42 protein-coding genes, 2 tRNA genes and 4 pseudogenes (1 of these 48 running past the window's edge) are annotated in these 57,671 nt (G+C 35.2%); 32 read left to right on the forward strand and 16 right to left on the reverse strand.

What is annotated here, in order from left to right; all coding sequences use genetic code 11:
* On the forward strand, positions 1-227 hold a 227-nt coding region (locus Cyrtocomes_RS00005; protein ID WP_322497161.1), incomplete at its 5' end, for a hypothetical protein.
* Positions 228-676: 449 nt separating this feature from the next.
* Here the strand turns inward: Cyrtocomes_RS00005 and Cyrtocomes_RS00010 are convergent.
* From Cyrtocomes_RS00010 to mtaB, 3 genes are all read right to left on the reverse strand, one after another.
* The gene (locus Cyrtocomes_RS00010; RefSeq protein ID WP_322497162.1) at positions 677-3,028 is read right to left on the reverse strand and encodes a penicillin-binding protein 1A; all 2,352 of its coding nucleotides are present in this window, start codon (positions 3,026-3,028) and stop codon (positions 677-679) included.
* The gene (locus tag Cyrtocomes_RS00015) at positions 3,025-3,336 is read right to left on the reverse strand and encodes a hypothetical protein (protein WP_322497163.1); all 312 of its coding nucleotides are present in this window, start codon (positions 3,334-3,336) and stop codon (positions 3,025-3,027) included. Before Cyrtocomes_RS00015 ends, Cyrtocomes_RS00010 begins: the two co-directional genes overlap by 4 nt.
* 106 nt (positions 3,337-3,442) lie before the next feature.
* On the reverse strand, positions 3,443-4,687 hold the full coding sequence (mtaB, locus tag Cyrtocomes_RS00020; RefSeq protein WP_322497164.1) for a tRNA (N(6)-L-threonylcarbamoyladenosine(37)-C(2))-methylthiotransferase MtaB: 1,245 nt from the start codon (positions 4,685-4,687) through the stop codon (positions 3,443-3,445).
* A 616-nt stretch (positions 4,688-5,303) separates the two neighbouring features.
* Between mtaB and Cyrtocomes_RS00025 the strand changes: the two genes are divergently transcribed.
* Both Cyrtocomes_RS00025 and Cyrtocomes_RS00030 read left to right on the forward strand, forming a co-directional pair.
* Positions 5,304-6,008, forward strand: coding sequence for a hypothetical protein (locus Cyrtocomes_RS00025; RefSeq protein WP_322497165.1), 705 nt, complete (start codon positions 5,304-5,306; stop codon positions 6,006-6,008).
* Positions 6,009-6,169: 161 nt separating this feature from the next.
* Positions 6,170-6,255, forward strand: a tRNA-Tyr gene (locus Cyrtocomes_RS00030).
* Between the two features lie 346 nt (positions 6,256-6,601).
* Here Cyrtocomes_RS00030 and pgeF read toward each other — a convergent pair.
* Both pgeF and dnaK read right to left on the reverse strand, forming a co-directional pair.
* Positions 6,602-7,408 (reverse strand): peptidoglycan editing factor PgeF, encoded by an 807-nt coding sequence (gene pgeF, locus Cyrtocomes_RS00035; RefSeq protein WP_322497166.1) that lies wholly within the window; start codon positions 7,406-7,408, stop codon positions 6,602-6,604.
* Entirely contained in the window at positions 7,395-9,314 is a 1,920-nt protein-coding gene (gene dnaK / locus Cyrtocomes_RS00040) for a molecular chaperone DnaK (RefSeq protein WP_322497167.1), read from the reverse strand. Before dnaK ends, pgeF begins: the two co-directional genes overlap by 14 nt.
* A 533-nt stretch (positions 9,315-9,847) precedes the next feature.
* Between dnaK and Cyrtocomes_RS00045 the strand changes: the two genes are divergently transcribed.
* Complete coding sequence (locus Cyrtocomes_RS00045; RefSeq protein ID WP_322497168.1) at positions 9,848-10,624, forward strand: hypothetical protein; 777 nt, start codon at positions 9,848-9,850, stop codon at positions 10,622-10,624.
* A gap of 424 nt (positions 10,625-11,048) precedes the next feature.
* Here the strand turns inward: Cyrtocomes_RS00045 and Cyrtocomes_RS00050 are convergent, their stop codons facing one another.
* Complete coding sequence (locus Cyrtocomes_RS00050; RefSeq protein ID WP_322497169.1) at positions 11,049-16,385, reverse strand: ankyrin repeat domain-containing protein; 5,337 nt, start codon at positions 16,383-16,385, stop codon at positions 11,049-11,051.
* Between the two features lie 361 nt (positions 16,386-16,746).
* On the opposite strand from Cyrtocomes_RS00050, the gene nuoG reads away from it, so the two are divergent.
* The 3 genes from nuoG (at position 16,747) to Cyrtocomes_RS00065 (ending at position 21,126) form a co-directional block, all read left to right on the forward strand.
* A complete protein-coding gene (nuoG, locus tag Cyrtocomes_RS00055; RefSeq protein ID WP_322497170.1) occupies positions 16,747-18,756 on the forward strand; it encodes an NADH-quinone oxidoreductase subunit NuoG in 2,010 nt (669 codons plus the stop codon).
* 276 nt (positions 18,757-19,032) lie between these two features.
* Positions 19,033-20,460 carry a 2,3-bisphosphoglycerate-independent phosphoglycerate mutase gene (gene gpmI, locus Cyrtocomes_RS00060; protein ID WP_322497171.1) on the forward strand — a complete coding sequence of 476 codons (1,428 nt, stop codon included), beginning with the start codon at positions 19,033-19,035 and terminating at the stop codon, positions 20,458-20,460.
* Positions 20,461-20,976: 516 nt separating this feature from the next.
* Positions 20,977-21,126 carry a zinc-finger domain-containing protein gene (locus Cyrtocomes_RS00065; protein WP_322497172.1) on the forward strand — a complete coding sequence of 50 codons (150 nt, stop codon included), beginning with the start codon at positions 20,977-20,979 and terminating at the stop codon, positions 21,124-21,126.
* Between the two features lie 951 nt (positions 21,127-22,077).
* On the opposite strand, the gene clpX is transcribed toward Cyrtocomes_RS00065, so the two are convergent.
* Genes clpX through Cyrtocomes_RS00085 form a run of 4 tightly spaced genes read right to left on the reverse strand, consistent with a single transcriptional unit; the run spans position 22,078 to position 25,993 of the window.
* Positions 22,078-23,286, reverse strand: coding sequence for an ATP-dependent Clp protease ATP-binding subunit ClpX (gene clpX, locus Cyrtocomes_RS00070; protein ID WP_322497173.1), 1,209 nt, complete (start codon positions 23,284-23,286; stop codon positions 22,078-22,080).
* Positions 23,287-23,295: 9 nt separating this feature from the next.
* Positions 23,296-23,904 carry an ATP-dependent Clp protease proteolytic subunit gene (locus Cyrtocomes_RS00075; RefSeq protein WP_322497174.1) on the reverse strand — a complete coding sequence of 203 codons (609 nt, stop codon included), beginning with the start codon at positions 23,902-23,904 and terminating at the stop codon, positions 23,296-23,298.
* 3 nt (positions 23,905-23,907) lie between these two features.
* The gene (gene tig, locus Cyrtocomes_RS00080) at positions 23,908-25,227 is read right to left on the reverse strand and encodes a trigger factor (RefSeq protein WP_322497175.1); all 1,320 of its coding nucleotides are present in this window, start codon (positions 25,225-25,227) and stop codon (positions 23,908-23,910) included.
* 31 nt (positions 25,228-25,258) lie between these two features.
* Positions 25,259-25,993: a P-loop NTPase gene (locus tag Cyrtocomes_RS00085; RefSeq protein WP_322497176.1), complete on the reverse strand. Its 735-nt coding sequence runs from the start codon at positions 25,991-25,993 to the stop codon at positions 25,259-25,261.
* Positions 25,994-26,078: 85 nt separating this feature from the next.
* Here Cyrtocomes_RS00085 and hflK point away from each other — a divergent pair, with 85 nt between their 5' ends.
* Positions 26,079-27,149, forward strand: coding sequence for an FtsH protease activity modulator HflK (gene hflK, locus Cyrtocomes_RS00090; protein WP_322497177.1), 1,071 nt, complete (start codon positions 26,079-26,081; stop codon positions 27,147-27,149).
* Between the two features lie 3 nt (positions 27,150-27,152).
* Positions 27,153-28,022, forward strand: coding sequence for a protease modulator HflC (gene hflC / locus Cyrtocomes_RS00095; protein ID WP_322497178.1), 870 nt, complete (start codon positions 27,153-27,155; stop codon positions 28,020-28,022).
* Positions 28,023-28,469: 447 nt separating this feature from the next.
* Here the strand turns inward: hflC and Cyrtocomes_RS00100 are convergent.
* Together Cyrtocomes_RS00100 and Cyrtocomes_RS00105 are read right to left on the reverse strand one after the other, a co-directional pair.
* Positions 28,470-28,613: pseudogene (locus Cyrtocomes_RS00100) on the reverse strand (transposase family protein); the annotation flags it as partial.
* 243 nt (positions 28,614-28,856) lie between these two features.
* Positions 28,857-29,096, reverse strand: a pseudogene (locus Cyrtocomes_RS00105) (IS1 family transposase); the annotation flags it as partial.
* 575 nt (positions 29,097-29,671) lie between these two features.
* Here Cyrtocomes_RS00105 and Cyrtocomes_RS00110 point away from each other — a divergent pair.
* The 8 genes and pseudogenes from Cyrtocomes_RS00110 to Cyrtocomes_RS06060 form a co-directional block, all read left to right on the forward strand.
* Positions 29,672-30,565, forward strand: coding sequence for a hypothetical protein (locus Cyrtocomes_RS00110; RefSeq protein ID WP_322497179.1), 894 nt, complete (start codon positions 29,672-29,674; stop codon positions 30,563-30,565).
* 574 nt (positions 30,566-31,139) lie between these two features.
* Complete coding sequence (gene yajC / locus Cyrtocomes_RS00115; RefSeq protein WP_322497180.1) at positions 31,140-31,511, forward strand: preprotein translocase subunit YajC; 372 nt, start codon at positions 31,140-31,142, stop codon at positions 31,509-31,511.
* Between the two features lie 18 nt (positions 31,512-31,529).
* Complete coding sequence (locus Cyrtocomes_RS00120) at positions 31,530-31,859, forward strand: 2Fe-2S iron-sulfur cluster-binding protein (protein ID WP_322497181.1); 330 nt, start codon at positions 31,530-31,532, stop codon at positions 31,857-31,859.
* A 13-nt stretch (positions 31,860-31,872) separates the two neighbouring features.
* Positions 31,873-32,223 (forward strand): NADH-quinone oxidoreductase subunit A, encoded by a 351-nt coding sequence (gene ndhC, locus Cyrtocomes_RS00125; RefSeq protein ID WP_322497182.1) that lies wholly within the window; start codon positions 31,873-31,875, stop codon positions 32,221-32,223.
* A gap of 3 nt (positions 32,224-32,226) precedes the next feature.
* Positions 32,227-32,775, forward strand: a complete 549-nt coding sequence (locus Cyrtocomes_RS00130; protein WP_322497183.1) for a NuoB/complex I 20 kDa subunit family protein — start codon at positions 32,227-32,229, stop codon at positions 32,773-32,775.
* A gap of 357 nt (positions 32,776-33,132) precedes the next feature.
* Positions 33,133-33,609, forward strand: a complete 477-nt coding sequence (gene nuoI / locus Cyrtocomes_RS00135; protein ID WP_322497184.1) for an NADH-quinone oxidoreductase subunit NuoI — start codon at positions 33,133-33,135, stop codon at positions 33,607-33,609.
* Positions 33,610-34,536, forward strand: coding sequence for a class I fructose-bisphosphate aldolase (locus Cyrtocomes_RS00140; RefSeq protein WP_322497185.1), 927 nt, complete (start codon positions 33,610-33,612; stop codon positions 34,534-34,536).
* Between the two features lie 209 nt (positions 34,537-34,745).
* Positions 34,746-34,817, forward strand: a pseudogene (locus tag Cyrtocomes_RS06060) (hypothetical protein); the annotation flags it as partial.
* 133 nt (positions 34,818-34,950) lie between these two features.
* Here the strand turns inward: Cyrtocomes_RS06060 and Cyrtocomes_RS00145 are convergent.
* Complete coding sequence (locus tag Cyrtocomes_RS00145) at positions 34,951-36,126, reverse strand: CCA tRNA nucleotidyltransferase (RefSeq protein WP_322497186.1); 1,176 nt, start codon at positions 36,124-36,126, stop codon at positions 34,951-34,953.
* A 75-nt stretch (positions 36,127-36,201) separates the two neighbouring features.
* Here Cyrtocomes_RS00145 and Cyrtocomes_RS00150 point away from each other — a divergent pair, with 75 nt between their 5' ends.
* From Cyrtocomes_RS00150 to Cyrtocomes_RS06195, 7 genes and pseudogenes are all read left to right on the forward strand, one after another.
* Positions 36,202-36,651, forward strand: a complete 450-nt coding sequence (locus Cyrtocomes_RS00150; RefSeq protein ID WP_322497187.1) for an NfeD family protein — start codon at positions 36,202-36,204, stop codon at positions 36,649-36,651.
* Positions 36,651-37,577, forward strand: coding sequence for an SPFH domain-containing protein (locus tag Cyrtocomes_RS00155; protein ID WP_322497188.1), 927 nt, complete (start codon positions 36,651-36,653; stop codon positions 37,575-37,577). The genes Cyrtocomes_RS00150 and Cyrtocomes_RS00155 overlap by 1 nt, the downstream gene beginning before the upstream one ends.
* A gap of 57 nt (positions 37,578-37,634) precedes the next feature.
* Positions 37,635-38,198, forward strand: coding sequence for a hypothetical protein (locus Cyrtocomes_RS00160; RefSeq protein WP_322497189.1), 564 nt, complete (start codon positions 37,635-37,637; stop codon positions 38,196-38,198).
* Positions 38,188-39,081 carry a tRNA pseudouridine(55) synthase TruB gene (truB, locus tag Cyrtocomes_RS00165; protein WP_322497190.1) on the forward strand — a complete coding sequence of 298 codons (894 nt, stop codon included), beginning with the start codon at positions 38,188-38,190 and terminating at the stop codon, positions 39,079-39,081. The genes Cyrtocomes_RS00160 and truB overlap by 11 nt, the downstream gene beginning before the upstream one ends.
* Before the next feature lie 29 nt (positions 39,082-39,110).
* Positions 39,111-39,374: a 30S ribosomal protein S15 gene (rpsO, locus tag Cyrtocomes_RS00170; protein WP_322497191.1), complete on the forward strand. Its 264-nt coding sequence runs from the start codon at positions 39,111-39,113 to the stop codon at positions 39,372-39,374.
* Positions 39,375-39,428: 54 nt separating this feature from the next.
* Positions 39,429-41,783 carry a polyribonucleotide nucleotidyltransferase gene (pnp, locus tag Cyrtocomes_RS00175; protein ID WP_322497192.1) on the forward strand — a complete coding sequence of 785 codons (2,355 nt, stop codon included), beginning with the start codon at positions 39,429-39,431 and terminating at the stop codon, positions 41,781-41,783.
* A gap of 419 nt (positions 41,784-42,202) precedes the next feature.
* Positions 42,203-42,337 (forward strand): annotated as a pseudogene (locus tag Cyrtocomes_RS06195) (hypothetical protein); the annotation flags it as partial.
* Between the two features lie 1,066 nt (positions 42,338-43,403).
* Here Cyrtocomes_RS06195 and Cyrtocomes_RS00180 read toward each other — a convergent pair.
* The gene (locus tag Cyrtocomes_RS00180; RefSeq protein ID WP_322497193.1) at positions 43,404-44,102 is read right to left on the reverse strand and encodes a hypothetical protein; all 699 of its coding nucleotides are present in this window, start codon (positions 44,100-44,102) and stop codon (positions 43,404-43,406) included.
* A 309-nt stretch (positions 44,103-44,411) separates the two neighbouring features.
* Here Cyrtocomes_RS00180 and mdh point away from each other — a divergent pair, with 309 nt between their 5' ends.
* The 8 genes from mdh (at position 44,412) to ppdK (ending at position 54,654) form a co-directional block, all read left to right on the forward strand.
* Positions 44,412-45,374, forward strand: coding sequence for a malate dehydrogenase (gene mdh, locus Cyrtocomes_RS00185; protein WP_322497194.1), 963 nt, complete (start codon positions 44,412-44,414; stop codon positions 45,372-45,374).
* Between the two features lie 26 nt (positions 45,375-45,400).
* Positions 45,401-46,186 (forward strand): TatD family hydrolase, encoded by a 786-nt coding sequence (locus Cyrtocomes_RS00190; RefSeq protein WP_322497195.1) that lies wholly within the window; start codon positions 45,401-45,403, stop codon positions 46,184-46,186.
* Positions 46,187-46,487: 301 nt separating this feature from the next.
* Positions 46,488-47,174, forward strand: a complete 687-nt coding sequence (locus Cyrtocomes_RS00195) for an SDR family NAD(P)-dependent oxidoreductase (RefSeq protein ID WP_322497196.1) — start codon at positions 46,488-46,490, stop codon at positions 47,172-47,174.
* Between the two features lie 363 nt (positions 47,175-47,537).
* A complete protein-coding gene (locus tag Cyrtocomes_RS00200) occupies positions 47,538-49,865 on the forward strand; it encodes an ATP-binding cassette domain-containing protein (RefSeq protein WP_322497197.1) in 2,328 nt (775 codons plus the stop codon).
* A 371-nt stretch (positions 49,866-50,236) separates the two neighbouring features.
* Complete coding sequence (locus tag Cyrtocomes_RS00205) at positions 50,237-50,512, forward strand: HU family DNA-binding protein (RefSeq protein ID WP_322497198.1); 276 nt, start codon at positions 50,237-50,239, stop codon at positions 50,510-50,512.
* Positions 50,513-50,702: 190 nt separating this feature from the next.
* A tRNA-Met gene (locus Cyrtocomes_RS00210) sits at positions 50,703-50,776 on the forward strand.
* A 233-nt stretch (positions 50,777-51,009) separates the two neighbouring features.
* Positions 51,010-52,074, forward strand: a complete 1,065-nt coding sequence (gene recA / locus Cyrtocomes_RS00215; protein WP_322497199.1) for a recombinase RecA — start codon at positions 51,010-51,012, stop codon at positions 52,072-52,074.
* Between the two features lie 9 nt (positions 52,075-52,083).
* On the forward strand, positions 52,084-54,654 hold the full coding sequence (ppdK, locus tag Cyrtocomes_RS00220; protein WP_322497200.1) for a pyruvate, phosphate dikinase: 2,571 nt from the start codon (positions 52,084-52,086) through the stop codon (positions 54,652-54,654).
* A gap of 184 nt (positions 54,655-54,838) precedes the next feature.
* On the opposite strand, the gene Cyrtocomes_RS00225 is transcribed toward ppdK, so the two are convergent.
* Both Cyrtocomes_RS00225 and Cyrtocomes_RS00230 read right to left on the reverse strand, forming a co-directional pair.
* Positions 54,839-55,387: an NUDIX hydrolase gene (locus Cyrtocomes_RS00225; protein ID WP_322497201.1), complete on the reverse strand. Its 549-nt coding sequence runs from the start codon at positions 55,385-55,387 to the stop codon at positions 54,839-54,841.
* 345 nt (positions 55,388-55,732) lie between these two features.
* On the reverse strand, positions 55,733-57,671 hold the end of the coding sequence (locus tag Cyrtocomes_RS00230; protein ID WP_322497202.1) for an ankyrin repeat domain-containing protein. The gene runs 3,086 nt beyond the window's last position; 1,939 of the gene's 5,025 nt are visible here — the last part of the coding sequence; its start codon lies beyond the right edge, outside the window; the stop codon is at positions 55,733-55,735.

Below are 57,671 nucleotides of genomic sequence, written 5' to 3' on the forward strand. Positions count from 1 at the left end.
GGAAACAACCTTTTATCCATCTAAATACCATATTTATCGCCTCCAATATAATATTGCATCTTTTCCATTATTTGGCAAAACCTTTGTTAACAGTGCCTATACGTGTTAGTGCTAATTTACGCCAATACTTTGAAATAAGCTGTATTGAACACACAAACCCACGCGACCGCAAAAATTTAACTCAACCCACGCGAGCACTATATATTATTATATTATCAATGCAATAAATTTCGAATATTTGGATACCTCTAGCAATGGGCAATTATATGTATGACCTAAAATTGTGATGCGGTACTGTTTAAATAATTAATATTAATCAGGAGGTTGGGCGCCAAGAGTGCGAGGCAGCTCATGTAAGCAATTCATGTGGTAAAAGCGGTATATACTTAGGCTGCATGCTAGCGCATAAATAAATGCTGTGTTGATGGGGGTTTTGTTTATATCAAAGCTAGGCTTATTGGCTCTTGAAGAAGAAAGAAGATGATAACATCTATCACATTCTTTAATGAAGTTGCCGAATGGGTCTGTTAATATATTGATCATTGGGTCGAAAGGGGTATGCAAAAGGGCTAAAATTGATTTTATTTTAATTGCCACAATTATCTACCAGTTCTAGTGAGTTAATACGGCTACACAATGCTTTTTAAAAAGTGATGTATAATAAAAAGCATAGAAATTAATTTATAGATTGCACTATGTCCCACGCTGTGCTCACTTCATGATGTCCGGCTCGATTTCTTTTTGGCGTAATATTACTTGATTTAAAGAATTCCAATATTAAGTCATTAGTATCTGCCCCAATATCTGGTACAGATACTGGTTCTCCAGTAGTTTTATTTATATAAATTGGAGTTATGCCTGGCGGCATTTTAAATGATTTTGATGTACTGCTACTATAGTTCATTGCTTCCATGAGGTTAATAAATATTGGTAGTGCAATGCTATAGCCCCCCTCTTTCTTTCCTAGAGTTTCTGGCTGGTCAAAGCCAACAAAAACACCAATAGTTATATCTGATGAAAAGCCTATAAACCAAGCATCGAAGCTATTATTAGTAGTTCCAGTTTTCCCGGCTATACCATGCCCAAGTCGTTTTGCCCTTATGGCAGTTCCCCTTTGTACTACATCCTCAAGCATTGAGAGCATCTGGAAATTAACATCCTCATTTATTATTTTTTTATTTTGATAATAAACAAATGGCATGTCGTAATTTTTAAAAATATTAAATTTATCACTGTATAGTAGGTTGCCATCGGCATCATATATACTTTCTATAAATCGTGGTGTTGGCATTGTACCATTGCTGGGAAACACATTATAAGCTGCGGTTATATCAATTAATGATGTTTCAAGTGTACCTAAGGCTATTGAGTAATTTGAATAATTTTCTGCCACGGAAAAACCAAACTTCTCTACATATTTTGCTAAATTTTGAACGCCAATCTCCAGAGCCAATCTTACAGTTGCTGTATTTTTAGATTTTTCAAAAGCGGTTCTAATTGTTATATCGCCTAAATAATTTTTCCCATAATTATTTGGTGACCACGCTTTTGAGAATCCGTCACTTAATACAGAGATTGGAGAATCTGAGATTAAAAAATTTGGCTCATAACCACTATCCAGCGCTGCAAGATACACAAAAGTTTTGAAAACAGATCCGGGTTGTCGTTTTGATTGTATAGCTCTATTGAAGCTGCTTTTTCTATAATCATATCCACCTACCATTGCTAGTACTTTGCCGCTTGAGGGCTCTAAAGCTACTACAGAGCCCTCAAGTTTTGGGTCTTGTTGCAATATGATTTCACCATCATTGGATGTAGAGAATAATACTACATCACCTATTTTTAGATGATTGATAATCCAATTATTTGGTTTAGATGTTATATCATATATGTTACCATTCTTTATACCAAGGAGGGCTTTACCTTCTCTTTTACCCAAGAAGACGGCAATTGATAATCTACTTAAATGCCACGGTAATTTTATTAAAGATAATTGATTTTGCCAATTATTTAGTGAATGAAGAGAGGAGAATGGGGTATACCAGCCCATCTTTTTTGAATGATTTTCTATACCGTTTCTCAAGGCTTCAGACGCAGCTTTTTGTGTTTTTAGATCAAGGTATGTATTAACGGCAATACCACCTCTTTCAAATAACTCATCACCTATTAATTTCCTTGCCTCTTTTTCAACAAACTCTGTATAATATAGATTGTTTATTTCCAGAGTCTTATTGGCTGTTTTAATTCCAAGATCTGTCTCAATGGAATTTTTGTATTCTTTTTCGCTAATAAATCCATCGTTAAGCATTTTCTTTAAAATCCAATCCCTCCTATTTTTAGCTCTTTTGCTATTGATGAATGGATTTAATGAAGAAGGGGCTTTTGGTAAGGATGCTAATAGTGCAGCTTCAGATACTGTAATATCTTTTAATTTTTTTTGAAAATATGTAGTGGAGGCTGCGAGTATGCCATATGAGCCCTGGCCTAGAAAAATTTCATTTAAATACAGCTCCATTACCTTTTCCTTTGATAATATATTACTTATTTTAATGGCGAGCAGCGCTTCTTTTACTTTTCTAAGTAATGTTCGCTCTTTATTTAATAGGAATATACGTACAACTTGTTGTGTAATTGTAGAGCCGCCTATAAGTCTTTTACCAGAAAATGAGGCGAGCGTACTTTGTAGTGTGGCTCTTATAATGCTCTGGATATCTATACCGATATGGGAATAAAAATTTTTATCTTCTGCTGCTATAAATGCTGAAATTATGTGATTTGGAATATCATTATACTTAACATAGACACGATTTTCTTTACCAATCGAATCAACTAAGTTTGCTGTATTATCATAAATCCTTGCTTGTCGTAATGGCTTATAATTGAGTATTGCCTCATGATTGGGTAGCTCATTCCTTACAATTAATATAGATCCTAGAAATGAGATAAAAAAAAATGCAACGAGTAATAGAGAGTAGTACGTGACTCTCGATAATAGATCTACAACTGAAATAAGGACTTTTAGTATCATCCCTTTGTGAGCCAATTACTTTCTTTTATTACTGGTTGTGCATAAGACCGTTTTGCAATTGCTCTCACATTCATCCCTTCTTTCATTATTTTAATTAGCTCCAGAGCAGAGTCCGCCTCAAGCTCATGCTTCCCATCATCCGTGTATACCAAATATACTTTATCATGCAATTTATATTTTGTATTGAAATCGTAATTTAAAAATTCTTTTAAATCTGAATCTCCGTAAATCTCACATAAGCTTATACCGTTTAGTGTATAAAAATTTCTGTAAGAGAGCGTCCCAAGAATAATATACTTCAGGATCATAGGGTTCTTTTGAATAAAATCTATAGCTTTCTATAGTAGTGCCGCATATCCATTAATAGCAAACGAATTTATGCATTTACCCTGGAAACTTATAGGTTTGTTAAAACTATAAGTCGTGGAGACTATTTATACCTGTATCGCAGATGATACTAGATCTCAGTGCGCGTATTACTCTTACCTTGATTAATTTGCCCACCTCTACATCATCTCCTTCTAATTTGACAGTTGAAAAATCAGCTGCCTTACCGGTTCTCCCGCCTTCTACTATAACATCAATTAATCTACCAACTTGTGACTTATAGTGTTCGTGCAATATATCAGAGCCAAGGGTTCTAAGGATGGCTGCCCTTTCTTTTCGTATCCTTTTATCGACCTGCGGCATTTTTGCTGCAGGGGTTCCATCTCTTTCTGAATACGGAAAAACATGCAGGTGCGCTATCCTAAGATCCTTAATTAAGGTAAAAGTATTAGTGAACATCTGGTCTGTTTCTGTTGGAAAGCCTGATATAATATCTGCGCCAAATACAACGTCCGGTCTTGCGGCTCTTGCTTTTTTGCAAAAAGTTATAATATCATTCCTAGAATGCCTTCTTTTCATTCTTTTTAGCACCATATCATCCCCTGCTTGCATGCTAAGATGCAAATATGGCGTTAGCCGCTTTTCTCTTGAAAAAAGGTCAATAAAATCGTCATCTAACTCAGCAACATCTATAGAAGAAAGTCTGAGCCTATGTAGATTAGGAAGTAAACGTAAAATTCTTTCTAAAAGTTGGGTTATTGTTGGTTTTCCTGGTAAATCAATACCATAATCTGTAATATCAACACCAGTAAAGACAACTTCATTACAGCCGTTTTCAACGGCTGTCCTTACTTTCTCATATACTTCGCCAACAGGTATGCTTTTACTTGCCCCTCTACCTTGTGGTATTATGCAAAATGTACAGCTGTGATTGCAACCATTTTGAATTTGAATATAGGCTCTGGATCTTCTTGGTAAGGCCACTATTTTAGACGGGGCCTTATTTAACATTTGTATAGTGCTGTCCTCCTTTTCGAGTATTTTCTCGTATGATGTAATATGTAATTTTTGGCTATTATCGATTATAAAATCAGCCATTTCTTCATACTTTTTTCCGTTTATTGTAGAAGCGCACCCAGTTAATATTATCTTTTTTTGTGGATCTTCTCTTCTTATTTTACGTAAAGTTTGGCTAAGTTGACGCTCGGCTTCCTTAGTTACAGCACAGCTATTGATAATTACAGCGCCTGTATAGCCCTTGGTATCAAGTAATTTATTTATTTCATCACTTTCATAATTATTCAGTCTACAACCAAATGTTATAATCTCCATCAAAATAATAAAGTATGCACAGAGCCACGCATTGTACTATCTTTCCGTGATGACCTCAATAGAAAATCTTGTTATAGTTACTAGTGGTCATTAAAATTCTACCTGCTAAATTTTTCTGTAATATATTGATTTTTAACAATGGGTTATTTTGCATGCTGATATGCATCATGGGATCTTACTATATATTCTTATATTATGAATTAATGATAGTGGTTATTTATTAATCAATGTATTGGTTTTGCATACCAAGTTAACTATCGTATGTGTAATTTATACTAAGGTTTTTAATATGTGATTGAGCATGATATTTCTTGTGTTAATTAGAGTGTGCAAAGAATGGGCTATAAATTGATATGATAGATAATGTGTCTCGCGAATGGTGATATATCTAATTGAGAGAAAAATTTTTACTATGATATATGCGTAGTATTGTGATGGGTATGTTCGGCTAGGATATGTATATTAATAAGCTGAAGTAATGAACGGTATAATTTTTCTGCGCGTAACGCAATAAAATATATAGAGATATTATTGTTTACAAATACAAATAAAAGCCTTATATCACCCTGATAAGTTGAGCGTATTGCGTAGTTTCTAGTTACAGTAGTTATTATATATGAGCTTTCTGGTTAGGTTATGGCATAAGGTTACGCCGCTGTATGTAAGTACTACAGAACACCCAATTCATCATGATATACGAATAGATAGATTGGCGTTAAATTTTTATATGTATAAAAAGATATGCTTAATTTCTGAATTTATTTCTGCGTTTGAGGTTGCTATATCTAAAGCTGGGAATATGGAAACGCATTCTTCTTCTCTTCTTAAAAAGAGCCTAGAGGCGTTGATTTTTGAAAAATCTTTATATGAAAAATTGTGTGATTTTCGTTTCCAATCAACTGTTCAATTAAGTAATATTGAAAGCTTGGTATCTTATTCAAACTTTATGACTGTTAATTCTATAATGAACAGTATACCAGTCTTTATATCGGCCATATTACCATACTTTATGGTAAACAAGGAAATAATAGAGTTATTTATCTGCATATATGCAAATAATAACGACGATAATATTAATGGTCATGATGCTTATAGCGACTTAATAGTAACTAAGATGAATAAAATAAAGTCCTTATATAGCGCTATAATGGATGATGCTAGTATTGTTATGAAGAATTTTACTGAAGAACAGCCGCCTGTGGTTTTGTTAAAAATGGAGGAGACATTTCTACACAGCGTTATATTGAATTGGCACTTTATAGATGAGGTGTATACTGAATTTAAGAAACCTGCTATAACAACTGTAAAACAAGTTGAATGATTTGGGTTATAGATAAGTTGGTGTAGAGATATAAGCAAATCTATTAGTGGCTTGGTTATATTTTGGGATATGCGGTGGTCAAATATTATGATCATAATATTTGAAAGGCTATTGATTGTATGTCCTGTGTACTGTATAGAATTGACGGTAAACTAAATATTGGAGGGATGGCCGAGTGGACAAAGGCAGCAGACTGTAAATCTGCCCGCGTGAGCGTACGTAGGTTCGAATCCTACTCTCTCCACCAAAAGTTTGATTATTATTCCGAATTTCAATATTCATATCCAAGCTTGTTATTCTTAAAATCAGTTCTTGGTTATTGATTCACAGCTTTTTATTGTGGGTATGTTATAGTGACTATAAAGAATACCAGAGATAATCAAGTATATTAGTAGATAAAGCTGCTTGATAGAAGTTAAAGCTTGAGTCTAGTTGGTTCGATTAACCAGTACTCTAAATGCCAGGTTCATTTACTATAGCTATGAGGTTTAGAGATGCGTAAAAGCATCATGATGTAAATTCTTACTATTTTGTTGCAACCTATAAAAATATCTCAAGCTTTTTGGTCTATGCTTATAGTCTCTGAGTCTTGATTAATTTATAGTTATTGCAGATATTTGGCATCCGTAAACATTTGTTTCTATTTTGGAGCTCCTTCTATAGCTAAAAAGAAGATCTGGGTTTGAAAATGTATCAATATTGAGCTTATCGATAAGTTGCACGCCGCTTCTCTTCATTATTAATGCTGCATAACCACTTAGATCAAAGAGATATTTTTGATCTTTGAATAAAAGTGGTATGAAAAACGATGAGGATTCATTATCGTGCAATAAAAAATTTTCTCTAAAATAAGAATCAACTTCGTAGTTGTATTTGCATATACATGGGCCTATCGCTGCTATAAGTTTATGATGGGCAACATTCATAGCATTGATAGTATTTTTTATTACACCGCCAATCAATCCTCTCCATCCTGCGTGAATTGCGGCAATAACAGTGCCACTTATATCTGTGACTAATATGGGAATGCAGTCTGCAGTAAATATCCCTATTGCAATACCTGGTTTGTCAGTTATCAGAGCATCGCATTGAACATCATATGTATTACAATCAATGGATGGGACATACATAAAGTTTGCGGTATGTCTTTGCATGGAAAGCTTTATGTTATATTTGGTACCAAGAGCAGCAGAAGCTATGCTTAAATTAGATTGTATAATATCAGTACCGCGTTCATTGATTGAATAGCTAAGAGAGCTGCGTGCCCCTGAGCATAATCCGCCCCTTCTACTAAAAAACCTGTGTGATATTTTATCTGAATGAGAAAGAAGAAGCCCACTCTGGAAAGAGTGGGCTTTAGCATGTTCGGAAAAGTAATTTATACCTCTAGTTCTTATCATCTTTTTTGTTTACTTCCTCAAATTCACCATCCACAACCCCCTCATCGCTAGAAGAGTTTTGTGAATTTTGATCACTACCTGAAGTAGTATGCTCATTTTGAGAAGTTTGGCTATAGATTTTTTCTCCTATCTTCATAGCTGCTGTTGTTAATGCCTGAATCTGAGATTTTAAAGTTTCTGCATCTTCTAGGGATAATGAGTCTTTTAATGAGGATATCTTATCTTCAACTTCTTTTTTCTCACTATCTGAAAGTTTGGCAGAATGCTCTCTAAGGTTTTTTTCCGTATTGTAAATTAAGCTATCTGCCTGATTTTTAAGATCTATTAGTTCCCTTTTTTTACTATCTTCATTGGCATGTTGTTCTGCTTCCCTAACCATCTTATCTATTTCAGAATTTGATAAACCACCAGATGATTGTATTGTTATACGTTGCTCCTTATTAGTAGCTCTATCTTTTGCAGAAACATGTAATATACCATTTGCATCAACATCAAATGTTACTTCTATTTGCGGTAGCCCTCTAGATGCTGGTGGAATTCCTTCTAAATTAAATTGCCCAAGCAATTTATTATTTGCGGCCATTTGTCTTTCACCTTGAAAAACCCTAATGGTAACTGCGTGTTGATTATCTTCTGCTGTTGAAAATACCTGGCTTTTTTTAGTAGGAATAGTAGTATTTCTTTCTATAAGTGGTGTAAATACGCCGCCTAATGTTTCTATCCCAATAGAAAGTGGGGTAACATCTAAAAGAACCATATCCTTGACTTCGCCACTCAACACGGCTCCCTGAATTGCAGCGCCCATTGCAACAACTTCATCAGGATTTACGCTTTTATTAGGTTCCTTTCCAAAGAAATTTTTTACAGTTTCTATCACTTTAGGCATTCTGGTCATGCCACCTACTAGAACAACTTCATCTATCTTATCGGTGGTTAAGCCGGCATCCTTTAAAGCTGCTCTACATGGTCCCATACTCCTCTCTATGAGATCACCAACAAGGTTTTCTAATTTTGCTCTTGATATCTTTATATGTAGATGTTTTGGTCCTGTAGAATCTGCTGTGATATATGGGAGATTTATTTCTGTTTCCAGTGTGCTTGAAAGCTCTATTTTAGCTTTTTCTGCCGCTTCCTTAAGTCTTTGTATAGCTAGTGGATCTTTTGATATATCAACGCCAGTGGTATTTTTGAATTCTTTGCATAGAAAATCCTGTATTCTCAAATCGAAATCTTCGCCACCAAGAAATGTATCGCCGTTTGTAGATTTTACCTCTATGACGCCATCATCCATTTCTAAAACGGAGATATCAAATGTTCCGCCACCAAGATCGTAAACAACTATAGTTTTTGAGCCCTTTTTTTCAAAGCCATATGCCATTGCTGCTGCGGTAGGTTCGTTTACTATTCTAAGTACGTCCAGTCCAGCTATTTTTCCAGCATCTTTTGTAGCTTGTCTTTGTGAATCATTAAAATACGCTGGTACCGTAATAACCGCCTTATCAACTTTTTTTCCAAGGAAATCTTCTGCAGTTTTTTTCATTTTTAGCAAGATCTCTGCAGAAATCTGGCTAGGGGCCATGGTTTGGTCTGAAATTTTAACCCATGCATCTCCATTAGTAGATTCAACAACATTAAAAGGTACCTTTGATATAAAGTCTTTTGTTTCTTTATCTTTGAATCTTCTACCTATTAGACGTTTCACTGCATAAACTGTCCCTTGTGGATTGGTGACTGCCTGCCTTTTTGCAGCCTGCCCAACAAGTCTTTCACCACTACTTGTTTTTGCAAATATAGAGGGTGTAGTCCTAGCACCTTCAGAATTTTCTATAACTCTGGCTTGCTTTCCCTCCATAACGGCAACACATGAATTTGTGGTGCCAAGATCTATACCTATAACGCTACTCATTTCTTAGATAAAAATAAATGAACCTCAACGCCGATATAGTAAGACTTTTAGAAGTTACAAGGCCTAAAAGTAAAAATAAGTAATTAATGTGCCTATGCGTCAAATTTACAAAAGCTACTTCCTAACTACTATCGTTGCTTCACAGCCAAGGCAATAAGTATTATTTAAAGAATAAAAGTATAGTGAGGTTAAATATAATCCTTTCTTTATTATCTTTTTGTTAATTAGGGTTGTGGCCTGAAATAGTAATATGACAACAAATTATGAGTAGATTCGATAATGAAGAGTTATATTATTTGAAATGTATTTTGCAAGATGGATGTGTGTTGTCGCTAGAAACATCGTATATACGGCGATAATTATATATATAATTCACAATATTACGGCTATAATTATACCATTCTTCAAATATTAATCTGTCGCTAGAATACCACACTAAGAAAATAATCCGCACTATTACGTCAAATCCTGGTTGCATATACATATGCTGTTTGATAATTAATACATCGAATTTTATTTCTAAATTTTAAATAATGAATAAGAAACTTGTATTGGTTGGTGCTATTGCTGCATTTTCTTCAGCAAATTTTGCATTAGCCCTTTCTGAAGATAGTGATAAGAGCGGTTTTTCTGTTTTTGCAGGCGGCAGTTATCTTTCAAGCTATGGTCTTGGTAAACTTGCATCAAGTACTGATGGGTTAAAAGGTCCTGATGGCCAGGCAGTAGATAGCAAAGAAGTCAAATTTGCAGATGGGTTTGGTAAACAGTTTAATGGCCCTGTTGGAACACTTGGTGTAGCTTTTGAGATTACAGATGGCGTGAAAGTTGGTGTGGAAGGCTATTATGGCTCGTTTTCAGGTAAAGTAGTAAACGGCAAGACCGCTGACACTAAAACAGAGGTTGAGCTGAAAGTAGATACCTTTGGTGTTAAGGGTTCTGTGATTGGTGAATTTGCAATTAATGATAGCTTCGGCCTAGTTGGGCAGCTTTCTGTTGGTGGCGGTGCTTCCAAAAGTGCGGCAGCTAGCGAGATTACATATCAATATGGCCAAAAGGATAAGGAATTCTTCACAATTGCAAAAACTGAGGATAAAGATAATAAATATGGTTCATTTGGCTTGACTGGTGGCGCATCTCTTGGTGCTTTCTGGCATCATGAAAGTGGGTTTTCTGCAACTGTAGCTTATAAAATAGACTATATAAATGCTGCTACTAAAATTGTTGATGCGAAGACTGATACTGCTGGTTCAGGTAATGTGAATAACTCATTTGTTCATGGTCTTGGCTTAGCTGTTGGATACGCTTGGTAATGAATATCTAGTGATATATACCTTATAAAATCAAGGTTTTTAGGGTTTTTGAGCTAGAGATGTGAAGAGGCGGTGGGTTAATTCTCCCCGCCTTTTTTATTTGTGCATAGTTCTGCACTTTTTCTCACTTGAAGTAGTTATATCAATCATTCAACTCGTTAAGTAAAATTTCATTCCAAAGCTATAGTTATTTAAGTTAAATTAGCATAATAAGGCTAATATACTGTAATATAAGGAATATTATTAAGTATGCCATCTCAAGCTGAGGCTAATACGCTGTAACGTAAGGAATATTATTAAATATGCCATCTCAAATAAAACGGCTATATAGCTAATCCGTATAAAACGTCATATAAAAGCTGGAGCAATTATTGTGCCATTTTATACTATCTTAGCTATATATTCTTCATAATTATTTTTGCCATTATCGCCCCATGGCCTGACTCACTATCATGCGATCATATAAGCTTCTTTTAAAGCTAAAGCTTCTTTTAAAGCTAAAGCTTCTTTGAGCTTCTATTGCTGCCGGTATGGCTATAGCAGCTTGCTCAGTAACTGGTATTATATTGTCTTGTTGTTTAACTTTATAAACACTGTTACGCTCAAATAAGTCAAAAAAGCTTCCTTGCGCTAATACATGTGTTGAGTGCATACTTGTGAAGTTAAGGCCCTTTTTACACATTTGAAAGCCCCAGCCTGCCAAATCTTTTGCCTTTGTACTTAATTCATATATTGCGGTGCCTAGGTATAGTATTTGAAGGCTTAATTTATGTGTTTTATTGTCACTCAGATACCATGAGAGTGCTACATGCGCTCCTTCAGCTGCAGAGCCAGCTATATACCCAATAGCATCTGCTGTCTTTACAACAAATATACTTCTCTTTTTTGTTGAATGGGTATGATCTTTCCACGGTGCATCATTTGTATTTCCCGCATAATTATTTTTTAATTGTATGGCGTAACTTCTTGAGTTAGTTACTTTTATAGCTAGATCATCTTGCTCATTATTATAAACATTATCTAATAATTGCGAGAGGTTTTCGTGGATTATATTACCATGATTTTGGTCTTTTTGTTTTCTTAGCTTCTGGTTTGTTAATTTATCCCTTAATTCTAATATATGAATGAGGTCATCAAAATCTTTAATCAAGATTTTACCTTCATAAATTTCCTGAAGTAGTCTCTCTAAAGATGCTATTTGCTCATCTGTCATCTTATGAGTTGAGTAGAGTATGTCATCAATTGAATTTAAGAGCGCTGCAAATTCAGAATTGTTTAAGTAGCAGCGTGAATTTTCAGTATCTTGCGCTATCATCTGGGAATAAACTACCTTTAATTCATTAAGTAGTGTATCTAGTGCCACATTTCCCATTCCAAATAGTGCCCACCATCCATTGAGCTCATGTTTGATATTTTGTGCCTGTGTAATTATTGAGCGAAGAATATGATATCTATTTGCATTTATATATTCGGCTGTTATGCGGCTACTAGTAAAAATTGCCCCATCACCATAAATGCCCACCTCCTTAATTTTATCTTCTAGCTTTAAGCCACATATTATGCTTCCAAATTTGCCGCGATTAAATGCGCCAACTAGGAATAAATCCTGCAAATCAAATTTATCTTTATTAGCGGATAATGCATCAAGCACAAATTGTCTTGTCATTTTAGCTACTTTATTTCCAGTTTGTTTTGCGAAAATTTTATCAAAAAATGTACTAACAAGTCCATGTGCATGTGTAGAGAAAACCCCTATAGTATATGAAGAGACTGTGATTATTATTCTTGATATTGCAAAATTTACCCAAAATTTACTTATAGCCCCTAAGCACAATTCAAAAAAGTTTATACTACCAGTAAAATCAACCTTTGCTCCATATTGAAGTAGAATTCTGGCGATTTCATGCTTTAACCATATGATGTTTTTGTCTTTATCTACCCCCATACAGAAAGCTAGTGCGGTAATTTTATTTTTATTAGTGGCATTTACATTTGCGCCGCACTTAAGTAGCAGATCAACTAGGCTAGGATTGCCAGATTGAACTGCGATCATTAAGGCATTATTTCCACTCTTATCTTGCGCTTCCAGATTTATATTTTTGCTCTCTAGCATTAATCTAACCATATTTTCATTCCTAGAAGCTACTGCAAGCATTAGTGGTGTTAACCCCAGGTGATTTTTTGCATTAATAGGCACATTAGCAGCAAGTGCTTTATCGAATAGCTGCTTAATATCGGGATTAAATTTTTCATTCTGTATAGTTGCCATTACATGCAATACATTATTACTAAATTTATCAACCGTTATAAAATCTTTATGAGGATGTTTTAGCATCTGTGCGACCTTTTCCACTATCCCAATATTAAATCCTGAGTATGCATAATATAGCAGCATAGAATCTTGATAGGGATTATTGTTATATTTTTCTAAAACATAATGAAAAATTAAACTAGAGCCACTAGCTGCTGCGTAATGTAATGGGGTAATTTCATCAATGACAAAGCTTGGCATGCTCCTATTAGTTTTATTCATTATTATATCGAGCATCTTTATAATCCTTTCGGTTTTAGAAACATCTTCCACTGGCTGCCTAATTAATGAATTAACTAATATACTAACTCTTTGTTCGCTAAGCGTATGCAGCTTACTAAGTATATCTTGTTCTATAAAATCTAACCCTTGGTCAATATTATCATTTCCTAGTATGGAATCTAAAAATAAGCTGAAATCTGAATCTGGCATATCTTCTTTCGTAAATTGCTTATTAAAAAGCTCTTGTTTATATGATGGGGCGATAAGCGGTGATAAATACACGAAATGATCCGCACGAAAACCTTTTATTAGTACTTTTTGAATATCTCCTTCCTTATATAAGAGAGTTTCTGCAATTAGCTCATGTAATTCTTTAATCTTTTTTTGAATGTTTTGTTGAGGTGGGTTTTGTGTACATTCTTCAGAAGCTTTCTGGTAATCTGTTTCGCACCTTAGTAATTCATTTTTTAATAAATCTAGTATACCCATAGTTTGACCATTATATCTAACTATTTCTTCCACGCGAGTAGATGGTTCATGAAGTAGCGCTTTTATTAATTGAGTGTTTATTGCTGGGTCATTATTTGATATTAGATATGCAAGTAGTGTAAATTCCGCGTTCTTTCCATCGATTATTCCGGAGATCAAAGAATTTTGATTTATTTTCTTTTGTGTAATTAGCATCTCCATTATCTCCATTATTTCTTTTGGTGCAGGGGTTATATTAAAAATTTGAAATATACTATCAGCCTGCATACCTATTAAACTAAACCTAGGGTCTTCAATTAATAATTTTGCTAAATCAAAATTTTTCTCATAAATAGCGGCTTGTAATATATTTAATGGTTGATCTGTTTTCTCTGCATCTAGCTCTGTAGAGGTGAGTCTTATCATCTTTAATGCAAAAGATGTATTATTCTTTGCATCATATTTTAATGCGTTAACTATGAGTGTTTTATATTCTCTCTCAAGCTGAATTCGTTTGTAATTGCTAGGGGATTTTTCCATTAAACATATTAGAAATTCGTAATCATTTACTGCGGCTGCTTCATTCATTAAGCATTTTGTTATCTCCATGCTTAAGCCATCCCGTAGTAATAACTCATCTAATAAATTACGATTTTTATGGTAAGCGGTTATATATATATCTTGATCCTTTATATTGCCTGCTAACTTCACTATTTGCTCGTATAATGGTTTAGTATCATCACCTGTAGGCCCATATGCGGCTAGGTATTTAAACGGGGATACTACGCCTTCTTTATGTTCAGCAAGCTTAATATTAAGCTGTAATATAACTAACATTGTTTGAAGATCTCCCTTCTTAGCTACGATATGCAGAATATTCTCTTCGCAATCTTCAACGTATTGAAGGCATGGTTTAAGTAAATTTTCTAATAATACATGTGGGAACGGTTTTGTATTAGATTTATATGAATCTATCACATCTTTGTATTTAATTATATTCGCTTCTAAAGCTAACGTAATGATACCTATATGATTCTCAGCCAAACTTATCCTCACTATTCTTTTAAGAAAGGCAGAATCTTTGCCTAATATTTTTACCATTAGCTGAAATTTTTCTCTTAGCTCATCTATTGGTAACATCTTTAAGAGCTCTTTTATTCTATCATCAGTAATTGAATCTTTAAGCATTTTTTCCGGATCATTAGAATTTTTGAGAGCGTATTCTAATAATTTTGATTCATTCAATAAAAACTCATAAAACATATCATAAATACTGGTTTTATTAGCAAAAAAACCAGAGCGCTCATTCGTAATGATATCAATACCATTATGTCTTTGGAATTGTTCAAGAACTCTAGCTACTTCCGTTAAACCTTCACAGCGCGAAGCGCCATCTATAAATTGACTTAATGTATTTTCCAAAAATACATCATCAGCTTTTGCTCCTCTATGATTTGCATGAGAGACAAGAACAGAATAAAGCTCAAATTGATTACTCGATAAATTTAGTGCATGAATTAAACCTACCCAAATTGAAGCGGGGATAGCTTTATGCAAATAATCCCAGCGGATTATTTGGTATAAAAACGGTTCTTGTTTGCTATCTTTTTGTTTGGCTAGGAACATTTTCTGTTCCTTAACGTAGTGAAGGATATCATCAATATGATTCGTAATACCTTTAATAAATCTATCTCCTGAAAATAAATGTAAAAGAAGAATTTGTTTTGTATCGCTATCAATATTATTGTTGGTTAGAAAATCACCAATTTTATCTAGATTAATAAATGGTGGCTTATCATTTTCTAAATTTGCTTTATCAGCGGCTATGATGCGAAGAATGGTTTCTTTAGAAGATACCTTTCCGATTGGTATGCTAAGACCATCGCATTTTGTAAGCGCGTTGATCACTAAAGATATTATTTCAATATCTTTAGTACCTTGTAGCGCCAGTAAAATTTTTTCCACATTAGAAGTACTGCTATTCCCAAAAACGAGCATCTTGCCATTATTAAGAAGGAATAGCATATCTTGCCTATTTTTTTTTATTAATTCTATAATTAGCTCATCAAGCTCTAATTTGTTTTCTGTTAAAAATTTCTTAAAATATTGATCCTCGGTAATTTTAGTTAATACTGCTGTAAGAGTTTCTTTTGGTAGTTTAGCAAGTGATGATATTCCAACTTTTTGTAAAAATTTGTAACATGCTTCGTGTGTGTTATTATGTGATGCGAGCCCAGATATAAATGCATTAGTTGTTGCAGATAGTTCGGTGGTTAATTTTGAGTAATAACTATTATGCTGCGGTATTGTGAAATGTAACGCAATAAGTTTGGAGAAAATGGAGCCTCCACTTTTATCAATCCTTAAAAGTCTCTCTATAATGTCCCTTCGCTCATTAGCGCTCTGTGCTTCATCTATCTGTTTGATGTATTGTTCAAAACCGCTCTGTGATTCAGTGCTATTCTTTGTAGGGTTCCCAGTTTTCATATCAAATACATTTATTTCATTAATCTCACCATCTATTGCACCAATCTCACCATCTATTGCACCAATCTCACCATCTATTGCGTGTCCTGAATATGAGCCAGACAGCAATTGCCACAAGGTTAATGGACCAGCTCTCGAGTCTGAATAGCGATAAAGATAGTCTGCATCAGCATTCAGCCTGTCCTCTAAATCATATAGCCTTAATTCACTGCTATCATCATCATTATTATTATTATTATTATTATTATTATGTAAAACTAACTCGCCTGGCATTATATAAAATATTACTATGTAATAACGATAGTGCTCTAATTACCAGGCAGGTATCAGATAAAAGTGAATGACCATTCGGTAATACGGCATCAGCACTAACATTACGTAAGTACATATAATACTCACATTATAATATGCAAAGTATTACATTAGAAAAATTGGGATATAAGTAAAATCATAAGTATAAAATATAAAGTCCATTGATATATAACAGCACATCTATAAGGATATACAAGTAACTAAATATATTACTCTTGGTTGATGTGGGTATATATCCTTAATAGCCCTTCTTGATATGATGTGATAGGTATTCTATAAATACTTTATTACAAGTTTTTTGCTTAATTACCGGTTATCGCTAATGCCAAAGCTATTTGTAGATGGGATGGAGGTCTTGGTCTCACAAGGTACAACTGTTATGCAGGCTTGTGAGCTTGCAGGTGTGGAAATACCTAGATTTTGTTATCATGAAAAATTGAAGATAGCAGGTAATTGTAGGATGTGCTTAGTGGAAATTGAAAAAACACCTAAGCCAGTAGCAAGTTGTGCCCAGCCAGTAGTAGATGGTATGGTGGTACATACTAATACTGCAAAAGTAAAAGAAGCGCGCGAGGGGGTGATGGAGTTTTTATTAATTAACCATCCACTTGATTGCCCTATATGTGATCAGGGGGGTGAGTGCGATCTTCAGGATCAAGCCGTAAAGTATGGTAGGGCTTATAGTAGATTTGAGGAAGAAAAAAGAGTTGTGGCGGATAAAGATATGGGGCCGCTAATACAGACCAATATGACACGTTGCATACATTGCACAAGGTGCGTAAGATTTTTAGAGGAAATTGCCGGTACAGAGGAGCTTGGTGCTATAGGGCGTGGGAAAGATATGGCAATTTCTGCATATATAGAAAATTCAATCAAATCTGAGTTATCTGGTAATATAGTGGATTTATGCCCGGTAGGTGCGCTTACCTCTAAACCTTATGCATATAAAGCTAGGAGCTGGGAATTAAAAAAGACTGAATCTATAGATGTTATGGATGCGGTTGGAAGTAATATAAGGATTGATAGTAGAGCAGGGGAGGTGATGAGGATATTACCTAGAAGGAATGACCTTATAAATGAAGAATGGATATCAGATAAAACAAGATTCGCATTTGATGGCTTAAGGTATCAGAGATTAGATAGGCCTATGCTGCTTACAGGCGTAAGTAGGGTTGAAATTTCATGGGATGAGGCTTTGGAGATTGCCCGTAAGAGAATCACTGATTCTGGTGATAAGGTTGGGGCTATTGCAGGTGATTTTACAGATCTTGAAACTATGTTCTCTACTAAGAATCTTCTTGAATCCCTTGGTAGCAAAATGTATGACTGTAGAGATGATCTTTCTCAAATCTCAAATAGCTATAGGGGGTTATATACGTTTGGTACTAAAATATCTGATTTAGAGAAAGCGGATTTATGCCTAATTGTAGGTAGCAATCCGAGAATAGAAGCTAGCATTATTAATGCTAGATTAAGAAAAGCATATGTTGAGAATAAAATGGAAGTGGCCCTGATAGGAAAGGAATGTTTGCTCAATTATGAGTACGATTTCTTAGGTGACAAGGGTGATATATTAAAAGATATAGCTGCAGGTAATCATTCTTTTTGTAAGAAGTTAGAAAACGCCTCCAATCCTGTGATTATCCTCGGATCTTCAGTATTTGGTAGGGATGATTATAAATCATTTTTATATTACGCATTAAGGATAGCAAAAAATTACAATATTGTCAGAGAGGATTGGAATGGTTTCAACATCCTGCAAAGATCAGCTTCAAGAGTAGGGGGGTTGGATATAGGTTTCCTCAATCAGGATCTTGGTGTTGCAGGAATATTAAAAAATTCAGAAGTATTAATTCTTTTAGCTTCTGATAACCTTGATGTATCTTTAATTCCTGATCATTCTTTTGTAATATATCAAGGGCATCACGGCACTAAGCTTGCAAGGAGGGCTAATTTAATTCTTCCTGGCTCTGCGTATGTAGAAAAGACATCGTCGTTTGTTAATACAGAGGGTGTCATCCAGCAAACTAATATGGCGGTTTACCCGCCTGGTGAAGCTAGGAACGACTGTGAAATCATAAATTCTATAGCCTCACTTCTTGGTATAGAAGTTAGTCTGCCTGCAAAAATGAGAAAGATTTTTTTAGATTTAAATGTGAAATTAGCTTCTGCTAACTTTGATTTAAATAAAATAATTACAGAATTTGATGGAGAGCATGCCTTTTCTGAAAATATATTAGAGTCCTCAATAGAGAATTTTTATAGATGCGATACCATCTCAATGCATTCTAAGATTATGGAATCTATTTCTGTATTTGTCTCAAGAAATTGATCATTAATATATAATGTGTGATATAACGGGGAGATGTTTAGAAAGTTAATATGTGATGAAATTTGTATAGGTTGTGAGGGGTTGTAGAAAAGATACCTTTCTATCTTATAAATAAATAGGTGTTAGAGTTTTTTGCGCTGGCTATACAAGGTGAATATTGATCATCCTGACTACCTTACTATATGATAGTAGTCTCTAATTCTGCTGATTTCATGGATTATTCATTTTATAAAATAAAAACTTTATAAAGTAATAACATTCTTGTTGTTTATATAAATGAGCGTTCTACTATGTATAGTTGATGGTTTTGGGTATTCTAGTGATACTAGATTTAATCCGCTATACCATGCAAACACACCATTTTTAGATTCATTATTTGCTAAGCATTTTGCATTACTTAGTGCATCTGGGGTTGACGTAGGTGTGCCAGATGGGCAAGTAGGAAATTCCGAAATAGGCCATATGACAATAGGCAGTGGTAGAATAATCAAGCAAGATTTGGTAAGAATAACTGATGAGATCTTAGGAATTAATTCCAATTCTGTATTTAAGGAGTTAATTCAGAAGAGTGGTGATCTACACTTGGTGGGACTTTTATCAGATGGTGGTGTGCATTCACATATAGATCATCTCTTATACCTTTCTAAAACTATTGAAGCATTAGGTAAGAAGGTGTTTTTACATGCTATAACAGATGGTAGGGATACTAGCCCAAAGAGTTCTATTCTGTATATGAAAAATGCAAAGAAACAAGATGTGAAAATTGCCAGTGTTTCAGGTAGGTATTATGCGATGGATAGAGATAATAATATTGATAAGACTGAGAAATATTATTCCTTATTATCTGGGTCTTGTGAGGAGTATTTTACAGACTGTATTGAGTATATAGAGTGCTCATATAAAAACACTGTATATGATGAATTTATTGTTCCTGCGTGTCATGAGGGTTTTAGTGGTATAAAAAAGAAAGATGGGATTATAATTTGCAACTTTAGAGCAGATAGAATAAGGCAGCTTGCGCAAATGTTTGTTGATAATGGGTATTTAAATATTGCGAGTATGTCTGGTTGTTCAAAGGAGTTGGATAAAAAAATACCTGTTCTCTTTCCAAGAAAATCTATAAGTGGAAGTTTAGGGCAAATTTTATCAGAAGCAGGATGTAAGCAACTAAGAATGGCCGAAACTGAAAAGTATGCTCATGTAACTTATTTCTTAAATTGTGGATTAGAAGATCCATTTATCGCGGAAGATAGAATACTTATTAACTCACCAAAAGTTTCTACATATGATTTAATGCCACAGATGTCAGCGTATGAATTAACGGATAGATTAATCAATGAGGCAAGAAATTATGATTTTATATGTATTAATTTTGCTAATCTTGATATGGTTGGTCATACAGGTAATTTTGAGGCAGCAAAAAAGGCATGTGAGGTGATAGATGAATGCTTAAATAAAATTTGTATAAGCTTAAAAGGTACTGATATTCTAATTACTTCTGATCATGGAAATATAGAAAATCTGTTTGATGAAAAGAATAATCAGCGGCATACTGCACATACTATAAACCCAGTTCCATTATTTTATATAGGGGAAAGAGATATAAAGATGAAAAACGGTGCATTATATGATATAGCGCCTACTATTTTAAAAATGATAGGCTTGCCAAAAGCAAGATATATGAGTGGTATGCCATTATTCTAAAAATAAACATTTATATCAATATTTTCAAGATAGCCGCTCATAGTGGAAAGTGTTAAATATTGTTAATAAAGGTCTTGAATTTTTTACAGGTTACAATCGATTTTAAAAATGAGAAGTTAATGGACAAAAGGTTATATCCTTCTGATCTTTAAATTTTAATTCATTGGTTTTGTTGAATTATATATGGAGCTTCTATCAGTGATTAAGGTGCAATGTGTTTTGTACGTTGCATTGAGAGGTCTGCTAAAATGCTTTGGGAATTGATGCGGTATTTATATAAGATTCCCATAATATATCTACAAAATGAATATGATGATATGTGATTTTATTAAATTTAAGTATCTTCGACATAGAAGGGAGCTAAAAGGGAGCGGCAATTAAAAAATATCTCCTGCCGTATCCCCTGCCGTATCCATATTACTCAATTTTTTGTTTGTCTATAACGTTAATCTATTATCTCTGGTGCAAGGCTTGAGCCGGTATGAAATAATCCTACTGTTATTTAAGATGTGAAAAATGGAAAAAAGCATAATAAGATGTTTTGGTAAGGATAAAGATTCAAAACATCCAATGATTTATATCAATGTTAAATATTTGCAAAAGAAGAAATTAAAGTGTCCGTATTGTGGTTGTATAATCACTACTCCGCAGATAAAGGCTATATAGCTAAAGCTGTATAAAATGATTATATAATGAGTCATTTTGCTACACTTAACTCAATGATAACTAAAGTATTTGCAAAGTTATCTATGTCACTCTTTTATGTTGATTTGGCTATATAATTGCATTACTACGCAATAATTGATCTACAAGTGATGCCTGATAAAGCGCCAATAAAACGGTTATTGTAAAAAGGCTGTAAAGAGTGGCTTAAGAAGATATTATAGCTAAGATAGTATAAAATGGCGCAACAATATTGCTATAGCTTCTTAACTCCTATTTTATATGACGCTTTATATTGACTTAGCTATAGATGGTTTGCAAAAATGCAATGCTGGCGTTTTTTCGTACTGGAGATTACGCAAAGTATAAATTACACCCAGGTATGTAGCAGAGTAATTTGAGTTACGTGAATGCAACAAAATTATATATTATAAGTGATTATTTATGATGTAGATATGCGAGCATCAAATAAACGGCCATAGATCAGAAACGTCTTTGGTGTAGTATAAAAACCATAATATGTTACTTGGCTAGATTGCACCGTCAAATAAAACGTAAGGCCAATGGATAGAAAATTCTCTACTTTTGCTTTTTTTAACAATAATGCATTTCCTTCAATCGTAGGTTAGCGATGCCTATATAGCTAATAAAAAGAATATGATTGTGGTCATCCATATTTACTCTCCTGCCAATTGAGAAAAAATGTGCTTATGCCAAACAAAAAATTGCTTTATTTATGATCTTTTTGTAACGCTTTAGCTATATAATGAGAGAGAACAGAGCTTTACGAGCTATCAAATCGAAAGATAGTGCATCAAGAAATGGCTTAATAAATAATTTAATGTATTGATTTAAGACAATAACTCAGCTGTAATGAAGTTCCTAGAGAGGCAAAATTTATTAATGTTTGTTACATAACTTTGCAAATTATGTAACAAACAATGTATATATTGCTCAATCTGTTTTTCTAATCACGATAGGTTGGGTTTTCCCCTCAACTGAATCTCTTGTTAAAATTACTTCTGATATATTTTCTTTCTCGCTTGGAACATTAAACATTGTATCAAGTAAAGTATTTTCAAGTATAGACCGGAGTGCACGTGCACCAGTTTTTCTTTCTATTGCTCTTTTAGCTATAATTGCTAGCGCATCATGTTCAAACTTAAACGATATACCATCTATCTTAAACAAAGTTTCGTATTGTTTAAGTATAGCATTTTTAGGTTTTGTTAATACGTCAATCAGAGCCTCTTCACTTAAAGGAGAGACTGTAGTTATAACGGGTAGTCTACCTATAAATTCTGGTATGAATCCATATTTAATCAAATCTTCTACTGTCACTTTAGAAATTATATCTTCTATGGAAGCTTTCTTCACATCGGATCCAAAGCCTATTCTAATTTTATTAATCCTCCCAGAAATAATTTTTTCAAGTCCTTCAAATGCCCCGCCACATATAAAGAGAATATTGGATGTATTTAGCTGTATAAATTCTTGTTGTGGATGTTTTCTTCCGCCTTGAGGTGGAACTGCAACAACTGTTCCTTCCATGATTTTTAGTAGCGCTTGCTGTACGCCCTCGCCAGATACATCTCTAGTGATTGATGGGCCGTCCTGCTTTCTGCATATTTTATCTATTTCATCTATAAAGATAATACCTATTTCGGCTTTTTCTTTATTATATCCCGCAACTTGTAATAATCTTGTTAAGATTGTCTCAACATCTTCGCCAACATATCCAGCTTCAGTAAGAGAGGTTGCATCTGTAATGGCGCATGGTATATCCAATAATTTGGCTATAGTTTGTACAAGTAAGGTTTTGCCGCAACCAGTTGGGCCTATCAAAAGCACATTTGATTTGCTAACTTCGTCTTCTGTAAATGAGCTGTAAACCCTTTTATAGTGATTATATACGGCAACCGCGAGTGTTTTTTTAGCATTGGATTGGCCGATAACATAAGAATCTAAAAATTCATATATTTTTTTAGGGGTCGGTACACTTTCAGTACGCTTAGAGGATTGTTGAGTATGTGCTTGATCAAACGCATACTTCGCTTTTTGTGCGCAATCTCTGCATATGAATACATCAGAAGATCTGCTAGCTGAAAGAAGTGTATGCGGCTCTTCATGGAATGAGCCACAAAAGGAACATGATGAAGCCATTTGATCTGTTTAAAAAGATAATTTTTTCCTTACGTCCTCAGCTTTCTCCACAATACCATCTACTAAGCCAAATAAAAGAGCATCTTGTGGTGGCATAAAACTATCTCTCTCTATCTTTTTTTCTATTTCAGAAAGAGGAGATGAGGTATGTTTAAGATATATGCCATTTAGCATTTTTTTCATTCTAGTAATTTCGCCAACCTGTATTTCCATATCAGTGGCTTGACCCTTACATGAGCCAAGTGGCTGATGTATCATGATCCTGGAATGTGGGAGTGCAAAGCGCTTTCCACCAGTACCGGCAGTTAATAGTACAGAGCCCATAGAACATGCCTGACCAATGCATATAGTGACCACATCTGGTTTTATGTACTGCATTGTATCATATATGGCAAGACCGGAAGTTATAACACCTCCTGGTGAATTTATATATAAAAAAACGTCCTTTTCTGGGTCTTCGGCTTCTAAAAAAAGAAGCTGTGCGACAATAATAGAAGACATTCTATCTTCTATTTCGCCAGTGACAAATATTATTCTGTCCCTAAGTAACCTTGAGTATATATCAAAAGATCTTTCTATCTTAGAGCCTTGCTCTACTACTACTGGAACAAAAGACATATACTAGACCATGAAAAATTCATCACCTTTGGCGGTTACAGTTTGGATAGTGATGCGACTTAGCATAAAATCCACCACTTTTTCCTCAAATATTCTGGATTCTAAATCGGCAAGATTTTCTTTAGAGGAGATAAATTTTTCAAATTTATCAGCATTCTGAGGATCTTGTTTTCTTTGAAGGTCTATAAACATCTCAATTTCTTCTTTGGTTACTTTTATGGAGTTCAAGTTAGCTATGTTTGAGATAACAAAACCGACCTTCACTCTACTTTTAGCGACTGATAAAGCTTCTGCTTCTAGATCTTCATCACTTCTTTTCTCGGATTCTTTTTTGCTACGAAGCCACTTAATTACATCCAATTTTGCTTTTTCTACTAAAGCATTTGGAACTTCAAATTCATAAATGCGTGATATCTCATCCATCAAATCCTTTTTCAGTCTCGCTCTTGAAAAAACTTCAAGTTCTGTTGTTATTTTTTCTTTCAGTTGATTTTCAAGATCTGCAACGCTAGATGCGCCATATTTGACTGCTAATTCATCAGTTAGTTCAATCTTAGTTCCATCGTAAGATGAAATAGACTTTATCTTAAACTTAAATTTTTTAACTACCTCTTTTGATTTATGCTGTTGTGTATGCTCTACAGTTTTTATATCTCCTACTTTTAGGCCAATAAGTGCGTTCTCAACATCTGATGGTAATATTTCTAAGCCTATAATCATTAAGAAATCAGCATTATTTTGCGGTTCGGCATCTCCGATTGTCATCTCAACATCAGCTTTTATCCTATCGCCATGTTTTGTACAATAATCTTGCCCAGGATTGTTGTTGAATTTTTCGTTAAATTCTTTAGTGCTACTTAAGAATTGCCTTTTTGCTCTTTCTATCACATCTTGATCAACCTCAGCAATATGACGAGTTAGGTTGATTTCTGAAAGATTGATTGGCGGGATTTTTGGCATCAGGAGTATCTTAGCCTCAAATGTAACATCTCCTAATTCATCAATGGCAGTTACCATATAAGAAGGCTCTCCAATTGAAGATAATCCTTTCTTATCTAAAAAATCTGCAACTATATTAGTTGTTTTGTTCATTATTATGTTGCTACGCAGCTCTGATTTAATTTGCCTCTTCATCATGGCAAACGGAACATGACCTTTTCTAAATCCAGGCATAGCGAAGTTATCCGCCCTAGCAGCTACTTCATCTTCAATCATAGAGTTTACCTCAGAATATGGAAAAGAAGATCTTATGTGCATAAAAAAACTGTCTTCGCCATTATCTACTCTTGTCACATTTACAGTATCCGTTCTAATCGCACCCATCTATAATTAATAAAATCAAAAATAATGAAAACTAAAGCAAACTTCCAACGCAATTCAGTATAAAATCATTACGCAGAACCCAATCTATATCAAAGTTAGCTATCTTTTCCAATAGAGGAATTTGAATAAATTTCTCTATCTCTATTAATTCGGCGCACTGCTCTGGTGTGGTGTTGCCAAAAATATTCTTATTTATCCCATTATATTCAATATAACTCATATTTATTATTAATGATGTTTTACATATTCCTAAATTTTTCATTGCATCTTTGGCCCTTATAACATCAGAAATAGCAATATGGCTTGGTGTTGAAACTAATATGCACTCATTAATTCCGTAATCTTTTGTAAGCGTTATATGTATATCTCCTGTTCCTGGTGGTGTATCAATTATCATATAATCTAAATCTTGGCTCCATGCCGTATTTTGTAGCATATGCTTAATCATTTTACTTAGCATCGGTCCCCTCCATACGATACCATTTTTTTCTGGCATTAGCATTCCCATAGACATGATCTCAATTCCACAGATGTTGCTTGGGGTTAATTTATCATTAACCATTTCATGTCCATCATTTTTTATTTTGAATAAATGTGGTATTGACGGTCCGTATATATCTGAATCAAGAAGGGCGACTTTAAGCCCCTTCTTTGCCAAAGATAGTGCAATTACTGCGGCCATGGTTGATTTTCCAACGCCACCCTTGCCAGAACAAATCATCACACTATTTTTTGCAATATTTTGTTTAACATTAATGTGATCCATTCGCATATACACTTGAAAGATTATAACAGTTATTCTATATACTGTTTTCTTGGTAACTTAAACTTTGTGAGTAAAAGTAATTTGAATGAGTTTTGATAATCCATGGAAGCAGCCTAATAAAGGTGCGTCACAAGAGCGCTCTGAGAATATTATTTCGGAGATTTTTAAAAAGAGAGGTGAAAGGAAGAAGAATACAGAGAAGTTTTTCATCTGGTTTACCATTATAGCTTCGCTAGCGCTATGGCTATCTACTGGTTTTTATATAATAAATGCAGACGAGCAAGGGGTTGTTTTGAGACTAGGCAGGTTTGAGAGAATATCTGAGCCTGGGCTTAACTATAAGATTCCGTACCCTATAGAAACGGTTGAAAAATTAAGTGTTACTACGATCAATAAGGAGGTTATAGGTATAAGGCAAGGTGGCACTGATTCTTTTCTAGAAAAGCAGCAAGTTGCTGGGAAAATTTCTGATGTTAATCTTGCTAGGGAAGAAAGTCAGATGTTGACTGGTGATGAAAATATAATGGAGATGCATTTTTATTTTCAGTGGAGAATTCGAGACCCAAAAAAGTACCTCTTCAATATAAGGGATTTACCTGGAGAGAGTACGCCTAGGGCTGGTGCTGAAAGTGCTATGCGCCAAGTGATAGGTGTTACTAAGCTTAATGAGGCGCTATCTGAACAGAGGAGAGGTATAGAAAAGGATGCAATGGAGCTGTTGCAGAAGATGTTAGATTCTTATGATGCTGGGATACAAATTGAAAATTTAGGAATATTATACAGCTATGTACCGCTTAATGTTATGGACGCGTATAGAGATGTACAATCTGCAAAGGCAAATAAAGAGGAATTTATAAATCAGGCGTATGCATATAGAAATGATTTATTGCCGAGAACAAGAGGTGAGGCTGATGCTATTGTTATGAAGGCTGAAGCTTATAAGGCAAAGGTTGTGGAAGAAGCGCTTGGGCAAGCTGCAAGATTTGAAAAAATCTATAACGAGTATAAGAAATTTGGTCAGGTTGCTATGGATAGGATGTATATAGATACTATGTCTTTAGTGTTTAAAGATTTAAGTAAAGTAATAATAGATAAGTCCGTTGCGAGTAGCGCGCTGCCTGTATTACAATTATCCGATTTTATGAAGAAGGAATAGAATATGAAATTTAAAATCATAGTAGCGGCGATCATTGTACTTGTAATCGTAGTTTTTAATTCTTTTTATATACTCGATCAGCGGGAGCTTGCGATAGTACTGCAATTTGGTGAGCCGGTTTCTAAAGAAATTGAGCCTGGCATTAAATTTAAGATTCCTTTTATACAGAAGGTTGTTTTCTTTGATGCTAGAATTAGGCATTTGTCGTTTAAACCTGGTGCTTCTGGGGAGCTTGTGGCGCTAGATCAAAAAACAGTACAGCTAGATGCTTTTGCGAAATATAAAATAGTTGATCCATTGAAATTTTATCAAACTTCTTTTGATGAAACTAGGTTTATCAATAGGATAGGGCCTGTCTTGGAATCAAGCATTAGGGGGTCTGTTGGCTTAAGTACTTTTGTAGATATCTTAGGTAATAAGAGGGGTTTATTGATGAAGTCAATATTAGAGGATGTTAATAAGCATGCGCAAAAATTTGGTGTTACAATACAAGATGTGCGTATACTAAGGGTGAGTTTACCCGATGCATCAAGGCAGGCGGTATCTGCGAGGATGATAGCTGGTAGGCAGATGGATGCTAAAGAAATAAGATCAGAAGGAGAGGGGCAGGCGCGAGTTATAATGTCAAATGCTGATAAGGATAAAGTAGCTATTATTGCTCAGGCGCAAAAAAGGGCGGAAATAATAAAGGGTGAGGCGGATTCTGAGGTTATCAATATATTAGGAAATGTGGCCTCTAAAGATAGGGATTTCTTTAAATTTTACAGATTGATGGAGTCCTATAAAAATTCCATAAAAAAGGATGATACGACTGTCATAATTTCTTCTGACAATAGTTTTTTCAATATGTTTAATAATTTCAAGCTTAAGTAGTATATAGGGTGGTATTGATAGCTATGAATTGAAATCTGGTGGCAGGGCCTTCAATTCATGGCTACAGGATAAGGCTAAATCGCCATACGAAAAAGATTTAGCGAATATTATGAGGGTAGGAGATGCTTAGTTTAATAATTCTTATACAATAAGGATCTTAAGCTATTCCGTTTATCTAGCTACCGCATATAGGGTTCCCTAAGTGATGAGGTGGTTAAATTTTAAAACTTTCTACAATCCTCTAGATTGTGTCGCCATAAGATTTGCGCTTTTACATGCTTGATAGAGGTGTATTAAAGGGTAAAATTATGCGCCTGCGTTGTGCTTCAGATGATTTGGCTATAATAACGTGGCTTTATTATAGCATATCCAATCCAACACGGGTTAGGCATATATTAAGTATAGTATTTATTCTAGTGCTATAATTGCATTAAGTTATAAGTAAAAAGGTAAAGCAAGGTCTGGATGTTTAATTAAAGTATCTTCTATCCATTTAATGTTTCTATAATATGTACTTTTACTTATGACATATGAAGAGCGTATATGAAAATATGTTGTATATTCTTTAAGATATTCTAATAATATCAACAACATACCTATAAATAAATATATATATATATATTGGATTTTCCTCCAGAGCTCTTTTTCTTCAGTTTTTTTAAGTATCTCTTTATTCCACTTAATTATTCGAGAGTTTTCACCTAAAGATAGATAATAATGTATCCTGATAATGCTGAAAAATCTTCGGTGTTGTAAGAGCGCACCAGAGGCTTTATAGTAACCATAGATTCTTCTTTGGATACAATTTTTGTGCGGCGGGTCATGCCTTGTGTTGCTGTTATTATGCTCAATGCATACGGTTCCTGATTTGCCGATAACATGGCGATTTTTAGGCAAAATTTTGGCAAATGCATCCCAATCATCCGTGTAAAATCGGCAATTTTCCAGACTCTCTACTTTCTCAAAAAGTCGCTTGAACGTTGTAGCATCCCCTGTAACACAGGCAATAGTTCTGCTACGATCCTTGATGACCCAGAGTTTTTGACTTTTTTTGAAGAAAATGCTACATTTCATCGAACTCTATCTCCTGGATATCTGCCAGAAATGCTGGGTTTTGGAGTCTTGGCCTCTACGATCCACCGATAAATGGGCGAGTGATTTAAGACTTTTCATGGAAAATGAGGCTTTCCCAAGGCTGTAGAGGATCACGCAAAGAGCCTTTTTGACTGCCGTTTCACGGTTATACCGACGATCTCCCTTCACAAAATTCAAGTCACATGCTTTATATTTATAGCGCTGAATCCCGCGCACATGGCCATTCTTATGCGTATCTTCACTTTTGCAACAGGTTTCAGATGATCATCTGAAACCAATTTAATTGAGTATTTTAATAGCATTCTACCAAAAACTATCTAAATGTGAAGACTCTCAATTATTCTTCTTTTTTATACTTGTCAATTACTTTGCGCCTCGTCATAACATGCAGCTTGGATAATTAAGATGTTAATACATTGTGTCAAAGTTATGCAAGAAGGTTATTGAATGAAGTACCTTATTCAAGGGTGGCTATGTAGATTTATAATGCCTGGTTAATATGTTGCAAATATATATTTTTTCATGCTAGCCTATTGATTTTAAGCGGTCTGGCTATGAAGGATAATAAAGATAAAGAAGTAAGTAATGCTGATAAATCACTTGTGGAGCGCCTTAATGCTCTAAAAGAGGGCTTAGGTGATGGTATAATAGAAGACGATTTTGATAAACGATTTAATGAGGCTCAGCAAGGTAAAACAGAGCGTCGTCACGCGATCAAAGGGGATGATCTTGATAAACAACTTGAGGAGATAGAAAAGGGAATAAAGGCAGAGGATATGCAGGCTGGCAAGCAGGTACGTGGAGCTATGAAGGAGATTGATGAGTTAAATAAGGAGATAGAACAGGGGGCGCAGCGTCGTATAGATAAGGGGCAAAAAGATTTTGATAGATTGGATAAAGAAATAAGACAGGACATAGCAGGTATGCTTAAGGAGAAGGCGGAGATGGAATCGAAAGTTGACTCTAAAAAAGTTAATGATTTTGCAAAAAAGGATGTTTCATTTGATGATTTGGATAAGCTAACAGAAAAAGAGTTAAATAAATTAGGTGAAAAGTTAGATAAAAAGCAGCCAAAAGTACAGAATGACCTTAAAGAAACTAGTAAATCTTTTGAGCAAAAGCTTGTTGATATGTTAAAGAATGTAGTAAGCTTTTTAACACCTGGTGGCTCTAAAGAGAAGGGGGCCGAACATGATGCTAGAAACTTTTCCAAAGAAGTAGAAAAATTAGGTAAAGATATGGAAGCATCAATATCATCATTTGAAAGTAGGATGAAAGAATTTGATAAGAAGGCTGGGCTTGATTCTATAGTGGATAGCATGAAAACCGCTATTCATAATAAGCCAGAACAGGGAAAAGAGGCTGTCCAAAACGCAAAAACTGAAGGAGTAGGAAAATTTACAGATAGGGTTCTTAATGAGCAGGGCGGGCAATCACGCGGTAGGTGATGATTATTTTATAGTATCAAAGAAGAGGGTATGTGTCATATGAGAATGGAGAAACTGTGGCATATACTACTCTATTCAGAAAAAGCTTGTGCCAAAAAAAGGACATTATCTAATAATTATAGATAGGAATTGAGATTAATCAAATCTTTCCAAAATAGTAGTGTTAAACTAGCAACAATCATCTTAACAGATTTGCTGTATCTTTTTATTTTACAATTAAACTTTGCAAAATAATCTCTTATGAGAGAATTCTTTGATTCTACCAATGATGTTTCTGATTTTGAAGTATGATGATACTTTAATATCTTGTAATATTTATATACACTGTAATTATCTGTACATAAATATTGCCACGCTAAGCAAAATTGCTTAGGGTCTAAGAGGCTGTAAATATAACGCTTGTAGGTTTGTTTAATTCATAAATTATAAATTTTCTCATTTTTCAGAGGTTTGTAGAGCTCAATATCCTTTGGATTTAAACAATATCCACACAAGTATTGGTAATAAGTAACTTTACTTATTGAGAAAGTGAATCTTAGGGTTTATAAGTAGGTAAATTTTTTTAATTACTAATATGAGATTTCGTCTATTTTTATTGCTATTTGTCAGTACGGGTTTTGCTAATTTTGCGTTTGCGCATGACGCGGCAGATTTGGGTAATCTTGTCAATAGCCTCGCACCGATCTTATTGATCATGGTGGTATTTTATTTTTTACTAATACGTCCTCAGCAGAAACGAGCTAAAGCTCATCAAGAAATGATTTCGTTACTTGAAAAAGGGGATGAAATTGTATTACAGTGCGGGATTATTGGTAAAATAGCAAAAATTGAAGAAGCTTTTTTAAGTTTAGAGATAGCGGAAGGTACTAGAGTAAGGGTAAAAAGAGATGGAATTGCAGATCTGTTTGGAAAGAAGGCTGATAAAATTGAAAAAAAGACAGAATAATTTATAGTTAATATCGATATGGTAAAAATAATATTTATAAATAAAGAGGGTGCTAAAATAGAAATAGAGGCGCAAGAAGGGCTGTCTATTATGGAAGTAGGGAGGAGTTTAGGTATAGAGGGAGCATGTAATGGATCTCTTGCATGTTCTACTTGTCATGTTATTGTAGAGAATAAGAGTGATTATGATAAGCTGCAAAAAGCAACAGAGGAAGAGGAAGATATGCTGGATCTTGCATTTGGCCTTACTCCGCTCTCTAGATTGAGTTGTCAGATCATAGTCAATAAAGATCTTGAGGGTATGGTATTTAAATTTCCTTCTGCGACTAGGAATGTTTTGATAAATTAGGTTTTTTATTATTATGCATAGTTATCTTCCGGTCCTAATATTTTTTCTGGTGGCTCTAGCTATTGCTTTTATTTTAGCCATAGCTCCATTTTTTACTGGAAGAATTAGGTTTTATAAGGATAAAATGCTTACTTATGAATGTGGTTTTGACCCATTTGGTGGTAATGAAAGTAAGTTTGATGTGAGGTTTTATCTTGTATCTGTACTATTTATATTATTTGATCTGGAGATAGCTTTTATATTTCCATGGTCTTTATTAATATCTGATATGTGTACTTTTTCTTTTTTTTCCATGATATCTTTCTTGTGCGTTCTAACGCTAGGGTTTGTTTATGAGTGGAGAAAGGGGGCTTTAGATTGGTAAAATATGTCTAATAGTATTTCTTATAATAGCAGATCTCAGGTTTTTGATATCACGCAGGATTCTTTATTGAAAAGTGCGGATTCGAAAGCAGGTGGATTTCTTATTACAAAATTAAGTGATCTTGTAAATTGGGCTAGGACTGGCTCTCTATGGCCGATGACTTTTGGTCTTGCTTGTTGTGCTGTGGAAATGATGCATACGGCCTCTAGTAGGTATGATTTAGAAAGGTATGGTATGCTTTTTAGACCTAGCCCTAGGCAATCTGATCTTATGATAGTAGCCGGTACATTAACTAATAAAATGGCCCCTGCGCTAAGAAGAGTGTACGATCAGATGCCGGAACCTAGATGGGTGATTTCCATGGGTAGTTGTGCAAATGGTGGTGGTTATTACCATTATTCGTATTCGGTTGTTAGGGGATGTGATCAGATAGTGCCGGTTGATGTATATGTGCCAGGTTGCCCTCCTACTGCTGAGGCGCTGCTTTATGGATTAAAGGTGTTGCAACGTAAAATAAAAAGAGAGGGTAGAATAAGTAGATTTAAGTTCTAATACCTAACTTGCGGGGCTAGATTTGGTTTTTTAATGTTGAAGATATTGTAATCTCTACGATTTAGATTCTTAAAATAGGTTCGCCCTACTTGTCTGTGCGGATATAGTAAGCTAAGATGAGATAGCATGTAATATAGGTGGTATTATTACATGTTATCTACGCTACATCAAATAAAACAGCTATCGCTGTATAGTAAAGGGAGGGCTGCTGAATTTGATAAATTCTGCGATTCTATTGCCGTCTTTCTCTCCAATTCGCACCTAGTTTGTTATATTAATAAATTAACCGAAATTCAATTATTGATATTAAATTATCGAAGTGTATTATTTCTGATATTGGTATAAAGCGTTCTTTCTATGATGCCCCTGAAGTCTTTTTTGCTTGTAGACATAATAAGTGGCATGCTTCTTGCCTTGAAGCATATGTTCAAGAAAAAAGTTACTCTAGATTACCCGCATGAAAAAGGGCCTTTAAGCTCTAGATTTCGTGGTCAGCATGCCCTGAGGCGCTATCCTTCTGGTAATGAAAGGTGCATAGCCTGTAAGCTCTGCGAAGCTATATGCCCTGCACAAGCAATAACTATAGAATCATGTGAGAGTGATGATAAGATGAGGAGGACTACAAGGTATGATATAGATATGACAAAGTGTATATATTGTGGCTTCTGCCAAGAAGCCTGCCCTGTTGATGCAATAGTTGAGGGTCCTAACTTTGAATTTGCAACAGAATCACATAAGGAGCTCTTATATAACAAGGCCAAGCTTCTTGATAATGGAGATCGTTGGGAGACGGCATTGGCGCATAATATAAAAAAAGAATCTGAATATAGGTAAATGGGCGATATAGTTTCTAGTATTCTATCTAATTATCGCGCCGCTCCTGTGGGTGTAAGGGTTAACATTGCTAGATTGCTAACCTCTGGAAGGCTTGCTCATACTGGAAAATTACTGATACTTCCTGTAGATCAGGGTGTGGAGCATGGTCCTATTAGAAGTTTTTCATATAATGAGGATGCGTATGATCCGTTGTATCATCCTAATCTTGCCTTAGAAGCTGGGTTGAGCGCTTATGCTGCGCCTATAGGTATGATTGAGTTGGCTGCAGATCTCTATGCCCATCGGTTACCATTGATACTAAAATTGAATAATTCTAATTTGCTTCATCCAAAAGAATTAAATGGCGAGTATCAGGCTATAACGGCATCTGTAAAAGATGCTGTTAGGTTAGGCTGTTGTGCCGTGGGATTTACAATATATCCAGGCTCTCCTCAAGGGTTATATATGATGGAAGAGGCGAAAGAAATAATATGTGAAGCAAACTCTTATGGCCTTCCTTCTGTTATATGGTCTTATCCAAGGGGTGCTGGAATAGAAGATGGTTATGAGACATCAATTGATGTTATTTCGTATGCGGTGCATATTGCGGCGCTAATGGGGGCGCATATCATAAAGACTAAGATACCATCATCTCATGTAATGGATAAAAAGGTTAATATTAACTTTGATCTTCATGATATGTCATTGCGTATCAGGCAAATTATGAAATGTGCGTTTAGCTCAAAGAGGATTGTACTATTTTCTGGTGGTGCTTCAAAAGACATAAGCAATATAAAAGATGAGATTCTTGCAATTAAAAAAGGTGGTGGGTCAGGATCTATAATTGGACGTAATACGTTTCAAAGACCTCGAAAAGAAGCTGTAGAAATGCTTAATAGCATTATTGCATTATATGGCTCTTATGGTGATGTAAATTATTTATAAGATGGCTCGTTTGAGTGTTGTAGATTATTTTTGTATCCTGAAATAATCTGGTAAGCTAATTCTTATAGCTTCAGTTTTTGTAATAGCTACCTTGCATAGTCGTATCTACAGATTTATATAATCTGTAGATGTAGTGCGATAAGTTGAGATAGCATAAAATATACAATAGAGTGCAATGAAGGCTAGGTGCTATAAAAATGTGAGCATATAGTGTAGATTCACGCCAGAAAGTAATAAGCTTTATAGAACAAGGGGATAAAATTGGCGACACAGATATTTAAATAAGTCAGTTGGCATCTTAGATATAAAAGCGAAGGTAATTTTAGGCAAAGAAAATATTAAGGTAGCATGCCAAAGGGAGGGTACGCTACCTTAAAATATCTATATCATGGCCGTCCTATTTGATGGTGTTTATTAGATAAATAGTTCTTTTATTAATTGTTCTTTACATTTTTTAAAATCTGAATCTATCCATATATGTTTTGCCTTTTTAAGCAAAATGTTAAGCTCCTTTCCATGTATGCCAAGATCCATTAAATCGAAGCCAGAGATTGGAAATTTTGGGTACTCATATGATAGTACTCTATCTAGCAGTGCTTCTTTTTGCTCAATATTAAACACGAGGCTTTGAAAGGCTATAATATCAGATATGCGCTCCACGCCATATTCATAAGTTAGTTCCTTTAGTGCTGGCTCATCTATTAAATAGAGATTTTTATATTCATGAAAAAGAAGAAAGCTTAGTCTATCTTTTTCTTTATTAGAAAATTTCCATCTTTCGTATATTTGCAATATGTGCTCTTTTTTTGTTTTATTTATAAAGAGTATGTATGCAAGATTAATTATTGGGTCGTTAGAAAAATTTAATAATTGAATATTTTCGAAATTTTTTGGTATTAGTATAGAATCTAAGACATTATTTTTATACATTATACTAATTACTTCTATTGCATAGGGATTAGAGAGAGTCTTTAATATCTCGGCTCTTATCCTTTCTCCTGATATTTTATCCAATAGATATGAATATTTTATAGAGCTTTCCATGCTCTGGCTATCTATTTTATGAACACCTATATAGCTGATAAATCTAAAATACCTCAATATCCTTAAGTGATCTTCGTGTATTCTATCATTTGGATTATCGATAAATTTGATCATTTTGTCGTCTAGATCTTGTATACCGCCCTTATAATCATAAACATTGCCATGTTTATCCATATATAATGCATTAATTGTAAAATCCCTTCTTGATGCATCGTCCTCCCATTTAGTTGTAAAAGAGACTTGTGCATGTCTACCATCGCATTTTTCATCTTTTCTAAGTGTGGTGATTTCGAAATTTTTACCATCTACAACTGCTGTTATAGTTCCAAAATTTATCCCAGTTGGTATAAATTTTATTTCAGCTTCTTTGCAAATTTTTATCACATCTTCTGGTTTTAATGTGGTAGCTATATCTAGATCTTTAGGCTCGATTGAAAATAGCATATCTCTAACTGCGCCACCCACTATTCTTGCCTCACCTATCTTCTCTAATAATGATATTATGTGAAATGCCTCTTTATAATTACCTGTATCTTGAAATTTCATAAGAGATTTAATACAATGCGACATGCTGCCTGTTTGGAATCCTGACAGATCTCATGTTTATTGTCTAGGAAATAGATGTTTGAATACCTTGTTGAAAATATTGATGTATTTTGGGCCGTTTTTGGTGTTTTTTTATTGCTTGCGGAACTTATTCTTGGTGCGTTTTTTTTGCTTTTCATCATGGGTTTGTCTGCAATCCTTGTATCTGTTGTGGTTTTTTTAGGAGTTACTCCAGATTTCATTTCGCAACTCTCCTTATTTTCTTTCTTGTTCATAGTTATTAGTGTTTTATCTTGGAGGAGGATAAAAGGGTATTTCATAGATAAAAGACAGCATTATAACAATATAGTTGGCTCTAGTGCGGTAGTTGTAGGTGGTGATATTGAGCCCGGGAAGATAGGTAAGATAAAGTGGTCTGGTACAACTTGTAATGCATCTTCTAGTCTTTTAATAAAAAACGGCTCTAGTGTTGTAATAGTGGAAAATATTGGTAATATTTTCTTTGTAAAAGAAGGTAAGGAATAATGGAGATTGTACTATTTATACTTATAGCATTTGTGGTTATTATCTTTTCGTCGTTAAAGATAGTTCCTCAGCAACAAAGTTGGATTGTTGAAAGGCTTGGCAGGTATCATAAAACATTGCAGCCTGGCGTGAATATTATATTGCCATTTATGGATTCTGTTAAATATAAGCACACATTGAAAGAGACTGTGCTTGATGTAATGGAGCAAGCTGCCATCACGAAGGATAACGTTAGTGTTCTGTTAGATGGTGTGCTTTATGTTAGAATAATCAACCCAGTTGATGCCTCTTATGGAATCGAAAATCCATATTATGCTGTTACACAACTTGCGCAGACATCAATGAGATCTGCAATAGGTAAGCTGAGTATGGATACAACATTTGAGGAAAGGGATTTTTTAAATACTCAAATAGTTAATGCTATAAATGAAGCTGCAACAACTTGGGGGATACAGTGTATGAGGTATGAGCTTAAGGATATAAAGCCACCTGCTACGGTTGTTAAAGCTATGGAAACTCAGGTTGCTGCTGAAAGACAGAAGAGGGCTGAGATATTGAATTCTGAGGGCAAGATGCAATCTATGATTAATATAGCGGAAGCTAAAAAGAGAGAGGTGGTACTTGCATCTGAGGCTGTGATGGCTGAAAAGGCGAATATTGCAAAAGGGGAAGGGGAGGCTATACAAACTGTGGCTGTCGCAACTGCCATTGGTATCGAAAGGATTGCCTCTGTAATAGGGCAAAGTGGTGGTCAAGACGCGGTTTCGTTTAAGATTGCACAGGAATATGTGAGTGCGTTTAAACAAATTGCGCAAAAGGGAAATACCATAGTTGTGCCTGCTAATGTTAGTGATGCCTCATCGTTAATTGCCCAAGCGCTCGGTGTTTTTAGAAGCATAAATACTGCTCCTAAAGAAAAGAAATAATCTTTATTTATAGGTGTGTTAGCCTCTTTTATTTTTCGTTTTGTTTTTTTTCTCTATGTGATTTTATCATTTTCACATTCATTGTTTGCTACAGAGCGGCAGAGATATGTGGGTGATGCGTTTAGTATGCTTGAGGATTGTGATGTTGATGAAGAAGTAGCTAGCGAAGGGGCGGCCACTAGTGAAGCTGATGAGGTGAGCGCAAGTGAAGTTGAGTTACCTATTGCAACCACAGATAAAGTGGGTAATAAAGCTCAAGAAGATGGTGTGCCGCAAGTTAGTTTTCGTGCTCAAGTTGATGAAGGTAGCTTAAAATATATACAAACAAATTGTATTAGGTTAAGAGTTTTAGATATGGATTATGCTTCTTATGAAGATATGGAAGTGTTTGTTGAAGGGCGGCCCGTAAACATTTACGGATATATGGTCAAGGTTTTAGCCTCATACTGTTGTCAAGAAGAGCTTCATGGGTGCTCTGCTTTTATAGAGATAGTTAATGAAAAGGGTAATGTGCAGAGTATTGGATGGGCCCTTTCCTCTCATCCATCATTTTTTAATGCTAAGATGGGTAAATATAGGTTAATTTTATTATCATGTTTTAATAAAGATTGTGAACAGTAAAGAGGACGGATGGTTATTATTTGATAAGCCTATTGGAATGAGTTCTGCTAAGGCGGTTGCGGTTTTAAAGAAAAGGTTTGGATTTAGAAAAATTGGTCATTGTGGAACCTTAGATCCATTTGCGAGTGGGTTGCTTATCGTAGGGTTTGGTCAAGCGACTAAGTTGATGTGTTTTGCAGTGAAAAAAGATAAGGAATATGTTTTTACCGTAGATTGGAGCTACGGTACTGATACTTTAGATAATACTGGTACCAGGAATTCTAATATTGCTGGATCCGTTCCGAGCCTTGATGAGATACAGTCTGCAATAGCGGAGATTGGATGTGGTGAGATGGGCCAGATTCCGCCCTCTTATAGTGCTATTTCAATTAATGGACAACGGGCTTACAGATTAGCAAGGAGTGGTGTGCATGTTGAAATGAAGGAGCGTATAGTGAAGCTGTATGAATTAAGAATCTTAGAGCATGAGGGTTGTAGAACAGTATTTAGATTGAGGTGCGGTTCTGGTTTTTATGTTAGGTCGCTAGCTAGAGATATAGGTGCCATAATTGGCTATCCGTCACACGTATGCCAACTAAAAAGAGTTACCATAGGTGATTTTGATTTATCGAATGCGCTTACGGAGGATGATATTTTTACACCAAATCATAACAATTTTTTGTCTAGCTATTTTCTTTCTTGTGTTTCTATGGTAGATGAAGCGATTAGGCTAAAGGTTGATGATGGTGTTGCCGCGCTTTTGAAGCTTGGTAGAGTTGTTAATCTTCCTGTTGGTTGCTGTACTTCTTCTCGAGTTTTGGTTGTTTCAGAATCTGAGGATGTGCCTGTGGCCATATGTGAGTTAACTCACTGTTTACTAAAGCCTGTAAGGGGTTTTGTTTAATGTTTGTTTTCAAATTTATATGGTTTTAGATGTCTAATGTGAAAATGCATAAAGCCGAGCTGATACAAGAATTTTCAAAAGCTGGGTCGGGATCCGTTGAGGCTCAGTGCGCTATATTTAGTGAGAGAATAAGGAATCTCGCAATGCACTATAAAAGCCACCCCAAAGATCACCAGGCTGTTAGAGAGTTGCTTAGGGTTGTTAATAAGAGGAAAGCTCTGCTTACATATCTTAGTAAAAGATCGGCTGGACGATATCAAGATCTAGTAGAGAGGCTAGGTCTTAGAAAGTAAAAAATGGAAAAATATAGAAAAATTTAAGAATTTTATTGGATAAATATTTAAATAATGTTTAAAGAATTAAGGCAAGAAGTGCTTTTTGGTGGTGAGAGCTTAAGTCTCTCTACTGGGAAGATAGCGAGACATGCTAGTGGCTCTGTTGTGGTTTCGATGGGTGGAACTGTAGTCCTGTGTGCAGTCGTCGTAAATAAGTCACCTAGTGAAGATGTGGATTTTTTCCCGTTAAGTGTCACTTATCAAGAAAAGTTTTATGCCGCTGGGAAATTTCCTGGAGGTTTTCAAAAGAGAGAAGGGAAGCCTTCAGATAGAGAGGTTTTAATCTCTAGGCTCATAGATAGGCCAATCAGGCCTCTGTTTCCTAAAGGTTATAGACATGAGGTAAGTGTAGTATGTACTGTTTTGTCATATGATCCTGAATATGATCCTGCCGTTCTTTCAATAATAGGCTCGTCAGCCGCCCTTTGTATATCAGATGCACCATTTATGCATACATTGGCCGCTGTTAGGGTTGGGTTTAAAAACGGAGCACCTGTTTTAAATCTCAGTAGCTCAGAGGATGATACACTAGATATGGTCGTTGCTGGAACGCACGATTCTATCATGATGGTTGAGTCTTCATCACGTGAACTTTCGCAACAAGTAATGCTCGATGCATTAGGGTTTGCGCATGATCATATAAAATCTCTAGTAGCTTTTGTTGAAGGGTTTGCTAAAGAAATTAGAAGTGGTAATAAGCCGCAATATGTAGCTCAAACTAATGGCTCCTTCGAAGAAGTAAATTTGAAGATTCGTAATAAAGTTGTTACTTGCTATGAAGAAGTGCAAAAGGTCCGGAGAAGGAAGATGATATCTGATTTGAGATCTGAGCTTTCATCAAATTCTCCACAGGAACAGTTAAAAGATGTGATGCATTCCTTTGATACCATATGCTATCAGGTAATGAGGGAAAAGATAGTAGGTACAGGGGTTAGAGCAGATGGTAGGTCTGTGACTGATATAAGGGGGATATACGGTGAGTTAGATTTATTGCCAAGAGCCCACGGTTCAGCTCTATTTACTAGAGGTGACACACAGGCATGTGTTGTTGTTACGTTAGGATCTGCTCAAGATGAACAGATCATAGATAATATAACCGGTAGCTCCACTGAGAGGTTGATGCTGCATTATAATTTCCCGCCATATTCTGTAGGTGAGTCAGGGCCAATGAGACCTGCTGGGCGTAGAGAGATAGGGCATGGTAGATTGGCTCTTAGGGCTATCTCTGCTGTGACACCTGGTAAAGATGTATTTCCATATACGGTGAAGGTTGTTTCAGAGATTACAGAATCAGATGGTTCCTCTTCAATGGCAACTGTTTGCGGGGCATCACTTTCCATGATGGCTTCTGGTATACCGCTTTCTTCTCAAGTTGCTGGAATAGCTATGGGATTGATAAAAGATGGTGATAAGTGTGTAATTTTATCTGATATAACCGGAGAGGAAGATTATCTTGGCGATATGGATTTCAAAATTGCCGGGACTAAAAATGGTATAACCGCGTTCCAGATGGACATAAAGATACCTGGTATAAATTTTTCCATTTTTTCAAATGCATTATCTCAGGCTTATACTGGAATAGAGCATATACTTGGTAAGATGAACGAGGTAATTGACTCTCCTAGGGCTGTTTTAAGTAAGTATGCGCCTGTTATCAAGGATATTAAGATATCTAAGGATAAGATTAAGGAGGTCATAGGTGCTGGTGGTAAGATTATTAAGGATATATGTGAGCGTTCTGGTGCAAAGGTAGATATAAAAGATAGTGGTGATATAACCATATATGGCTCAAATTCTGATTCCGCTAATAAAGCGCTTGGGATGATAGAAGGCATAGTGGCAGAGCCTGTTGTTGGGCAGGTCTATCAGGGTGTTGTAGTAAAGATTGCTCAGTTCGGTGCATTTGTTCGTTTTATGGGAACTAAGGAAGGGCTTGTGCATGTCAGTGAGCTTTCTACTAAAAGGGTAGAAGATATATCTGAGGTGGTTCAGGAAGAGGATGAAGTAAATGTGAGGGTCATAGGAATTGAGAGAGACGGAAAGATTAGGCTTAGTATGAGAGAAGATTCTGAGGAGAGGGTGGGTAAGCCATTGCGTTCTTCTGAAGGTAGATTTGACTCAGGTGCTAGAAAAAGAAGCTTTTCTTCTTCGTCTGATGATGAGAATAAGAGGTACCCATCTAAACCGCGTAGTAATACTAGGGGCGATTCCAGAGACACAAGAGGTGATTCTAGGGATACCAGGGGCGATTCCAGAGACACAAGAGGTGATTCTAGGGATACCAGGGGTGATTCCAGAGACACAAGGAGAAAACCGCAGCACTCTGCGGAAAGTGATATATTTTTTGTGAAAAGGAAGCAATATTAGGCAGATATTTTCACTGTTAATGGCGAGCAATTGTGTTTATGGGGCTAAAATTTGGTATTTGGCTCTTCCTTTTACAGTTTTGCTTGCCATTTTGCTAAGATGTTATGTAGTGATTTAAGCTGAATTAGCATAGGCTTTAATATATGCGGTATTATTGTGTGCTGTCTACGCCACCTCAAATAAAACAGCTATAACACATGTTGTGATTTGGAAGTTTCTGTCGCTTCGTTGAAAAGGTTTGATTCTCTCTATATAGCTGTTGGATTGAAGCTATGTGGTTGGTTGCTATAAATTGTAATCTTCTCAATGTTTCGTATTTCCAAATAAGAGAGTCTTCACATTTAGATAGTATTTTGATAGAATGCTATTGAAATACTCAATTAGGTTGGTTTCAGATGATCATCTGAAAAAGTTGCAAAAGCGAAGATACGCATAAGAATGGCAATGTGCGCGGGATTCAGCGCTATAAATATAAAGCATGTGACCTTGAGAATTTTGTGAAGGGAGATCGTCGGTATAACCGTGAAACGACCGTCAAAAGGCTCTTTGCGTGATCCTCTACAGCCTTGGGAAAGCCTCATTTTCCATGAAAAGTCTTAAATCACTCGCCCATTTATCGGTGGATCGTAGAGGCCAAGACTTCAGAATTCAGCATTTCTGGCAGATATCCAGGAGATAGAGTTCGATGAACTGTGGCATTTTCTTCAAAAAAGTTGAGAGTTTTCACCTACATATAGATAGAAAGGCCTCTTGATAATGAGCGAAGATTTCTGGCGTTGAAAGAGCGACCCAAAGCTTGATTGAGCCGTAAACCATTTCCTCTTTTTTGGAGACGATTTTTGTGCACCTGGTCATACGACCTAAACAATTCCTTGTGTTATCACGTGCGATACAGACAGTGTCTTTTTTGCCGATAATGTGACGATCTTAAACTTTCGAAAATACATACCAATTATCCGTAAAAATATACAATTGTCTAAAGGTTTAAGCATCACTAAGACCTGTAACCCAGGCAATTTTGAGCCAAGGCGTTGATGACCCAGTATTTGTTTTTGTTGACCCAATAAAATGCCACATCTTGTCAAAATTCCATTTCCTGAATATCGCCAGAAATTTCAGGCTCAGGCGTGGTTTCCATCGCCTCCACGATCCAACGATAAATGAGGAGAGTGATTCAGCCATTTTGCCAGCTTATTGAAAGATGCTTTTCCGGTGTGGCATACAGCAAAACGCACAGAGCTTTTTTGAGCGTAGTTTTGGGTTTTTCGGCGCGATCCGCCTTCAACAAAATTGAGACCACATTCTCTGCATTTATAGCACCTTTGTTTTTGCCATTTTTTACAATTTACAATTCTCTCACCGCCACACGTCTTGCATTGGATCATTTGAACCACTCCTTGTTGAGATCATCAACAAAACTATAGCATATCTATGTTGAAAACCCTCTTATTTATCTCTAAATGTGCATAAATCCAGATTTATGGGCTAAATTTCTTATTTTAAGCATAGCTATTCCATGGATATACTGTTTTTTCAAAAAACACATAGCTTTTAACGTTGTAGGCTAAATTGGCAAACCTAATTTTTACCATCACATCTTTTTAAACGTTTTTCATTCACTCAGGACCTGGAGCGCACTTCAGATACACTGTTAGTTCGCTCAGCAGTTAATCTATCTTGATGCTTGTTGTTATTCATTGTTTTAATTCCTAGGCAACTGAGCATAGAATTCACAACATCTTTTATGGCAATCAAAAATTTTCTAATAAAACTATCCTGCTCTATTTGTTTTTCATGAGTTGTATCAGGAGTTGGTTCTACTAATTTATCAACTACTTCTACAGTACTATCAGCAGCGGTGACTATGTTTTGGTTTTTATCAATAGTATCACTTTTACTGCGTACAGCATCTAGAAAGATTTTTGCATTCTTTAATGGCTTTTTAAATGGTTCATTGGTACCAATTGTATCGAGCAATTTAGAGTCTATTGATATATTACCACTATCAATAGATTTATTATTAGAACGCGTTGTAGTTCCTAATACCTGATTTGCTTTTGTTATGTCTATACCACACTCTTCTAACTCCTTGTGGCCTATAGTAATACTCTCCTTGGTCGTTCTATCTAAAGTAGATAACACTGTTTGTAGAAGACTAGCGATGGCCTGCGTCTCTTTCTCAGTGGTTCCCCTTTCTTGTAATTTATCATTACATGCCTCCATCAATTTTAAAAGTCGCCCTCTATGCAATGCCAAACGTTGAGTATTATCTGTTTTAGGACTTTCTAAATTGATATCTATTGTAGAAGATTTTGACATAAATAAATAATGAAATAAGCACTCTATTCATATCGATTATAAGGTGATCTGACTCCACTTAAGCTAGTGATTTAATATAAAAAATATAAACTGCATTATCTATCTTTTAAATATTGAGCTTTGTAAGCGTAAAATTATATGCTGCATATCTTAAGCTTATAGGGCTGTATACGGCATTTAATTTATAATTAAGATGAAAATTCTGCATGTCATTATTTTGTATATTGCGCTAAATTCTTTTTAGATAGCCAAGCTATAAATTTACTGATACGATTTTCGATATCAGATTTTAATAATGGTTTTTTCTTTATGGGTATGGAAAGAAGCAAGGTAGCAATTATAGGTGGTGGAAATATAGGTGGTACTCTAACTCATCTTATTGCGCTTAAAGGGCTTGCTAGAGATGTTGTTCTTTTGGATAAAACTGCTGATTATGCAAAGGGTAAGGCGCTTGATATAGAGCATACGAACCCTATATCATATAACGATGTGAACATTATAGGTACATCTGATTATGAGGATATCAGGGGTTCTAAGGTTGTAATAGTAACGGCCGGTATTGCCAGAAAGCCAGGTATGAGTAGAGATGATTTACTTGAAACAAATATTGATGTAATGAAGACTGTATCTGATGGCATAAAAAAACACGCAAAAGATGCGTTTGTGATAATAGTGACCAATCCATTAGATGCTATGGTGTATGCATTCCACAGATTAAGTGGGCTTGATCATAGAATGGTTGTTGGAATGGCTGGGGTTTTAGATAGTGCAAGGTTTAAGCTATTCCTTGCCAAGGAGCTTGGTGTTTCGGTTGAAGATATTAATGCCTTTGTTTTGGGTGGGCATGGTGATACAATGGTGCCGCTTGTAAAATATACGAATGTTGCAGGGATACCAATCTCAGAAATGATGGATATGGGTTGGATAACTAAGGAAAAATTTGACGAGATAGTAGAAAGAACCAGGAATGGTGGTGGTGAAATAGTACAGCTTTTACAAAAAAATTCCGCATTCTATGCGCCTGCTGCTTCTGCAATTCAGATGGCGGAATCTTATTTGTTAGATAAAAAAAGGATACTGCCTTGTGCAGCATATCTAAATGGTGAATATGGTGTGACAGGTATGTATATAGGTGTTCCAGTTATTATTGGTAACACTGGTGTCGAAAAGATTATAGATATAAATCTTAATGGGCATGATAAGGATAATATGAATAAATCTATAGAAGCAGTTTCTAAGCTTGTTCAAGAGATGGAGAAGTTCTTTAAATAACTTAATATTTTATTACTCATTCTTTAATGATTATAGATAGTCATTGTCATCTAAATTTTAAGCAAATTAAATGTGACTTGGACGGGGTTATCTCCAGGGCTGTTAGCTCTGGGGTCTCGTTGATGCAGTCTGTATGTACTTCTATGGATGAGTTTGATGAAATTAGGGCTATAGCTGATAGTTTTGCTCAAGTATACTGCTCTGTTGGCGTTCATCCACTAAATGTAGAGAAGAACGCGTTTGTTGATCATAAAGAGATTTTAAGCAACTGCAATTTTACGAAAGTTTCTAGCATAGGAGAAACTGGCCTCGATTATTTTAAATCTCAAAATATTGAGCAGCAGAAGCAGCTGTTTGAGCAACATATAATTGCATCTCAAGAAACTGGTCTTCCCATTATTATACATTCAAGATCAGCTGAGAGTGATACGGTAGAGATCTTAAAAAAGCATATGAAAAGGGGGAAATTTACTGGTGTGATGCATTGCTTTACTGGTAGTTTGGAATTTGCACAAGAGTGTATTGGGCTTGGTTTATATATTTCTGCTTCAGGTGTTGTTACATTTAAAAATACTAATGAGCTTAGAAATGTTTTTAAAAATATCCCTGAATCTAAAATATTAGTAGAAACGGATTCGCCATTTTTATCTCCTGTACCACACAGAGGTAAAAGTAATGAACCGAGCTACATTGTGCATACAGTAGAGTTTTTAGCCTCATTCTTAGGTATTGAATTAGAAAAATTTAAAAAGATTACATCTTCTAATTTTTTTGAATTATTTAGAAAAATACCAAGCTGTGTGAAGCTCTAAGATCGTTATGTATATATAAATGATCATATTAGTTAAAATTGCGTTATATTCCAGAGGAATTACTGTAGTTCCATTAAGTATAGTCCAATTGGGAAGTTTAGTATGTTAATAGTTTCATTTAATATATTTGTTTCTCTTGATTTATGTGTGAGGGCTACCTTTTTTGAAGGTTGTTACTATATATGATGTTGTATAAATATTTTAAGAAACTCTAAAGCATTTTGTTTGTTTTTACAAATACACGTTATTAAATATTATAACTTAGGGTTGATTATATAGTATAATGGTTAAAAAGGCTTTTGTGACGGGTGCGTCAAGTAAATTAGGCAGGGTTCTTTCTCTCAGTCTTGCAAAAAGTGGTTATGATATGCTGCTTCACTACAATTCTTCATTAAAAGTTATAGAAGATCTTATAAGGAAAATAGAGGAGGTAGGTAAAAAGGCCGATCTATTTCAAATGGATTTTCTTCAAATTAGTAATGGGCTCTCAGAGGATTTTTTAGATTTTATTTCTGGAGCTGAGGTGATAATAAATAATGCCTCTTTGTTTGAGAGAGATACATTTAGTTCTTTTGATGCTAATAGTTATACTAAACATACGACTATTAATGCTCTAATACCTACTTTAATAGTTCAGGGCGCGAGCTCTAAGATCACATTAAAAAATGTGATTAATATACTTGATTCTACGTTAAATAATGAGTCCTTTTTTTCATATTCCGCAAGTAAAGTGCTTTTTGAGTATTTGACGAAGGTTATGGCAAAGGAACTGGCCCCGAAGGTAAGAGTTAATGGTTTGTCTCTTGGATACGTATTATTGGATGAAGGTGATGTTCCTGACAAGTTAGTGCAAAAAAATACATTGATGAGGCAAGCTATTCACTACGAACAAGTATTAAGCACTGTGCACTTCATACTACAAAACGAATCCATTGCGGGTTCTATAATACAATTGGATGGTGGTGCAAAGTATCACCAATATACCTAATTATAATTTTCATTTCCTATTATCATGTATAGATCGCGCCAAATCTCTAAACTATAGAAAAGGCCTGGGCATTTAGAGCACTGGTTACTCGAGTCCTTTGAATTCGAGTTTTTAGCTTCTATTAAGCAGCTTACTATATGCTTGATTCCTTTTGGTATTATTTTGCCATCACTTAAATACGCAACGTCATAAATTATTTATACTCTAGCATCTTATATACTGATTTATTGAATCAACTTATAGCGTATAGCCAGCAACTTATGTTATTTATTGCTATTCATTAACAGAGAAGTTAACTAATCTGTTAACAAATCCTTGGTGAGCATGTCGGATTATTAGCTCGTAATAATCAATAAATTTAATATGACATTAATAGATTTTTATACAACTGCCCTCTTTAGAAGAGTAGCATCTATCCCAATTAATGTAGTGGGATTTTTTGTTAGTAAGCTTGCAAGTAGTTGTGATTATGAAAATCCAGCCTACAATTTTTTAGATATTTTTGTGCGCTGTGCTGCGGCTCAGATATTTAGCGCTGGAGAATCAACTTATTCATATAAAGCACTTTTAGCACTTGGGTCAGCGGCATCTATTACTGCGGCTGATTATATAGATAATAAATTAGCAGATTTATCTATTACAAAAGATGGGCAAAGTTATTTTAGTAATTCAGCAATTGGCCTCTTTTGCATGTTATCGTTAGGTGGGATTTTTAATAGCTCAAAATTGGCGGTTGCTGGTGTTGCTGGTATAGCTAGTGGGTTTATGATGCAGATGGTAATGGGTCACTCAATACTTAGGTTTTACAGAAAAAACACATTATATTTAGAAAATGTTTATAAAATTACGGATGGTAATAATCCAGAAGATAAACAAAAAGCAGATGCTGAGGTCTATAAATTAGAGAAAAAACTCTTGGTTTATAGCGCTTTGATAAAAGAAATGCCTTCACTACTTTTTGAGCTCATATATTTTATAGGTGATAAAATATGGGCTAAATCCGATCAATGGATTGAAAAGTATAAGATAATCTTGCGACTTGCAGAGTCGGTGATTGAGGCCGTCTTTTCTAGTATGCTTGAGCTTAATATAGACAGCTTTGTTAAGAAAATGGTTATACCAGTTATAAAAGAATCGGTCTTAAAAGCTATATTAGAAGAAGAAAAAAATATTATTAAGGTCTCTTCTAGTGCAAAATTTGCAGAGTTTATGCATGGTTTAGAGATTAATATAATAGAGTTTGTTGAGACAAGTGTTGGAGGAGCCTGTCGTTATGTATTTGGGGCTCAATACATAATTGATATGCTTCGAAACCCATCTGGTAGCTTTATCAAATATACATTGTTTGAAGTTATATCTTGGTTAACCAGATCGGATTCAAAAATATATCATGAAAATAGCAAGACCTTAGGAACTTCGGTCTTTTTGAGAAATATGATGAAATTTTGTTTAACTATGCATGGAAAGCAATTAGTAGAAAAAGGTATGTTCAGTGAAGTAGCTATAGATGTTAATGCTATAGAGAGGCGCATAGAGATGGGGGTTTGTAAAAAATATAATTTAGAAGGTTGTGATTTTTGTTTTGTATATGAAGCAGCAGAGCTGATGACTTCTTTTGTACAACGGGTTATAAATATTACTGCTGGGGCTGCTGGGGGATATGCCGCAAATTGGGGTTTTCTTGAATTGATAGATTTGGATTGTAAAGGTATTGTAAAATATAAAGACCTCCAAAAGTATCCAAGATTACAAATTGATACAATATTAGAAGCACAGGGCGCAAGGGTTTTTGGGTTAATTGATATGCTTAATAAAATACCATATAACAACCCGCCCGAGGTTGTATATGACCCAACTGGCAAAGACATTGTGCTAAATTGTAGTATTAAAATGCAAACTGATAATAGCACAATTAGAGTGCTTTCTGATATGAGGGATATAAGTTTGCAGTATGGTAAAATATACGCAATAACAGGGCCTTCTGGGTGTGGTAAATCAATATTCTGTGATGCATTAAAAGGAATTGGAAGTACTGTGCCTGGCCTTTCTATGGATGGTACAATAAGTTTTCCATGTAATTCAAATGATGAAGTGAAAATTGTAATGGTATCACAGAATTCCTTCTTCTTACCTTCACGCACATTGCTTGAAACTGTTACGTGTCTCAAGCCTGAAGATGATGAGCGCGCAAGCTTGGAAAAGGTTGTAGGATATATATTTAGATTATTGGAAAAAAATGGCTCGCCAGAATCGAAAGATGGCCTTTATACGAGAATAAATGAATTTCAGAATGATTGGTGCACTGCTCTTAGCGGTGGACAGCAAAAAAAGGTTGATATAGCCCGTGTTATATTTCAACTTTATGATCTTTATAAAAATCCTGGGCAGATAAAATACGTCACTGTTATAATGGACGAGGTGTTAGTAGGCCTTGATAAAAGGTCTGCGCTTGCATCTATGGAGGTGCTAAGACAAGTGATTAGCGGCGTAAATGAAGGAAATTTATTCGCTGATTTAGATTGTGTTGATACATATAATATTAAATTAGGCCTAAAAGCCAATTTATTAGTGATCGATCATAATAAGGAGGATAATGATATAATGTATCGTGATTCCAATGATGAAAGTGGATTTTATGATGGTGAACTGGCATGGGACCAAGCTGGTGGTGAGGTGCATCTGATTTCATAATACTGCTTTGCCGGACATTCTAATAATCACTTCCGCATAACAATTCCTTCTATTGTAGTATACATTTTTCTAAAACTAGTCTCGTCTTATATAAAGAGACTTATGCAAAGTATACAATGTTCTACCTGAACCTATGCTTTTATAAAGAATTGTAGCGCTATAAGATTACAAAGCAACGTAATGCACTATATTTTTGACAATAAAATAAAAAATATTTCAATATATTTGATATGTGATAGCTATATTCTAGAAAAGCTCTTGCAAGGCCTCAAAGTTTGGTATTATACTCTGTCGCGCGACGGAATGCATCGCCACTCTTTTGTTTTGATGTAGCTTACCGTTTAACAAAATTTAATAATTGGTTTTTTATTATGAATAAAAGCGATTTCGTAGATGGGTTATCAAAAGAGCTTGGTAAGAGTAAGGCGGAAACTGCCAGGTTACTAGATTCTGTATTGAAGCATGTGGTGAATACCGTGACTCAAAATGATGAGTTGCAATTTATTGGTTTTGGAACTTTTAAGAAAAAGGATATTGCAGAAAGAAAGGTTAGGACCCCTAAAGGAACTGTAGCCAAGGTTCGCGCACAAAAAAGAATAAGTTTTACAGTTGGTAAGGAGTTTAAGAGAATTGTTAATGGTGAGTAATAGATTATAGAAACTAGTTGTGCTGTAAGTTGGGGCCTTTTTGTTTTAGGTGCTGTATTTTTGGTGCGGCAATGTTGCGTGTATGACTTATTGCTAGTGAGATGATCTTATATATAACAAAGCTAATTCTTGATTTTCTGAAAATAAGTAGTTATAAGATCCATGGCTCGTTAAGGCTATTGTTGACTAAGGCGGGGTAGCTCAGGTGGTTAGAGCAGCGGAATCATAATCCGCGTGTCGGGGGTTCAAGTCCCTCCTCCGCTACCGTTATCTGTCTTTACAGGTAAATCAGGTTTTATATATCGCAAAATGGTTTTTGGTTGTATTATGCGCTGCCTGGTAGGTTGCGTTATTAGAAATAACTGTGCAATTAAAATATATAGTATGGATTAATAGCAATTAAAGCTTATAATCTGCTCTGTACTTATCCAGGTTGGTTTTTGTTAGTTTAATTACGCAAGCCATGGGGATTTGAGTTATTTAATTTTAGGTTCAACATGGTGTTACCAACAGATCAAGATAAACAAAGGGCTATAGAAGCTGCGCTTACTCAGGTAGAGAAGGTTTATGGTAAAGGCTCAATTATGAGACTTGGTGCCGCGGAGAAGCTTGAAATAGAGACAATTTCAACAGGTTCTCTTGGTCTTGATATTGCGCTTGGTGGTGGGCTTCCTAAGGGAAGGATTGTAGAGATATATGGTCCGGAGAGCTCTGGTAAAACAACGATAGCGCTTCAAGCAATAGCAGAAGCTCAGAAATTAGGTGGATCTTGTGCCTTTATAGATGCAGAACACGCATTAGACCCATCTTATGCAAAAAAATTAGGTGTTGATATAGGTAAGTTGATACTTTCACAGCCTGATAATGGTGAGCAGGCGCTAGAAATAACGGATACATTAGTTAGATCCAGGGCATTTAGTGTTATAGTGATAGATAGTGTTGCGGCACTTGTTCCTAGGGCGGAAATTGAAGGAGAGATGGGAGATAGCCACATGGGATTGCAAGCAAGGCTGATGAGTCAGGCGCTTCGAAAATTAACGTCAAATATATCAAAGACCAATACGATACTTATATTCATTAATCAAATAAGGATGAAGATAGGTGTTATGTTCGGAAACCCTGAAACAACAACAGGTGGTAATGCTTTGAAATTCTATGCTTCTATCCGCATAGATATAAGAAAAATTAATAGTATTAAGGAAAAAGAGACTATTGTAGGAAATCAGACTAGGGCTAAAGTAGTAAAAAATAAGATAGCCCCACCATTTAGAGTTGCTGAATTTGATATAATGTATGGAGAAGGTGTATCAAGGCTTGGTGAAGTTGTGGATATTGCTGTTTCTCTTGATATCATAGAAAAATCAGGTTCTTGGTATTCTTATGAAGGGCAAAAAATTGGGCAAGGAAAAGAAAATGTAAAAAGGTATCTGAAAGAAAATCAGCCTATTGCAGAGAAAATAGAAGGTAAAATAAGAAGCTCTGGTACTATATCTGGGTTTACAGCCCAAGAAGCATTGAAAGAGAATGTACAAGAAAATGTACAAGATGATGAAAGTTTTTGATAATTTAGGATGAGGTTCGTATACCATTTTGATGATAAGTGCTTAGATTCATCTAGGGAGCTTTTAGGTAATAAGGGTGCTGTGCTCTTTGAGATGAAAAGGATGGGCATTCCTATTCCTGATGGTTTTGTAATAACGACAACGGCATGTGCAGATTATTATAAAAATGGTCACACCTTATGTCCTAAGTTAATTGAGGAGATTAACGATGCAATTTTGGTTCTTGAAGAAAAAACTAAATTGAGGTTTGGTGACTCGGAGGTGCCAATGGTGGTATCTGTCAGATCTGGTGCTGAGGTATCTATGCCTGGTATGATGGATACTATATTAAATCTTGGGTTAAATGATCATTCTGTAATAGGTCTTGCTAAAAGAACAGGTGACGAGTTTTTTGCCTACGATAGTTATAGGAGATTTCTTCATATGTATGGGGCGATAGTTTTAGGAATGGCGCCTAGTGTGATGAATGCCATATCAAATAATGAAACCCTTGAAGATGTAAAGCGTGCAGTTTTTGTTCTCAGGGATCTTATTGAAAAGAGCATTGGGTATAGTATAAATGAAAACCCTAAAACACTTCTTTTGAATGCAATAGAATGTGTTTTTCGTTCATGGAATGGAAAGCGTGCTATCACTTATCGTGATATACATAAAATATCGCATCACGGAGGTACTGCGGTAACGGTTCAATTAATGGTTTTTGGAAACCTTAAAGATAGAAGTGGTACAGGCGTTGCGTTTACAAGAAACCCTTCTGATGGAGCTAATGAGTTTTATGGCGAGTTTATGCTGCAAGCTCAGGGGGAGGATATAGTTTCTGGCGCCCATACTCCTTTGCCAATATCTGGTAAGAATCAAGCATCAATGGAGCAAATAATGCCTGGGTTATTTGAGCAATTTTACTCAATATCAAAATCATTAGAGAAGAATTATAGAGATATGCAAGATATAGAGTTTACTGTTGAAAAAGGTAAGCTGTGGATCTTGCAATCAAGGAACGGGAAAAGATCACCAAGAGCTGCGGTGAGGATAGCACTAGATATGCTTGATGAAGGGTTAATTTCTACAAAAGACGTATTGCTGAGAATAACTAATGATCAAGTGAATAATTTTTTGCATAAAGAGATCACTGGTGGTGTGTCGGAAATTTCTTGTGGGTTACCAGCCTCTCCTGGAGCGGCATGTGGGGCGGTGGCGTTTTCTACAGAATCTGCGGAAAAGCTTTTCTTAAGAGGCCCCGTTATACTCTGCAGAGAAGAAACAAGCCCTGAGGATATTGGTGGGTTCAATATATCAGATGGTATATTAACTATAAAAGGAGGAATGACTTCACATGCTGCGGTTGTTGCTCGTGGGATGGGTAAGCCATGTGTGTGTGGAGTAGAAAATGGTTTTATATCAAAAGGTAAGTTAATATTTAATGATATAGAATTCGTAGAAGGTGATCAGATTGCTATAGATGGTACAAGTGGAAGGATATTTAAAGGGCCAGTGGAGCTTAAACAAACCCAGTTATCAGAATATTTTTGGAAGCTTTTTGCGCTTGTAGATAAAGAGCAGAAAATGCAGGTTAGGGCAAATGCAGAGATCGAGCAAGATATAAAAGCGGCAATGAAATTTGGTGCCAATGGTATTGGGCTATGTAGGACCGAGCATATGTTCTTAGAGAAGGAGAGACTTTTTGCCATTAGGCAAATAATATTATGTAAATCTGATACTAGGTCTGCGGCTATGCAAAGAGCGATGGATTTCCAGATTAGTGATTTTATATCGATTTATAAATTGCTGGAGGAGCAGCCAGTTTCCATAAGACTTCTTGATCCACCTCTGCACGAGTTTTTACCTAAAAATGTAAAGGAGATTGAGGAATTTTCAAGAAGATCAGGCAAGTCAATCGCAGAACTAAATGATAAAATGAGCAGATTGGCTGAGTATAATCCTATGCTAGGGCATAGAGGCTGTAGGATTGCTATTACACATCCTGAAATATATAAAATGCAGATTGTTTCTATATTTGAGGCTGCGCGTTATGTTATACGGAATTTTGATATAGTGCCTAATATTGAAATTATGATCCCGCTTATCTCTTGTATTGAAGAGCTAATATTCATAAAGGAGATGGTGTGTAAAATAGCGTCTGAGTTTGGTGAGGTATCATATAAGTTTGGTGCTATGATAGAAACGCCAAGAGCTGCTATAATTGCCTCAGAGATAGCAAAACATATAGATTTTTGTAGTTTTGGTACGAATGATTTAACACAGGCTGTATTTGGTATATCAAGAGATGATTCTTATAAGTTTATGAATTCTTATCAAGAATCTAATATCTTAACCTATGATCCTTTTGTATCTATTGATCAGGATGGCGTTGGAAGGCTTATAAGGAGTTCTGTATTAGATATGAGGGCTTCTAATTCTAACATAAAGATTGGTGTATGCGGTGAGCATGGTGGTGATTACCAGTCGATAGGTTTTTTTAACAGTGTTGGTATAGATTATATATCGTGCTCACCTTACAGAATACCAGCAGCAAAACTAGCATCTGCAAAATTTGCTCAAGAGACCGATGCTACTAACTAGTGAGGAAAATAGTTAATAGGTTACCAGCTACATTAGTAGTTGTTGGCTAAGGATAAATAAATATTAAGTTTTTTAATTAGCGGTTTTGGCTATTAAGTTGGCACGGCCCAATATTTGCGATCCCGAATTATATTTGAGAGATCTGATTCCAGCATAAGAACTGAACTCTTTTGGCAATGGATTTCTATAGCAACTCTAGTTTTTTTAGTGTTATAGCAAGTATATCATGCATGTCATATTTTTTTAGTATGTCTATTGGTATCCACCTCATTTCTAGAGCTTCGGGGCTTTGCAGGCAATCTTCAGCTTTTTTGCAAATAAAGGTATATGTTATATCATAATGCACGTGCTCCTTTTCACCTTTTTTATCATTGTGCGGTATATAATGTATATTAATATAAGATGGTGAATTATAGAGTAGCTCGACATCAGTAATTCCTGATTCCTCAGCAAGCTCCCTCATTGCAACACTGGCAATATCAGATTCTCCATCTGCGTGACCACCAAATGGTAGCCATTTTTGGCATAAATTATGAAAATGAAGTAAAATATAGCGTTTATCATGAGATAATAGTAGCGCGCTACCTGTTACATGTCCATTTATGCAAGATCTATAAAAACAATCTGGATTCTGTTCTATGAAAGACGTTATCAGTAGTTTATTAGTCTTTTCCTGGATACTAGAGCAGGTATATTCAGATAAAGTTTTCAGTAATTGATACCTTGAATCCATATTTGTAAATAAATATTTTCAGCATGCACCATAGATGATTATAAAAATTTTTCATCCAATTTTTATGATGCTTGCCCTTATATATAAAGAAATATTGCGGAGGATATAAGAGTAAATTACTACAGATTCATTATTTAAGAACCAGTAGAAAAAGGTGATACCATAAGAAATGGATATATTAAGAGTGGCGCATTATGTCATATTACAGCAATGTGCTTGTTCTATTGAAATATAATATAAATAATATAATTTTTTATATTTGGCATAAAACTATCTATAAAAAAAATAGGTATGCATTACCAAGTGTATTTAGAACGGCTCTAGCAAAGGTTACAAAGATTTGAATTAAAGAATATGAGCCATGTTATGCTTTGCTTTAGAATTATCTATAATGGACTGATATTTACCTTTTGCTTTATCTAGGTTTATAGAAATTTTTGAATCGTCTAATTTTATTAGAGCGGTTTCAGGTATTGTATATTTTGAGATATCATTAACCGTAGATGAAAATTTAAACTCTGCTGTAAATTTTGTTTTGTCATCTTCAGAATAAATAATATCTTTTAAACCTGCTACGTATGGTTTGCAGAATTGATAACTCCAAGATGCCATATCTTTCGCCTGTCCATACATAGAATAAAGAACGCTACCTAAATACAATGACCCTATTGTTGCTTGTTGCGCAGAGTTTTCACTCGAATAGCAAGCATATGCAAGGTATGTTGTTTGTGCGCCAAATCCAACAAGTGCTCCTACTTTATTTGCAACATTAGTTAATAGAGCTTTATTAGGATTCTTTTTTATTTCAAAGTTTTTCCAAGTTGAATCTTTAATGTTATCTTCATATTCAAGTTTAAGTTTTGTAGCGTGATTTTTTGAATTATCTATTAAAGCGGAAAGATCTGCCTTATCGCTTTCTAAAGCTGTAGAAATAAGTGATAATATCTCCTTATGTTTTTCGCTCATTTTATGTTCAGGAGTTATTTTTTTAGATTGCTTTATCTCTTCATTTATCTCTGAAGCTTTTAGTAATACATTGAAATCTTTTACTAATATCTCGCATTTAGAAATTCCCTTCATCAATGTTTCAAAATTTTCTCTATTTTCATTGGAGGCATGGCTCAAGGCTATGGCTATATCTTGCGGGGAGTGGGTTTTTATTATTTTGTTAAGAGAACTTTGATTCAGGTAGGCGTGCATATTGCGAGTCTCTTTTTCTAAAACCATACTGTATGCACTTTTTAAATCATCAAGCATTGATTTGAGATCGGATTTCCCAACATTTAATAAAGAGAATTTCTTCATCTCATTTTTAATGTTCATTCCCTGTGTAGCGGCGGATTGTAGTATGTGATATTTATTTTTTTCTATATAAGAATCAGTTAGCTTACTTAAGCTAAATACAGCGCTTTCTGCTTGGCTGTTATCTAGGCCTTTATATACACTTGTTTTTTCCATTTTAGATTTTAGGTCGTCTCCAAAATGCACTCTTCCTAGTAGCCCGTCACGATTAAAGGCACCAATTAAAAATAAGTTTTGTACATCGATCTTATGCTCATTATTGGTTAATAATTTATCCTTGATAAATTCTGTAGTAAGGTCAGATACTTTTTCAGAAGCTTTTTCAGAAAATGCAAAATCAACGCTACCATTAATTATCCCATGTACGTTTCTAGAAAATAGCAAACCAACAGTTAAAGAAGATATTGTTGATATTATTTTAGAGATAGCAAAATATGCGGCAAGAGCAGAGATTGATGAAATGAGATTTGTTACAAAGCCTTTCTTGGCGCTCTGAAAGCTTACGTCTGCGTTATTTTGTATCAGCGCCCTTGCCGCTTCTTGTTTTATTCCTATTAATTTTCCACTATTATTTACCTCCATACAAAGTGCAAGTGGTTGTATGTTACGCTTATTTTCAATATTAATTTGCCCACCATTGCTCATAATATTTTTTACTGCGTGGAAGTTATTGCTATTCACCGCTACTGATAATGCTGTATTACCTTCGTTATCTCTTGAATCTATATTTATGTTCCTCTCAAGAATAAGATCTAGGATTTTATTATTTTTGCTACCAGCTGCAAGCATTAAAGGCGTGCATCCCATACTATTTTTTGCATCTATATCTATTTTATGTGTTAGGACATCTTTTGCTATAGTATATGCATCATTTTCCATTGATTCATCCACGCATGCAAGATAATGCAATATATTATGCCCGGCCTCATCTCGATAATCAAATACCATATTAGGATTTTTTATATCTTGTTCTAGTTTTTTT

It is taken from the genome of Candidatus Cyrtobacter comes (genome assembly GCF_034470605.1).
GTDB lineage: Bacteria > Pseudomonadota > Alphaproteobacteria > Rickettsiales > Midichloriaceae > Cyrtobacter > Cyrtobacter comes.

Bases quoted from the DNA above. Each gene is read 5' to 3' on its own strand.
- Cyrtocomes_RS00010 (WP_322497162.1), bottom strand. From the start codon at position 3,028: ATGATACTAAAAGTCCTTATTTCAGTTGTAGATCTATTATCGAGAGTC.
- Cyrtocomes_RS00015 (WP_322497163.1), bottom strand. From the start codon at position 3,336: ATGATCCTGAAGTATATTATTCTTGGGACGCTCTCTTACAGAAATTTT.
- mtaB (WP_322497164.1), bottom strand. From the start codon at position 4,687: ATGGAGATTATAACATTTGGTTGTAGACTGAATAATTATGAAAGTGAT.
- Cyrtocomes_RS00025 (WP_322497165.1), top strand. From the start codon at position 5,304: ATGAGCTTTCTGGTTAGGTTATGGCATAAGGTTACGCCGCTGTATGTA.
- pgeF (WP_322497166.1), bottom strand. From the start codon at position 7,408: ATGATAAGAACTAGAGGTATAAATTACTTTTCCGAACATGCTAAAGCC.
- dnaK (WP_322497167.1), bottom strand. From the start codon at position 9,314: ATGAGTAGCGTTATAGGTATAGATCTTGGCACCACAAATTCATGTGTT.
- Cyrtocomes_RS00045 (WP_322497168.1), top strand. From the start codon at position 9,848: ATGAATAAGAAACTTGTATTGGTTGGTGCTATTGCTGCATTTTCTTCA.
- Cyrtocomes_RS00050 (WP_322497169.1), bottom strand. From the start codon at position 16,385: ATGCCAGGCGAGTTAGTTTTACATAATAATAATAATAATAATAATAAT.
- nuoG (WP_322497170.1), top strand. From the start codon at position 16,747: ATGCCAAAGCTATTTGTAGATGGGATGGAGGTCTTGGTCTCACAAGGT.
- gpmI (WP_322497171.1), top strand. From the start codon at position 19,033: ATGAGCGTTCTACTATGTATAGTTGATGGTTTTGGGTATTCTAGTGAT.
- Cyrtocomes_RS00065 (WP_322497172.1), top strand. From the start codon at position 20,977: ATGGAAAAAAGCATAATAAGATGTTTTGGTAAGGATAAAGATTCAAAA.
- clpX (WP_322497173.1), bottom strand. From the start codon at position 23,286: ATGGCTTCATCATGTTCCTTTTGTGGCTCATTCCATGAAGAGCCGCAT.
- Cyrtocomes_RS00075 (WP_322497174.1), bottom strand. From the start codon at position 23,904: ATGTCTTTTGTTCCAGTAGTAGTAGAGCAAGGCTCTAAGATAGAAAGA.
- tig (WP_322497175.1), bottom strand. From the start codon at position 25,227: ATGGGTGCGATTAGAACGGATACTGTAAATGTGACAAGAGTAGATAAT.
- Cyrtocomes_RS00085 (WP_322497176.1), bottom strand. From the start codon at position 25,993: ATGGATCACATTAATGTTAAACAAAATATTGCAAAAAATAGTGTGATG.
- hflK (WP_322497177.1), top strand. From the start codon at position 26,079: ATGAGTTTTGATAATCCATGGAAGCAGCCTAATAAAGGTGCGTCACAA.
- hflC (WP_322497178.1), top strand. From the start codon at position 27,153: ATGAAATTTAAAATCATAGTAGCGGCGATCATTGTACTTGTAATCGTA.
- Cyrtocomes_RS00110 (WP_322497179.1), top strand. From the start codon at position 29,672: ATGAAGGATAATAAAGATAAAGAAGTAAGTAATGCTGATAAATCACTT.
- yajC (WP_322497180.1), top strand. From the start codon at position 31,140: ATGAGATTTCGTCTATTTTTATTGCTATTTGTCAGTACGGGTTTTGCT.
- Cyrtocomes_RS00120 (WP_322497181.1), top strand. From the start codon at position 31,530: ATGGTAAAAATAATATTTATAAATAAAGAGGGTGCTAAAATAGAAATA.
- ndhC (WP_322497182.1), top strand. From the start codon at position 31,873: ATGCATAGTTATCTTCCGGTCCTAATATTTTTTCTGGTGGCTCTAGCT.
- Cyrtocomes_RS00130 (WP_322497183.1), top strand. From the start codon at position 32,227: ATGTCTAATAGTATTTCTTATAATAGCAGATCTCAGGTTTTTGATATC.
- nuoI (WP_322497184.1), top strand. From the start codon at position 33,133: ATGATGCCCCTGAAGTCTTTTTTGCTTGTAGACATAATAAGTGGCATG.
- Cyrtocomes_RS00140 (WP_322497185.1), top strand. From the start codon at position 33,610: ATGGGCGATATAGTTTCTAGTATTCTATCTAATTATCGCGCCGCTCCT.
- Cyrtocomes_RS00145 (WP_322497186.1), bottom strand. From the start codon at position 36,126: ATGAAATTTCAAGATACAGGTAATTATAAAGAGGCATTTCACATAATA.
- Cyrtocomes_RS00150 (WP_322497187.1), top strand. From the start codon at position 36,202: ATGTTTGAATACCTTGTTGAAAATATTGATGTATTTTGGGCCGTTTTT.
- Cyrtocomes_RS00155 (WP_322497188.1), top strand. From the start codon at position 36,651: ATGGAGATTGTACTATTTATACTTATAGCATTTGTGGTTATTATCTTT.
- rpsO (WP_322497191.1), top strand. From the start codon at position 39,111: ATGTCTAATGTGAAAATGCATAAAGCCGAGCTGATACAAGAATTTTCA.
- pnp (WP_322497192.1), top strand. From the start codon at position 39,429: ATGTTTAAAGAATTAAGGCAAGAAGTGCTTTTTGGTGGTGAGAGCTTA.
- Cyrtocomes_RS00180 (WP_322497193.1), bottom strand. From the start codon at position 44,102: ATGTCAAAATCTTCTACAATAGATATCAATTTAGAAAGTCCTAAAACA.
- mdh (WP_322497194.1), top strand. From the start codon at position 44,412: ATGGGTATGGAAAGAAGCAAGGTAGCAATTATAGGTGGTGGAAATATA.
- Cyrtocomes_RS00190 (WP_322497195.1), top strand. From the start codon at position 45,401: ATGATTATAGATAGTCATTGTCATCTAAATTTTAAGCAAATTAAATGT.
- Cyrtocomes_RS00200 (WP_322497197.1), top strand. From the start codon at position 47,538: ATGACATTAATAGATTTTTATACAACTGCCCTCTTTAGAAGAGTAGCA.
- Cyrtocomes_RS00205 (WP_322497198.1), top strand. From the start codon at position 50,237: ATGAATAAAAGCGATTTCGTAGATGGGTTATCAAAAGAGCTTGGTAAG.
- recA (WP_322497199.1), top strand. From the start codon at position 51,010: ATGGTGTTACCAACAGATCAAGATAAACAAAGGGCTATAGAAGCTGCG.
- ppdK (WP_322497200.1), top strand. From the start codon at position 52,084: ATGAGGTTCGTATACCATTTTGATGATAAGTGCTTAGATTCATCTAGG.
- Cyrtocomes_RS00225 (WP_322497201.1), bottom strand. From the start codon at position 55,387: ATGGATTCAAGGTATCAATTACTGAAAACTTTATCTGAATATACCTGC.